The 57,243-nt window shown below is 43.3% G+C and carries 57 protein-coding genes (1 of these 57 only partly in view); 39 read left to right on the top strand and 18 right to left on the bottom strand.

Annotation, left to right across the window (positions count from 1 at the left end):
- Together AB9H30_RS16420 and AB9H30_RS16415 are read left to right on the top strand one after the other, a co-directional pair.
- A protein-coding gene (locus tag AB9H30_RS16420; RefSeq protein WP_371195806.1) for a PilC/PilY family type IV pilus protein crosses the window boundary here: on the top strand, positions 1–1,212 show its end. The gene continues 2,886 nt to the left of window position 1, outside the view; 1,212 of the gene's 4,098 nt are visible here — the last part of the coding sequence; its start codon lies beyond the left edge, outside the window; it ends in the stop codon at positions 1,210–1,212.
- A 74-nt stretch (positions 1,213–1,286) separates the two neighbouring features.
- Complete coding sequence (locus tag AB9H30_RS16415; protein ID WP_371195805.1) at positions 1,287–1,754, top strand: type IV pilin protein; 468 nt, start codon at positions 1,287–1,289, stop codon at positions 1,752–1,754.
- 384 nt (positions 1,755–2,138) lie between these two features.
- On the opposite strand, the gene AB9H30_RS16410 is transcribed toward AB9H30_RS16415, so the two are convergent.
- Positions 2,139–2,705, bottom strand: a complete 567-nt coding sequence (locus tag AB9H30_RS16410; protein ID WP_371195804.1) for a GspH/FimT family pseudopilin — start codon at positions 2,703–2,705, stop codon at positions 2,139–2,141.
- Positions 2,706–2,844: 139 nt separating this feature from the next.
- Here AB9H30_RS16410 and nadE point away from each other — a divergent pair, with 139 nt between their 5' ends.
- Both nadE and AB9H30_RS16400 read left to right on the top strand, forming a co-directional pair.
- Entirely contained in the window at positions 2,845–3,675 is an 831-nt protein-coding gene (gene nadE, locus AB9H30_RS16405; protein ID WP_371195803.1) for an ammonia-dependent NAD(+) synthetase, read from the top strand.
- 5 nt (positions 3,676–3,680) lie between these two features.
- Positions 3,681–4,022, top strand: coding sequence for a P-II family nitrogen regulator (locus AB9H30_RS16400; protein ID WP_371195802.1), 342 nt, complete (start codon positions 3,681–3,683; stop codon positions 4,020–4,022).
- Positions 4,023–4,029: 7 nt separating this feature from the next.
- Here the strand turns inward: AB9H30_RS16400 and AB9H30_RS16395 are convergent, their stop codons facing one another.
- Both AB9H30_RS16395 and ygfZ read right to left on the bottom strand, forming a co-directional pair.
- The gene (locus AB9H30_RS16395) at positions 4,030–4,515 is read right to left on the bottom strand and encodes a peptidylprolyl isomerase (RefSeq protein ID WP_371195801.1); all 486 of its coding nucleotides are present in this window, start codon (positions 4,513–4,515) and stop codon (positions 4,030–4,032) included.
- 70 nt (positions 4,516–4,585) lie between these two features.
- The gene (gene ygfZ, locus AB9H30_RS16390) at positions 4,586–5,518 is read right to left on the bottom strand and encodes a tRNA-modifying protein YgfZ (protein WP_371195800.1); all 933 of its coding nucleotides are present in this window, start codon (positions 5,516–5,518) and stop codon (positions 4,586–4,588) included.
- Between the two features lie 190 nt (positions 5,519–5,708).
- Here ygfZ and AB9H30_RS16385 point away from each other — a divergent pair, with 190 nt between their 5' ends.
- Genes AB9H30_RS16385 through AB9H30_RS16375 form a run of 3 tightly spaced genes read left to right on the top strand, consistent with a single transcriptional unit; the run spans position 5,709 to position 7,362 of the window.
- Positions 5,709–5,969, top strand: coding sequence for a succinate dehydrogenase assembly factor 2 (locus AB9H30_RS16385; RefSeq protein WP_371195799.1), 261 nt, complete (start codon positions 5,709–5,711; stop codon positions 5,967–5,969).
- Positions 5,970–5,998: 29 nt separating this feature from the next.
- Positions 5,999–6,463 carry a hypothetical protein gene (locus tag AB9H30_RS16380; RefSeq protein ID WP_371195798.1) on the top strand — a complete coding sequence of 155 codons (465 nt, stop codon included), beginning with the start codon at positions 5,999–6,001 and terminating at the stop codon, positions 6,461–6,463.
- Positions 6,463–7,362, top strand: a complete 900-nt coding sequence (locus AB9H30_RS16375; protein WP_371195797.1) for a MaoC/PaaZ C-terminal domain-containing protein — start codon at positions 6,463–6,465, stop codon at positions 7,360–7,362. The genes AB9H30_RS16380 and AB9H30_RS16375 overlap by 1 nt, the downstream gene beginning before the upstream one ends.
- 9 nt (positions 7,363–7,371) lie before the next feature.
- On the opposite strand, the gene nadB is transcribed toward AB9H30_RS16375, so the two are convergent.
- Positions 7,372–8,970 carry an L-aspartate oxidase gene (nadB, locus tag AB9H30_RS16370; RefSeq protein WP_371195796.1) on the bottom strand — a complete coding sequence of 533 codons (1,599 nt, stop codon included), beginning with the start codon at positions 8,968–8,970 and terminating at the stop codon, positions 7,372–7,374.
- Positions 8,971–9,159: 189 nt separating this feature from the next.
- Between nadB and rpoE the strand changes: the two genes are divergently transcribed.
- The 10 genes from rpoE (at position 9,160) to AB9H30_RS16320 (ending at position 18,032) form a co-directional block, all read left to right on the top strand.
- On the top strand, positions 9,160–9,738 hold the full coding sequence (gene rpoE, locus AB9H30_RS16365) for an RNA polymerase sigma factor RpoE (protein WP_371195795.1): 579 nt from the start codon (positions 9,160–9,162) through the stop codon (positions 9,736–9,738).
- A gap of 118 nt (positions 9,739–9,856) precedes the next feature.
- The gene (locus AB9H30_RS16360) at positions 9,857–10,432 is read left to right on the top strand and encodes a sigma-E factor negative regulatory protein (RefSeq protein ID WP_371195794.1); all 576 of its coding nucleotides are present in this window, start codon (positions 9,857–9,859) and stop codon (positions 10,430–10,432) included.
- A 68-nt stretch (positions 10,433–10,500) separates the two neighbouring features.
- On the top strand, positions 10,501–11,550 hold the full coding sequence (locus AB9H30_RS16355) for a MucB/RseB C-terminal domain-containing protein (RefSeq protein WP_371195793.1): 1,050 nt from the start codon (positions 10,501–10,503) through the stop codon (positions 11,548–11,550).
- Positions 11,543–12,022 carry a SoxR reducing system RseC family protein gene (locus AB9H30_RS16350; RefSeq protein WP_371195792.1) on the top strand — a complete coding sequence of 160 codons (480 nt, stop codon included), beginning with the start codon at positions 11,543–11,545 and terminating at the stop codon, positions 12,020–12,022. Before AB9H30_RS16355 ends, AB9H30_RS16350 begins: the two co-directional genes overlap by 8 nt.
- A gap of 257 nt (positions 12,023–12,279) precedes the next feature.
- The gene (gene lepA, locus AB9H30_RS16345; RefSeq protein WP_371195791.1) at positions 12,280–14,076 is read left to right on the top strand and encodes a translation elongation factor 4; all 1,797 of its coding nucleotides are present in this window, start codon (positions 12,280–12,282) and stop codon (positions 14,074–14,076) included.
- Positions 14,076–14,942 (top strand): signal peptidase I, encoded by an 867-nt coding sequence (gene lepB / locus AB9H30_RS16340; protein ID WP_371195790.1) that lies wholly within the window; start codon positions 14,076–14,078, stop codon positions 14,940–14,942. The genes lepA and lepB overlap by 1 nt, the downstream gene beginning before the upstream one ends.
- Positions 14,942–15,631 carry a ribonuclease III gene (rnc, locus tag AB9H30_RS16335; RefSeq protein ID WP_371195789.1) on the top strand — a complete coding sequence of 230 codons (690 nt, stop codon included), beginning with the start codon at positions 14,942–14,944 and terminating at the stop codon, positions 15,629–15,631. Before lepB ends, rnc begins: the two co-directional genes overlap by 1 nt.
- On the top strand, positions 15,628–16,533 hold the full coding sequence (gene era / locus AB9H30_RS16330) for a GTPase Era (RefSeq protein ID WP_371195788.1): 906 nt from the start codon (positions 15,628–15,630) through the stop codon (positions 16,531–16,533). The genes rnc and era overlap by 4 nt, the downstream gene beginning before the upstream one ends.
- A gap of 55 nt (positions 16,534–16,588) precedes the next feature.
- Complete coding sequence (gene pdxH / locus AB9H30_RS16325) at positions 16,589–17,230, top strand: pyridoxamine 5'-phosphate oxidase (RefSeq protein ID WP_371195787.1); 642 nt, start codon at positions 16,589–16,591, stop codon at positions 17,228–17,230.
- Positions 17,231–17,246: 16 nt separating this feature from the next.
- Positions 17,247–18,032: a TatD family hydrolase gene (locus AB9H30_RS16320; RefSeq protein WP_371195786.1), complete on the top strand. Its 786-nt coding sequence runs from the start codon at positions 17,247–17,249 to the stop codon at positions 18,030–18,032.
- Here the strand turns inward: AB9H30_RS16320 and AB9H30_RS16315 are convergent.
- Positions 17,996–18,589, bottom strand: coding sequence for a hypothetical protein (locus AB9H30_RS16315; protein ID WP_371195785.1), 594 nt, complete (start codon positions 18,587–18,589; stop codon positions 17,996–17,998). The two genes, AB9H30_RS16320 and AB9H30_RS16315, sit on opposite strands and share 37 nt — an antisense overlap.
- A 135-nt stretch (positions 18,590–18,724) precedes the next feature.
- Between AB9H30_RS16315 and serB the strand changes: the two genes are divergently transcribed.
- Positions 18,725–19,789, top strand: a complete 1,065-nt coding sequence (serB, locus tag AB9H30_RS16310; RefSeq protein WP_371195784.1) for a phosphoserine phosphatase SerB — start codon at positions 18,725–18,727, stop codon at positions 19,787–19,789.
- Here the strand turns inward: serB and AB9H30_RS16305 are convergent.
- A complete protein-coding gene (locus AB9H30_RS16305; RefSeq protein WP_371195783.1) occupies positions 19,786–22,233 on the bottom strand; it encodes a PilZ domain-containing protein in 2,448 nt (815 codons plus the stop codon). The genes serB and AB9H30_RS16305 overlap by 4 nt on opposite strands.
- Before the next feature lie 131 nt (positions 22,234–22,364).
- On the opposite strand from AB9H30_RS16305, the gene radA reads away from it, so the two are divergent.
- Positions 22,365–23,729 carry a DNA repair protein RadA gene (gene radA / locus AB9H30_RS16300; RefSeq protein ID WP_371195782.1) on the top strand — a complete coding sequence of 455 codons (1,365 nt, stop codon included), beginning with the start codon at positions 22,365–22,367 and terminating at the stop codon, positions 23,727–23,729.
- A gap of 147 nt (positions 23,730–23,876) precedes the next feature.
- Complete coding sequence (locus AB9H30_RS16295) at positions 23,877–24,317, top strand: MaoC family dehydratase (RefSeq protein ID WP_371195781.1); 441 nt, start codon at positions 23,877–23,879, stop codon at positions 24,315–24,317.
- Between the two features lie 119 nt (positions 24,318–24,436).
- Here the strand turns inward: AB9H30_RS16295 and ettA are convergent, their stop codons facing one another.
- Positions 24,437–26,101: an energy-dependent translational throttle protein EttA gene (gene ettA, locus AB9H30_RS16290; RefSeq protein WP_371195780.1), complete on the bottom strand. Its 1,665-nt coding sequence runs from the start codon at positions 26,099–26,101 to the stop codon at positions 24,437–24,439.
- Positions 26,102–26,291: 190 nt separating this feature from the next.
- On the opposite strand from ettA, the gene lpxD reads away from it, so the two are divergent.
- The 10 genes from lpxD to AB9H30_RS16240 all read left to right on the top strand — a co-directional run bounded on the left by lpxD (position 26,292) and on the right by AB9H30_RS16240 (position 34,969).
- On the top strand, positions 26,292–27,308 hold the full coding sequence (lpxD, locus tag AB9H30_RS16285; RefSeq protein ID WP_371195778.1) for a UDP-3-O-(3-hydroxymyristoyl)glucosamine N-acyltransferase: 1,017 nt from the start codon (positions 26,292–26,294) through the stop codon (positions 27,306–27,308).
- Between the two features lie 219 nt (positions 27,309–27,527).
- Positions 27,528–28,784 carry a serine hydroxymethyltransferase gene (gene glyA, locus AB9H30_RS16280; protein WP_371195777.1) on the top strand — a complete coding sequence of 419 codons (1,257 nt, stop codon included), beginning with the start codon at positions 27,528–27,530 and terminating at the stop codon, positions 28,782–28,784.
- A 218-nt stretch (positions 28,785–29,002) separates the two neighbouring features.
- Positions 29,003–29,461, top strand: coding sequence for a transcriptional regulator NrdR (gene nrdR, locus AB9H30_RS16275; protein WP_371195775.1), 459 nt, complete (start codon positions 29,003–29,005; stop codon positions 29,459–29,461).
- A 36-nt stretch (positions 29,462–29,497) separates the two neighbouring features.
- The gene (ribD, locus tag AB9H30_RS16270; RefSeq protein WP_371195828.1) at positions 29,498–30,589 is read left to right on the top strand and encodes a bifunctional diaminohydroxyphosphoribosylaminopyrimidine deaminase/5-amino-6-(5-phosphoribosylamino)uracil reductase RibD; all 1,092 of its coding nucleotides are present in this window, start codon (positions 29,498–29,500) and stop codon (positions 30,587–30,589) included.
- 48 nt (positions 30,590–30,637) lie between these two features.
- Entirely contained in the window at positions 30,638–31,297 is a 660-nt protein-coding gene (locus AB9H30_RS16265; protein WP_371195773.1) for a riboflavin synthase, read from the top strand.
- A gap of 68 nt (positions 31,298–31,365) precedes the next feature.
- Positions 31,366–32,466, top strand: coding sequence for a bifunctional 3,4-dihydroxy-2-butanone-4-phosphate synthase/GTP cyclohydrolase II (gene ribBA / locus AB9H30_RS16260; RefSeq protein WP_371195771.1), 1,101 nt, complete (start codon positions 31,366–31,368; stop codon positions 32,464–32,466).
- A gap of 122 nt (positions 32,467–32,588) precedes the next feature.
- Positions 32,589–33,065: a 6,7-dimethyl-8-ribityllumazine synthase gene (ribE, locus tag AB9H30_RS16255; protein WP_371195770.1), complete on the top strand. Its 477-nt coding sequence runs from the start codon at positions 32,589–32,591 to the stop codon at positions 33,063–33,065.
- Entirely contained in the window at positions 33,065–33,487 is a 423-nt protein-coding gene (nusB, locus tag AB9H30_RS16250; RefSeq protein WP_371195769.1) for a transcription antitermination factor NusB, read from the top strand. Before ribE ends, nusB begins: the two co-directional genes overlap by 1 nt.
- Positions 33,488–33,489: 2 nt before the next feature.
- Entirely contained in the window at positions 33,490–34,464 is a 975-nt protein-coding gene (gene thiL, locus AB9H30_RS16245; RefSeq protein WP_371195767.1) for a thiamine-phosphate kinase, read from the top strand.
- 13 nt (positions 34,465–34,477) lie between these two features.
- Positions 34,478–34,969, top strand: coding sequence for a phosphatidylglycerophosphatase A (locus AB9H30_RS16240; protein WP_371195766.1), 492 nt, complete (start codon positions 34,478–34,480; stop codon positions 34,967–34,969).
- Between the two features lie 107 nt (positions 34,970–35,076).
- Here the strand turns inward: AB9H30_RS16240 and dxs are convergent, their stop codons facing one another.
- Genes dxs through AB9H30_RS16225 form a run of 3 tightly spaced genes read right to left on the bottom strand, consistent with a single transcriptional unit; the run spans position 35,077 to position 38,114 of the window.
- Positions 35,077–36,933, bottom strand: a complete 1,857-nt coding sequence (gene dxs / locus AB9H30_RS16235) for a 1-deoxy-D-xylulose-5-phosphate synthase (RefSeq protein ID WP_371195765.1) — start codon at positions 36,931–36,933, stop codon at positions 35,077–35,079.
- Positions 36,934–36,980: 47 nt separating this feature from the next.
- Positions 36,981–37,877, bottom strand: a complete 897-nt coding sequence (locus AB9H30_RS16230) for a polyprenyl synthetase family protein (RefSeq protein ID WP_371195764.1) — start codon at positions 37,875–37,877, stop codon at positions 36,981–36,983.
- A gap of 6 nt (positions 37,878–37,883) precedes the next feature.
- Positions 37,884–38,114, bottom strand: coding sequence for an exodeoxyribonuclease VII small subunit (locus AB9H30_RS16225; protein ID WP_371195763.1), 231 nt, complete (start codon positions 38,112–38,114; stop codon positions 37,884–37,886).
- A 222-nt stretch (positions 38,115–38,336) separates the two neighbouring features.
- On the opposite strand from AB9H30_RS16225, the gene pomA reads away from it, so the two are divergent.
- The gene (pomA, locus tag AB9H30_RS16220) at positions 38,337–39,101 is read left to right on the top strand and encodes a flagellar motor protein PomA (protein WP_371195762.1); all 765 of its coding nucleotides are present in this window, start codon (positions 38,337–38,339) and stop codon (positions 39,099–39,101) included.
- On the top strand, positions 39,101–40,033 hold the full coding sequence (locus tag AB9H30_RS16215) for a flagellar motor protein MotB (protein ID WP_371195761.1): 933 nt from the start codon (positions 39,101–39,103) through the stop codon (positions 40,031–40,033). The genes pomA and AB9H30_RS16215 overlap by 1 nt, the downstream gene beginning before the upstream one ends.
- Positions 40,034–40,055: 22 nt before the next feature.
- On the opposite strand, the gene AB9H30_RS16210 is transcribed toward AB9H30_RS16215, so the two are convergent.
- The 5 genes from AB9H30_RS16210 to AB9H30_RS16190 are packed head-to-tail and all read right to left on the bottom strand — an operon-like array spanning position 40,056 to position 44,493.
- Positions 40,056–41,312 (bottom strand): class I SAM-dependent methyltransferase, encoded by a 1,257-nt coding sequence (locus AB9H30_RS16210; RefSeq protein ID WP_371195760.1) that lies wholly within the window; start codon positions 41,310–41,312, stop codon positions 40,056–40,058.
- 14 nt (positions 41,313–41,326) lie between these two features.
- Complete coding sequence (locus AB9H30_RS16205; protein WP_371195827.1) at positions 41,327–42,046, bottom strand: DUF1365 domain-containing protein; 720 nt, start codon at positions 42,044–42,046, stop codon at positions 41,327–41,329.
- A gap of 11 nt (positions 42,047–42,057) precedes the next feature.
- Positions 42,058–43,338: an NAD(P)/FAD-dependent oxidoreductase gene (locus AB9H30_RS16200; protein ID WP_371195759.1), complete on the bottom strand. Its 1,281-nt coding sequence runs from the start codon at positions 43,336–43,338 to the stop codon at positions 42,058–42,060.
- Positions 43,331–44,071: an SDR family NAD(P)-dependent oxidoreductase gene (locus AB9H30_RS16195; RefSeq protein WP_371195758.1), complete on the bottom strand. Its 741-nt coding sequence runs from the start codon at positions 44,069–44,071 to the stop codon at positions 43,331–43,333. The genes AB9H30_RS16200 and AB9H30_RS16195 overlap by 8 nt, the downstream gene beginning before the upstream one ends.
- The gene (locus tag AB9H30_RS16190) at positions 44,071–44,493 is read right to left on the bottom strand and encodes a nuclear transport factor 2 family protein (protein WP_371195757.1); all 423 of its coding nucleotides are present in this window, start codon (positions 44,491–44,493) and stop codon (positions 44,071–44,073) included. The genes AB9H30_RS16195 and AB9H30_RS16190 overlap by 1 nt, the downstream gene beginning before the upstream one ends.
- A gap of 153 nt (positions 44,494–44,646) precedes the next feature.
- Between AB9H30_RS16190 and AB9H30_RS16185 the strand changes: the two genes are divergently transcribed.
- The 3 genes from AB9H30_RS16185 to AB9H30_RS16175 all read left to right on the top strand — a co-directional run bounded on the left by AB9H30_RS16185 (position 44,647) and on the right by AB9H30_RS16175 (position 46,651).
- A complete protein-coding gene (locus tag AB9H30_RS16185) occupies positions 44,647–45,213 on the top strand; it encodes an LON peptidase substrate-binding domain-containing protein (protein WP_371195756.1) in 567 nt (188 codons plus the stop codon).
- 132 nt (positions 45,214–45,345) lie between these two features.
- Positions 45,346–45,960: a sigma-70 family RNA polymerase sigma factor gene (locus tag AB9H30_RS16180; RefSeq protein ID WP_371195755.1), complete on the top strand. Its 615-nt coding sequence runs from the start codon at positions 45,346–45,348 to the stop codon at positions 45,958–45,960.
- The gene (locus AB9H30_RS16175; RefSeq protein WP_371195754.1) at positions 45,953–46,651 is read left to right on the top strand and encodes a ChrR family anti-sigma-E factor; all 699 of its coding nucleotides are present in this window, start codon (positions 45,953–45,955) and stop codon (positions 46,649–46,651) included. Before AB9H30_RS16180 ends, AB9H30_RS16175 begins: the two co-directional genes overlap by 8 nt.
- Positions 46,652–46,679: 28 nt before the next feature.
- On the opposite strand, the gene AB9H30_RS16170 is transcribed toward AB9H30_RS16175, so the two are convergent.
- Positions 46,680–47,447 carry an outer membrane protein assembly factor BamD gene (locus AB9H30_RS16170; RefSeq protein WP_371195826.1) on the bottom strand — a complete coding sequence of 256 codons (768 nt, stop codon included), beginning with the start codon at positions 47,445–47,447 and terminating at the stop codon, positions 46,680–46,682.
- A 134-nt stretch (positions 47,448–47,581) separates the two neighbouring features.
- Between AB9H30_RS16170 and rluD the strand changes: the two genes are divergently transcribed.
- The 3 genes from rluD (at position 47,582) to clpB (ending at position 52,017) form a co-directional block, all read left to right on the top strand.
- Complete coding sequence (gene rluD, locus AB9H30_RS16165) at positions 47,582–48,568, top strand: 23S rRNA pseudouridine(1911/1915/1917) synthase RluD (protein WP_371195753.1); 987 nt, start codon at positions 47,582–47,584, stop codon at positions 48,566–48,568.
- A complete protein-coding gene (locus AB9H30_RS16160) occupies positions 48,565–49,374 on the top strand; it encodes a polyphenol oxidase family protein (RefSeq protein WP_371195752.1) in 810 nt (269 codons plus the stop codon). The genes rluD and AB9H30_RS16160 overlap by 4 nt, the downstream gene beginning before the upstream one ends.
- Before the next feature lie 72 nt (positions 49,375–49,446).
- A complete protein-coding gene (gene clpB, locus AB9H30_RS16155; protein ID WP_371195751.1) occupies positions 49,447–52,017 on the top strand; it encodes an ATP-dependent chaperone ClpB in 2,571 nt (856 codons plus the stop codon).
- Between the two features lie 55 nt (positions 52,018–52,072).
- Here the strand turns inward: clpB and prsT are convergent, their stop codons facing one another.
- Together prsT and xdp1 are read right to left on the bottom strand one after the other, a co-directional pair.
- Positions 52,073–54,850: an XrtA/PEP-CTERM system TPR-repeat protein PrsT gene (prsT, locus tag AB9H30_RS16150; protein WP_371195750.1), complete on the bottom strand. Its 2,778-nt coding sequence runs from the start codon at positions 54,848–54,850 to the stop codon at positions 52,073–52,075.
- A 90-nt stretch (positions 54,851–54,940) separates the two neighbouring features.
- A complete protein-coding gene (xdp1, locus tag AB9H30_RS16145) occupies positions 54,941–55,765 on the bottom strand; it encodes an exosortase-dependent surface protein XDP1 (RefSeq protein WP_371195749.1) in 825 nt (274 codons plus the stop codon).
- A 314-nt stretch (positions 55,766–56,079) separates the two neighbouring features.
- On the opposite strand from xdp1, the gene pssA reads away from it, so the two are divergent.
- Complete coding sequence (gene pssA, locus AB9H30_RS16140) at positions 56,080–56,898, top strand: CDP-diacylglycerol--serine O-phosphatidyltransferase (RefSeq protein ID WP_371195748.1); 819 nt, start codon at positions 56,080–56,082, stop codon at positions 56,896–56,898.
- Positions 56,899–57,243 lie beyond the last annotated feature (345 nt).

Here is a 57,243-nt window from a genome sequence, read left to right as displayed (position 1 = left end):
ACTCGAAATAACCCGAAGTTAGTGTTTCAAATTGATGGCGGCAACGGTGACTTTAGCAATCTAGGTCAAACGTGGTCTCGACCCATTATCACTAAAATTAACGTCGGTGGTACTGAAAAAGATGTCATGATTATCGGTGGCGGCTATGATGAAAATCAAGATGGCAAGAAGAGTCGGTCACCAGATATTGTCGGTAACAGTGTTTATATTATCGATGCTAACAATGGTAATTTATTGTGGGAAGCTAGTCGTACCAACGCTGATCTAAACTTGCCTGAGATGGAATATTCTATTCCTGCGCGTATTTCTGTTATCGATAGGAACAACGATGGCCTAGCCGACCATATGTACGTCGCTGACATGGGTGGCCAACTGTTCAGACTGGATATTTATAACGGTAATCCAACCAGCACTTTGGTCAAAGGTAAGTTAATGGCAAAACTGGGCGGAGCTGCAGAGTCTGAAAATCGCCGTTTCTACTACGGTCCAGACGTATCAGAAGTCGTGATGGGCGATGAACATTACTATGCAGTTGCGATTGGCTCAGGCTTCAGAGCAGGGCCGCTCAATACCACGATTAACGATAATTTTTATATGATTAAGGATAAGGGTGTATTTGAGCGTAATGCGAATAACGAATATAAGCATCCTGCAACTCCTTTTGAATTAAATAATCTATACGATGCCACAGACCATTTACTGACATCTGCCGACCAAACACAGCGTGACCTTGCCACGCAGACATTTGCAAATAAAGATGGTTGGTATATTCGCTTAACAACGGGCGGAGAGAAGGTTCTTGCAGCACCGTTAATTTTGGATTACCAAGTTTTCTTTACTACTTATGTGCCTGCAAGTTCCAGTTTAAGCCTGTGTGCGCCGCCTACTGGAAATAGTAGAGCGTATTTGGTGAACTTATTTAACGGTAATTCGGTCACGGATTTAAATCAAAATAATACCCGCGAAAATGATGATCGCTTCGCTGAGCTGTCTCAAACCGGTATTGCTCCGGACACTAAGATCCTAATTGAGGATATTAGCAAGCCGGTGGTCTGTTTGGGGGCTGAGTGTGTTTCTGCGGTCATTGAAGTTGATCAAAATGGCAACAATGTAGCTTGTGGCTCGCAATTTGAATGTTTGGCACAAAATATCTATGGTCGTTTTGAGCGCGTACAAAAAGACACTTGGAGAACGGAAGTAGAACGTAACTAGAACATAACAAAACATTACCACAGGGGGCGTGTATGTGCCCCTTTGTGGTGATTTTGGCATTAAGGAATGATTGTATGCAAACTCACCAATATAAAGGCTTTACACTAATCGAACTGATGATTGTTGTAGCGATTGTGGGCATTATCGCTTCGATTGCTTACCCAAGTTATCAAGGCATGTTAGCGTCCAGCGCCCGAAGCGCTGCTCAGGCAGATTTAATGGCCTTTGCTGGCGCGATGGAAAGACATAGCGCTTCGAATTTCGGTTATGCAGGTGCAGCTTCGGGAGGCGGTGATACAGGTACACCAGCCATATTTTCAGGTCATTCACCGGCGTCTGAAACTGTGGCCAAGAAAAAGTATGATTTGAGTATCGAAGCGGTTGGTGCAAATGGTCTTACCTTTGAAATAAAAGCCACGCCCGTCTCTGGCTCAGTGGTAGAAGATGACGGTGAACTTGTATTATTCAGCGATGGCCGAAAAGCCTGGGATAAAAATGACAATGGGACAATCGCGGCAAGTGAGTTTTGCTGGAGTTGTTAGCAGTTGACCTATTTAACAAAGCCGCTTTTAACTAGCGGCTTTTTTGTAAGCGTAAATATTTGCATTAATTACGGTGGTGCAAAGTGTCGGTTAAGAGTACTGACTATATACCCTCAAAATAATGCCTTGTGGCTCCTGTAATAAATTTTGTTTTGGACCATTTAAACGGAATAAGGGCTTAGCAGATAGCGCTGCTCAGGCTTGTTAAAATCATTGGCTAACTATGCTTGGTGCATCTGCAAATACAGTAAACAAAAACCCTTGAATGAATAAACGCGTTTTCACCGATTTGCCGAATGTGGCGTGTGGAGTGTAATAGATGGAGTAAAGTAACAGTGCTAGTTGAACTTGAACGTGGGGGCGCTCAAGTCCAGTAATAAGGTATTAGGTGCAGCTTAAGTTATTTCCTGCTACATCTTCGTGAACACCGTCGTTGTTTGAATCAGCGCTTATCCGTGTTCTTCCTTGTAAACTCACAAACAGAGCCCTGCCAAATTTTGCGTCCTTAGAATTTGGACACAGTTTCATGTTGATAGCCGTTTCGGCACCACCGGAGTCCAAAAATCGAATAATGTTTCCGCTAGAGGTCATTTTATTGGTAGATGAGATGGTTTGCGACGTTAACAAAAGTCGTTCTGCACCGTCTCGTGTATTGTTGTCATTGTCATCAATAAATACGATTTTTGGGGCATTCCAGTCGTTTGAACAGGTCGCAAAATCTGTTGAGGGACATACTACCGCGGTGGTTTGCTCGTCAATCGCAGTATATCTTGCAAACTGCAGCAGGCCACTGAGCTCGTTAATTTCAGCCGTGATTTTATTTTTGGTTAAAATTGACTGTACGTTGGGCGCCACTAAGGTCAGTAATATCGCTGCAATCGCAAGCGTTATCAACATCTCTACTAGTGTCACGCCTCGTTGACGTTTTTTGTTGACTAAATTATTTATCACTTCAAACCCCCATTTGTAGCGAGTACACTATATAACAATCTAATGCGTGTATACGTATAGTTATAGTGCAATGGTTAGTTTAACTCATACTTAGTATTAGTTATCTGCTAGATCTAATTTTTCAAAAGGAGTGAATAGCTTGAAAGACCGTATTATAGATGAAATGCGCGTATTGCCGCAGATTGATCCCGCTCATGAGGTTGAACGTCGAGTTGCATTCATCAAGCAACAATTGCTGTCATCAAAACAAAAAACCTTGGTTTTGGGGATCAGTGGAGGGATTGATTCATGCACTCTAGGTCGCCTAGCACAGCTTGCTGTAGATGAGTTAAATCAGAGCGGGGGGCAATATCAGTTTATTGCTGTCAGATTACCGTATGGCGAGCAGGCAGATGAAAAGGACGCTCAATTGTCGATTGAGTTTATTCAACCTTCAATGCAAGTTACCGCGAATGTTAAACTCGCGGCAGATGCTATACATGACACTGCAAAGGCTTCTCTGCAAGCAGTAGGCGCTTATCATGTGAACGAAAGCCTTGATGATTTTGTCAAAGGCAACGCTAAAGCCCGCGCTCGCATGGCGGTGCAATATGATCTTGCCGGTCTAACAAAGGGTCTCGTGTTAGGCACTGATCATTCAGCTGAAAACATTACCGGCTTTTATACAAAATACGGTGATGGCGCCTGTGATTTAGCACCTCTATTTGGTTTGAGTAAAAGGCAAGTCAGACAAGTGGCGGCATTTTTGGGGGCTCCCGAAAACATCATCTCAAAAGCGCCCACTGCAGACTTAGAAAGTTTAAATCCGCAATTGTCAGATGAGGCGTCCTTAGGACTAAGTTATGATCAAATAGATGACTTTTTAGAAGGAAAAAGCGAAGATGCTTATGCGGACGACAAGCTAATAGGTATTTATTTGAAAACCCAGCATAAACGGATCCCTATTCCTACCATTTACGACAGTGAGTAAGCTAAATGAAAAAAGTAGAAGCGATTCTTAAACCTTTTAAATTGGATGATGTTAGAGAGAGTCTTTCTGCCATCGGTATATCAGGTCTAACTATCACAGAAGTGAAAGGATTTGGTCGTCAAAAAGGGCACACCGAGCTATACCGTGGTGCTGAGTACAAAGTTGACTTTCTACCTAAGATAAAAATTGAATTGGTGGTAGCCGCGCATTTAGTTGATCGCGTGATAGAAGCCATCACCGAAGCCGCACGAACCGGCAAAATCGGTGATGGTAAAATATTTGTTTCTGACGTACAGCAAGCTATTCGGATTCGAACAGGTGAACAAGACGAACAAGCATTAAGCTAAAATATGCTTAATGCTGATGTCCACAGCCGCCTGCGCCATGCACGTGGCCGTGCTCTATTTCATCGCTGGTAGCTTCTCTGACATCCTCTATTGAGACGTCAAATAGCAAAGTATGTCCTGATAATGGATGATTGCCATCGACAGTGACATGTTCGTCATCTTTGTCGATGATTGTGACGGATTGCTCTCCGCCATCAGTAGTCGCTCTAAAACTCATACCTACTTCGACATCCATGCCCTCGAACATATTCGCTGGTACTTTTTGTACTAGCTGTTCGTGCCGATCGCCATAGGCTTTCTCAGGGGCGACAGTCACTTCAAAGGCATCGCCTTTTTGTTTCCCATACAGTGCCTCTTCTAAACCTGCGATCATAAAGTTTGAACCTTGAATGAACGCCAGAGGTTCTGCATCTAAAGATGAATCGATTGCTTCACCTTCTGTAGTCTTGACTGTGTAATGCAATGTTACAACATGATTGTCTGCTATTAGCATTGAGTTTCCTTTGTTGAATATTTGATGAAAGTAAATCGATACATACGCTTACACTGTTGTTCTGCAGCAATTAGCTGAGTGAGTATGGCAAGGCCTTAACAGTAAATGCATCAAGTGACGACTTTAAGCGTAACACATCGCCCACTTCAGTGTCATTTGCCAGTACGGCAAGAATCAGAGTTTTGTTGTCCATACTAGCGCTTTCTACTACAGTGCCCCCGCGTCGCCAATTTTCGTCAATGGCTTTTTCAAGTGTTGCACCTGCCTCAATGTCGGCAGAAATAGATGAATTGGCCTCAAGGATATAAAGAGCACGTTTATTTTTACCTAAGAACTTAGTACGAGCAACGACCTCCTGACCCATGTAGCAGCCTTTATTGAAGTCGATACCGTTTAATGCCTGTAAATTAAACATTTGGGGAACAAATTCTGCGATACATGGAGACGCCAATAGTCCTATACCTGCAGATATTTCTAACATCTTCCAAGCATTTGGGGTCTTGATTTTATAGCTGCTCGCTATTTTCTGCATCCGTTCATAGCCCATTGCGTTTAGTGTTAATAAAAAGCGTAAATTGTCGTCGTTGAAGGTAATCACTTCGCCAAACTCATTTGCGCAGTGACTCAAATGCGTGTCGCGTAAGTCTGGGAATAATGCATACAAATCGTGTTTTAGTTGTTGTCCAGCGCCGCCTAACACATGCCAGTTGCTATCTAGGGTCTGGATGTCTACTTTTGAAAAAACGCCGTATTTTTTAAATTGTATAAAGCTTTGCTCAGCAGAGTCTGAAGGCATTAACAAGTGGTAGCTTTCTTCAAACTGCGTTAAAAAAAATATCGACCACATTTTTCCTTTAAAATCGCAATGTGCGCCAATCCTGGCGTGAGCAGAATCGAAGGATTTGGTATCAACTGTGATTTGCCCATGCAAATATTCATTTCGTTGTGGCCCAGAAATGCTTAACACCTTCATATCTGGTAACTCGACTAAAAACGATTCCATGCAAGCCTCTATATTGTAATTGTGTCGTTGTGTTTTCTATTGACATCATAACATGAGGATTAAGTATCATTTTTGCAAGCAATATACACCTTAAAAAATGGGCATTCAGGCTGGGAATGTTTAAGTGCTATGGTTCAGTATAGATTGCTTGAAAATTATGGTAATCTCACGCCAAAGATTCGGAGGACATATGTTTGAAGCAAAGCGCGTTGCCAGATTGAAGTGGGCATGCAGAAGAGGCATGTTGGAGTTAGATGTATTACTTTTACCTTTTGTTGAGCAAGCATTTAATGAACTTACTGAACATCAGCAAATTACTTTTGAAAGGCTCTTGACCTGCGATGATCCAGATTTATTTGCATGGTTTATGGGGCATCAGGCGTGTCATGATCCTGAACTTAAAGCGATGGTTGCAATGGTACTCAATAGAGTGAAATTAGGCGTAAATTAGCCAGTAGCATACGACTTTAGTATCGACTTATGGAAATTGTTGTAAAAAACATGAAATATGATGCGCAAACGTGGTGTGGTTTTGTGTGTGTTTTGTTTCTAGGTTCGGTGCTTGCTAGTGACTATGTAATGATGCGTCCTGCAGTGCCTCAGGTTCTGCCATATGCAGTCTGTGGTGCTCTATTTATTGTTACTTTTGCGATTTACTGGAAGAATGAAAAGGCTCTACTATACTTACGCTTGGTGCATGAAAATAATCAGTTAATGATGACGGATGCGAGCGGGCGGCGGGTCATTTATGAAGTTCAAAATTGTTCGAAGGCCAATCAGTTCGGCATTTGGTTGTACCTAACTGCCGTCGATCATAGCGGCGCAAATAACGATGTTCAGCGCTTATTTATTGGCCGCTGGCAGACTAACCGCAGAAGCTTTTGTAGCCTGCATAGACATTTAAATTGGTATGTTGAGAGTATATCAGGGAGCGACAAAATCTAATGTTGGGTATGTTGGCGAAAGCCGCAATTTATCGACCACCTGAGAGCGTGAAATCGGCTCCAACCCTGCCGCAACAAATAGAAAGCCGGCAGCATGAAATATTGCCCGCGCATTGCGAAAACTACCATCGTTTAGTGCAGTGGCCTTTATCAGGAGGCGACCGCATTCACCCAAATTATGTTCAAGTGCTCACCTTGCCCATGCAACTGAATATGATGACAAAATTTCCATTCCCATTTAAAGCACTCGGCTTAGTGCATGTTGCAAACAAAATCAATGTACTCTCTTTACCCAGTAAAGCAGCCACACTCGACTTAAATACTTATTTTGGCGACCATTACTCGCATCCCAAAGGTGTAGTTTTTGAGCTTCATTCGGAGGCCAGTCAAAATGGTGTGGTAGCAGTCAAGGCGACCAGTTACTACATGGCCAGAACAAAAAAAACAGCCTCAGCTTCGTTAATGGCTTTTGAAGACAAGATGCTGATACCAAACGTCAGCGTGCAGCAGGCAAAAAATAGTCTTGTTGACCTTGGCGAGTTGAAATTTGAAGAAAACAGCGGTAGGCAATACGCGAAAGTATCGGGAGATTACAACCCGATTCATTTGTGGCCAGCAACGTCCAAGCTATTTGGATTTGACAAGGCCATCGCTCACGGTATGTACTCTCACGCCTTATGCATTTCAAAAATGCAGGCTGCGCAACATTGTGACTTCAGTCAAAATCGTTCAATTAAAGCGGTATTTAAGCGGCCTATTAGCTTACCAAATTGTGCCAAATTGAGTCTAAATCATGATATTGCCCAATGCAGTATGAATTTTTCTTTGCAGGGAAAAGGCAGTGTAGACACCGCTGAAAAGTCTCGGCCGCATATTATTGGCTATGTGGCCGCAATATAAAAACTGGCCTTAAGACTTTGCTTTTTGAATAATAGTCGGTCCAGAGTTGGCTAAGGTGTCAGGATAGTCTAAATTGTAATGCAGGCCCCGACTTTCTTTGCGCTGCATAGCGCATGTCACAATAAGCTGGGCAATACACACTAGGTTCCTCAGTTCTAGCATATTATTACTGACCTTAAAGTTGCTGTAGTACTCGTCAATCTCTTGCTTGAGCAGATTTATTCTGCGCATGGCTCGTTCTAGCCGTTTGTCGGTTCGTACGATGCCGACATAATCCCACATAAAAAGCCTAAGCTCATGCCAATTATGCGCAATAATCACAGCTTCGTCAGAGTCAATAACCCGACTTTCATCCCATGGTTTTATAAGGCCTATTTCATGCGGTTCATCGAAATGTTCAATAATATGTTTAGCGCAAGAATGTGCGAATACAACGCACTCCAGCAAGGAGTTGCTGGCCATTCGGTTTGCACCGTGCAGGCCTGTGTAAGCAGCTTCGCCAATCGCATAAACGTTTGCAAGATTTGTACGTGCATCTAAATCTGTGAGCACGCCACCACAGCTGTAATGTGCAGCAGGCACAACGGGAATCGCTTGGCGAGTAATGTCGATGCCCAAACTTCTGCACTTACGATAAATATTTGGGAAGTGTTTTACAATGAAGTCACTGGGCTTATGACTAATATCGAGGTACATGCAGTCTTCGCCGAGGCGTTTCATTTCAAAATCAATGGCGCGGGCAACAATATCTCTTGGTGCTAAATCAGCTCGCTCATCAAACTTGTGCATAAATGCAGTGCCATCGGCATGGCATAAAAATGCACCCTCACCGCGAAGCGCCTCGCTGATCAAAAAGTTGCCCGCGTCAGGGTGGTATAGGCAGGTAGGATGAAACTGATTAAATTCCATGTTTGCGATTTTACATCCTGCGCGCCAAGCCATTGCGATGCCGTCGCCACTTGATACATCAGGATTAGAGGTATACTGATAGACTTTGCTGGCTCCACCGGTAGCCAAGGTGATAAAGCGAGCGCGGATAATCTCTACGCGTTCCTTTTTTCTATTCCATGCATAAGCGCCAATACACCGAGTGTCTTCTTTATCTTTTTTTATTAAATCGATAGCGTTGTAGCGTTCAAAGAGGTGGATATTGGGATGGTGTTTAACGTTTTCGCTAAGCGTAGATTGCACCGCTTCTCCGGTAGCGTCGGCGGCATGCAGTATGCGTCGATGGCTATGTCCGCCCTCTCTTGTTAAATGAAAGCGCATATTCCCCTGTTCGTCTAATTCTTGATCGAATGGTACGCCTCTGCCAATTAACCACTGCATGCTAGCTTTGGCGTTTTTTGCAGTAAAATGCACGACGTTTTCATCGCAAATGCCCGCGCCAGCATTTAGTGTGTCGGCGATATGACTTTCAATACTGTCATCATCATCAAAAACAGCGGCAATCCCCCCTTGTGCATAGCGAGTACTGCCCTCATTAACATCACTCTTGCTGAGCACAATTACATTACAATGCTCAGCCATTTTAAGGGCTAAACTTAATCCAGCAGCGCCGCTCCCTATAACTAGAAGGTCGCAGCGATGTTCGATAGTGTTAGGCATATGAAATAAGGTCCATGGGTGCACGGTCTATGTAAGAACGTCCATACTAATGTTTCGGCGCAAAAATACAATTATTCGATTATTTATATATAATCTCACAATAAATTACGAACTTAATCAAATTGTATCGGTCAATAGTAGCAACTTGCCGAAGCCATAATATTAAGCAGAAAGGGAGTAGTGGCTTTAATGAGCGAGCAAAAAACAGACAACGAGTTGGTTAAAGAAGTGCAAAAAGGTAATAAGAATGCCTTCAACCTGCTGGTTATAAGACATCAAAATAAGGTTATGAACATCGTTTCGCGCTACGTTAGGAATTCAGGTGATGTAGCAGACGTGACCCAAGAAGCGTTTATTAAAGCGTACAGAGCCTTGCCAAACTTTCGGGGCGACAGTGCGTTTTACACGTGGTTGTATCGAATTGCGGTCAACAGTGCGAAAAATTATTTAACCTCGCAAAGCCGCAAGCCACCAGCAAGCGATGTCGATGCTCAAGAAGCAGATCATTACGACGGCAGTGATGCATTAAAAGAAAATGCATCGCCCGAACGAACTTTGCTATCGGAAGAACTACAGCAAAAACTGTTCGCGACAATTGAAGGCTTACCTGACGACTTGCGAGCAGCAATAACCTTAAGAGAAATTGAAGGTTTAAGTTACGAAGAAATTGCAGCTGTGATGGAATGCCCCGTGGGCACCGTTCGTTCGCGTATTTTTAGAGCTAGAGAAGCAATTGATAAAGTAATTGTTCCCTTAATTCAGAATTGATGAAACCTTTGAGAAGTTTGGCAGTCGTAATGAGTAATTGGAAGCAGCAGAGATTTTTAGGTAAACTCAGCGAGCGTTCGAAAACCAACATGATGCTTTTAAAGCAGGAAAACGGTGTATGACACAAAAAATAGAGAAATTATCGGCAATTGTTGATGGAGAATGGGATGAAACGTCTCATACTAATCAAATAATTGAAGATCCTATCTTACAGCAAAAATGGAAGAGCTATCATTTAACTCGCGACTTACTGCGAAACGATATGTCTTCGGACGTAACTTTCGACGTTAGCAGCAAAATAGCAGATGCCTTAGAAAACGAATTATCAATAGTAGCACCGAAGCGCTCATGGCAAGAGTTACCGATCGTTTCAGCGGTTATTCCTATGCTCAAGCAGAGCGGCCAATTAGCAATGGTGGCGTCTGTTACTGCAATGGTGATATTTGGCTATCAAACCTATAACCAACCGGAAGTAACTCAGCCGTTTACGACCGCGCCACCTGTCATTGGTCCACAGGGTGGGCTAGCGCCCGTAAGTCTTCAGCAAACACGCAGTATCGAGCAGGATAGAATGCAGCAGTTACTTGAGCAGCGTCGGCAAATCAATGCTTTGATAGAAGATCATCAGCGCCAATTGAAGTTCAAGCAAGTACCTGTTCAAAATTCAGATAAAGACGAACAAGCAAAACCATAGCCAATATGGGGATAAATAAGATAACAAGCCGGTTAACGCAATCTCTTATTGCTTTTGCCGGTTTTTTTATGCTCCTCACCCCAGTGCATTCTTTAGCGCAAGACGAGTCAGTGCAGACGGCGGCTGAAACTTCTCAAGCTCAAGTTCCGGTCATAGATGAATATGTTCTTCAAAACGTAATAACAGACCAGTCCACTGACGATGGTTTTGTATTTGATCCGCTATCTGCCGCCTCATGGATGCAGCGCCTCACAAACCAGGTGCAGGCATCTTCATTTGAAATTGTCTATGTTGTTTCAGCAAATAAGCGTGAAACATTGCCATATATGTGGCGCCGCGGGAAAATGCCTGACGACAGCATCATAGAGCAGCTTAGCTTGCTAAACGGCCCCGGTTTTGAGCAAGTTGTCCATCAAGGTAAAGTGAGCATATTTGAGCCAGGGTACCCGCCTTATAGCGTGCAAGGTAGTAATGTACAAAGTCCTATACCGCAGGCTTTCATTTATGAAGGTATTGATTTTAAAGAAGGGTACGATGTCTTGCTAATGGGGCGCAACCGTGTGGCTGGTCGGATGGCTCAACAGATTAGAGTTATCAGTAAAGATCGCACCCGATTTGGCTACCATCTTTGGTTAGATGAAGACACCGGCATGCTTCTAAAATTGGATATGTATGATTTAGAAGGTGCATTGCTTGAACAAATTCAAGTGACGCAATTGACAATATCCGACAGTGTTAATCAAATCTTTGCCTTGTTTTCTGTGGACCAACTGCCGCAAGTTTCAGCTGCCATCACCGATTCAGACAGTGAGTTGATGTGGCGCACCGGCTATTTACCTAAAGGAATGCAAGTACTCAAGCAAGATATTCATCGCATTGAGCGCACTGGACAAATGACAGAGTATATGTTGCTTTCAGATGGCATTGTTGATGTGTCGGTGTATGTACTTCCTGCTAGCGATGCGCTAAGCGAGGATATGTCAATTGCCTCGGGTAGTCATGCAGTGGTGTCGAAAACAGATGGGCGTATTCAAGTCACCGTGGTGGGTGAAATTCCGGTTGCGACAGCGGACCAAATTGCTAATTCAATCGTGATAAAAGAGCCAGTCAATGATTGAAGAAATAGGCAAGGTTGTGGCGGTTGAACCAGGTTTTGCATGGGTTGAAACACAAGTGAAAACAACCTGTTCAAGCTGCATTGCCAACGATAACTGCGGAACAGGGTTAGTTGCCAAAGCATTCACTCCTAAACCAGAGCATCTGCATATTTCTACACCAAGTCCTTTGCAAGTGGGACAAAGCGTTAAAATAGGCATTCCCGAACAGCATTTACTCTCCGCTTCAATGTGGATGTATCTTGTCCCGGTGATGGTCCTTTTAGCAAGCGCAGCCATGCTGCAAAACTTAACACCTTTGCCTGAGCTAGCTGTCATATTACTGAGTTTTAGTGCTACTTTTTTAGCATACTGGGGCGTCTCACGTCGTTTAAAATCAGCCCATTATAAAGACCGCTATCATCCAATTTTTATGGGCGCGACAAGCGAGCAAGTGATGACCCAAAAACATGAAATACCGGTAAAAAAACTGTAGCGCATTCTGAGCGTCTTACAATCTTGAATGACTAATGACATACCTTGTAACACTTCGTCTACGATGAATTGTCTTTTTTATTGTCAAATTCCGCATAAACATAAGAGTTTTGTCGCAATTTAAGCCCGAAATCGGTAATATCCGCGTACTAAAATAATGCGCCCGATGCCGTTATAATGCGGCGAATTCAAAACAAAGACGAATCTCTCAAGATATCGTTTTTAATTGCCTTGTAATCCTAGGATCAGTAGTCACTTATGCAGCTTAAACATATTCGTAATTTCAGTATCATTGCACACATCGATCATGGCAAGTCGACCTTGTCAGATAGATTGATTCAGCATTGCGGGGGCCTGACTACCCGAGAAATGTCTGAACAGGTGCTCGATTCAATGGATATTGAACGCGAACGGGGTATTACCATCAAGGCGCAAAGCGTTACCCTTTATTATGATGCTAAAGACGGTGAGCGCTACCAACTGAACTTCATCGATACCCCAGGGCATGTCGATTTTACCTATGAAGTATCGCGTTCGCTTGCTGCGTGTGAAGGAGCGCTGCTGGTGGTTGACGCGGGTCAAGGCGTAGAAGCCCAAACGTTAGCAAATTGTTATACGGCTATCGACATGGATATGGAAGTGGTGCCTATTTTAAATAAAATAGATCTACCTCAAGCTGAACCAGACCGAGTCGCCGAAGAAATTGAAGATATCATTGGCATCGACGCAATTGATGCAGTCAGATGTTCGGCAAAAACGGGTATTGGTATTGAGGATGTGCTAGAAGTTATCGTGCGCCGCATACCACCGCCAAAAGGCGACCCTGAAGCACCTCTAGAAGCCTTAATAATAGATTCATGGTTTGATAACTATCAAGGTGTAGTGTCCCTAGTGCGGATTGTGAATGGTGAGCTTCATTCTAAAGACAAAATTCACATCATGTCGCGAGGCGCTGTTCATCAGGCCGATAAGATCGGCGTATTCACGCCAAAACAAACTGAGACAAAGGTGCTTAGAACCGGCGAAGTTGGTTTCATCATTGCCGGCATTAAAGAAATTCACGGCGCCCCCGTTGGTGACACGATTACACTTTCAAAGCGCCCTGCTGCCAAAGCATTACCTGGCTTTAAAAAAATCAAACCGCAAGTATACGCTGGTTTATTTCCAGTGAGTTCGGACGATTATGAAGACTTTAGGGATGCCCTCGCAAAGTTGAGTTTAAACGACGCCTCTTTATTTTATGAACCAGAAAGCTCATCGGCCTTAGGTTTCGGTTTTAGGATTGGCTTTCTAGGCATGCTGCATATGGAAATTATCCAAGAGCGCCTAGAAAGAGAGTACGACCTTGATTTGATTACTACGGCACCAACGGTAGTATATCAAGTGCTGACCACAAAAGGTGAATCCCTGCAGGTCGATAACCCTTCAAAACTACCTGCGGTCAACGACATTGAAGAAATACGTGAGCCGATTGTGACGGCGAACATACTAGTTCCTCAGGCTTACTTAGGAAATGTGATTAAGCTCTGCGTCGAAAAACGCGGTATGCAAACCAGCATGACCTATCATGGTAAGCAAGTTGCAATTACCTATGACATGCCAATGGCAGAAGTGGTCTTAGACTTTTTTGATAGACTAAAATCTACTAGTCGGGGGTTTGCGTCACTCGATTACAACTTTACCCGCTTCCAAGCTGCCGATATGGTAAGACTCGATATCCTCATTAATACCGAAAGAGTTGATGCTTTAGCCTTAATCACCCATAAAGACAATGCGCAGGGTAGGGGTCGCGACTTAGTCGACAAGCTACGAGAGCTGATCCCCAGACAGATGTTTGATATTGCTATACAAGCGGCAATAGGCAATCACATCGTTGCGCGAAGCACCGTTAAGCAACTTCGCAAGAACGTTATTGCAAAATGCTATGGTGGCGATATTAGTCGTAAGAAAAAACTACTACAGAAGCAAAAAGATGGTAAGAAGCGCATGAAGCAAGTGGGCAATGTAGAGTTACCACAGGATGCGTTTTTAGCAATATTAAAGGTTGATAATTAATGGCAAATTACTTTTCTATATTTTTGGTGGCGGTCAGTGCTTTTACAGGTATTGTTTGGCTGATTTACGCACTGTTCATGGCGCCCAAAAAAACTGCAGGCGCGCACGGTGATAGCTCTAGCGGTTCGGCGCTTGATGGCGATACTCAAATGCCGGCATTTGTTGACACCTGTAAGCAGTTCTTCCCAATCTTTTTTGGTGTAATGATTTTTCGCTCATTTATTTATGAGCCCTTCCAAATACCCTCAGGGTCGATGATGCCGACCCTACTAGAGGGCGATTTTATTTTGGTTGAAAAATTTTCATATGGTCTTAAGGACCCAGTGTTTCGTTCACAGTTGATCGAAACAGGTGAAGTGAAGCGAGGTGATGTGGTGGTCTTTAAGTATCCACTAGACACTAATGTTGACTTTATTAAACGGGTAGTCGGTTTGCCTGGCGAAACTATAATTTACAATAACAAACAGATATTTATACAGGCACCCTGTGAGCCAGGAAAGCTCTGCGAAAGACCACAAGCGGTGCAGTTAAATTCCTTAGGTAAATCAGAATTTTTCCAGCGCGGAATTGCGCTCAACCAATTTTCTGAGCTATTAGGCGAAGTCGAGCACGGTATTTTACGAAACCCAGGTACGTCAAGTGCTCCTAATCAATACGTGGTTCCAGAAGGGCATTACTTCGTGTTGGGCGATAATCGTGGTAACAGTCAAGACAGCCGATATTGGGGCTTTGTGCCCGAAGCGAATTTAGTCGGCAAAGCTACTTTTATTTGGATCAGCTTTGACTTTGATCGTGACGAGGCGGCCTTTTTACCAACGTGGATACCTACAAACATACGTTTTGAAAGAGTCGGATCTATCCACTAGTGAATAATCCGCTCAATTCGCCCAACTACGGGCCTCTTTATCAAGCGCTAGATTATCAGTTCGATGATAAGGTGTTGTTTGAGCAAGCACTCACCCATCGCAGTGCTTACAAAGATCATAACGAGCGCTTAGAATTTTTAGGCGATGCGGTTTTGGGTTTGTGCATTGCTGAAATGTTGTATGAGAAGTTTCCATTGCAGCCGGAAGGCAAGCTTACCAGAATGCGTTCAAATTTAGTGAAAGGTGATACCTTAGCGTCAATTGCTAGAGAGTTAGATCTTGGAAGTCTAATTCGCCTAGGCTCTGGTGAAATGAAAAGTGGCGGACATCGGCGTGACTCTATTTTGGCAGACGCGGTCGAGGCTTTGCTAGGAGCAATTTACTTAGAGGCAGGGCTGGAAGCTACTAAGCAGTCTATTGCGAAATTATTCAATTCGCGTATCGAAAAGCTAGATCCAAACTTACAAATTAAAGACAACAAAACACAGCTTCAAGAGTACCTTCAGTCTCGTCAACTGCCGCTGCCAGAATATGAAGTCATCAACATTAGCGGTAAAGATCATGCACAAACATTTGAAGTGTGCTGTAAGGTCGAATCGATGAGTTTGAGTCAATCGGCTACGGGCAAAAGCCGCCGAATCGCCGAACAAAAAGCCGCAAAAAGCATATTAGAGACTATTCATAAATGAAACAAAAATACAGTGGCATGGTTGCTATTGTTGGTAGACCTAACGTAGGTAAATCAACAATTTTAAATCGCATTCTGGGTCAAAAAGTCAGTATCACGTCTCGCAAGCCACAAACGACTCGCCACCGCATTATGGGGATTGATACTTTAGAGGATCGTCAGGCAGTGTATGTTGATACACCGGGCCTGCATTCAGAAGAAAAACGCGCAATTAATCGATTAATGAATCGTGCTGCGACCAGCTCACTTAACGACGTGTACTTGGTCCTGTTTGTGATTGAAGGAACACGCTGGACTGAAGACGATGAGCTGGTGTTAACTAAAATTAAGCAGTCAAACTTGCCATGTTGGTTAGTGGTAAATAAAACCGACAAAGTGCCTGATCAGGCTTTGCTTCTCGATACTCTTAAAACCTTAAGTGCTAAGCATGAGTTTGCGAACATTTTGCCGGTCTCGGCAAAGCAAGGCAAACAGGTAGAGCATCTGCGTCATTTGATTTTAGCAGATTTACCTCCCAGCGAATTTTACTTTCCTGAGGACTATGTTACCGACCGTTCGAGTCGCTTTATGGCCGCGGAAATTATTCGCGAGAAGCTCATGCGATTTACTGGTGACGAGTTACCTTACTCAATTATGGTTGAAATTGAGCAGTTTAAGCTCACGGCTACGGGGGTTTATCATATCCATGGCCTAATTCTTGTTGAGCGAGAAACTCAAAAGCGCATGGTCATTGGTAAAGGAGGCTCTCATATAAAAACTATGGGCGCCGAAGCTAGAAAGGATATGGAAGCCCTGTTCGACAATAAAGTCTTTTTAGAACTATGGGTGAAGGTAAAGTCTGGTTGGGCAGATGATGAACGTGCACTTCGATCTCTTGGCTACGATGGCGATTTTAAAGCATAGGTGTCTATTGTGCTGATATCACTGAGTGCACTAACATTTTTAGTAGAGGGCCTGAATGAAAGCATTACACGAATTTAGAAAAGAATATACCTTAGGTCGCCTGACAGAAGATAAGCTCACCGAGCATCCTATTGATTTGTTTCAGGCATGGTTAAAAGATGCCATTGATGCAAAGCTACCCGACCCCAATGCAATGACGGTTGCAACAGTCGATGCGAACGGAGCGCCATCGCAACGTATCGTATTATTAAAAGATGTGTCTAAACAAGGCTTTGTGTTTTATACCAATTTAGGCAGTAAGAAAGCCCTCGATCTAAAAGGTAATCAAAATATCTCTTTGCATTTTCCTTGGTACTTTCTTGAAAGACAGGTCAGTGTGACCGGTGTTGCTGAAAAACTTTCTCGTGCCCAGGACGCCAAATATTTTCTATCACGCCCCAAAGAAAGTCAGTTAGGTGCATGGGCATCTCAGCAGAGTAGACCCATATCGACCCGCGAGCTTTTGCTTACACAATTCCATCAGATGAAAGAAAAATTTAGTAAAGGCGACATTCCGCTTCCTGATTTTTGGGGAGGATATATAATCCGCCCTCAGCGCATCGAGTTTTGGCAAGGCGGGGAGCATCGCCTACACGATAGATTTGAATATATTAAAGACGCACAAGACAGTTGGCAGACTCAACGCTTAATGCCCTAAGATGGCTTGATTCGATATGATTGATAGTCATTGCCATATCGATTTGCCAGCATTTGATGAAGATCGCGCTCAGGTAATCGAAAAGGCCTTGAGTAAAGGTGTCAAACGCATACTGGTTCCCGGACTTGGGATAAATCAGGTTGACCGATTGCTAGCACTGAAAGCGCGTTTTAAGACACTGGATATTGCCGCGGGTTTCCATCCATATTTTCTCTGTGAGTTGCGCGCAGAAGAATGGCGCGAACAGTTAGCCATCATGGCCAAATGGGTGGACACTTATCTAGGTGATTTAGTGGCAATAGGGGAGTTTGGCATAGACGCTACGCTGCCGCTTACATTGAGCTTTCAGCAGCGAGTGTTTATTGACCAGCTAGGCTTAGCACAGAGCGTATCTAAGCCGGTTATCTTGCATCACCGACAGTCACACAATGAGTTAATCAGGCTCATAAAAAAATGTAATTTTCAGCAAGGTGGCGTCATTCATGCTTTTTCTGGCAGTGCGCAAATAGCACAAAGCTATATTGATTTGGGTTTTAAATTGGGCGTCGGTGGCACGATAACCTATCCAAGAGGGGAAAAAACCAGAAAGGCTCTAACTAAAGTACCACTGAGCGCTCTTTTATTAGAGACTGACGCACCCGATATGCCCATTTACGGGTTTCAAGGTATGCGAAATACGCCAGAACGTTTGGGAATAGTTGCTGAATCTTTAGCTGAGCTAAAACAGGTGAGTGTTGAGGAAATTGTCAACTGTACTACTGCCAACTATATGAGTTTGTTTTCATCAATGTCGGCGCCGTAGTTGCGTTTGAATTTGTAAAATAGCCGAGTGGCCAACATACTGACAATCATCGCTAGAATAATCACCAGCACGCTTTGTGATAGCTGGTTGCGATTAAAGGACTGATGATGTTGAGTAATTTCTTCGCGATTTAAAATCAGCTTTACGTAGCCTAGGGTTTGTCCGTCATTCACAATATCTTCTACAAAGACGAGAGGCTCATAGTTACTTTCTTTGATCATAGTAACAATAGAAAAGTTATCTTGGGCATCTAAGAGCCGCACGCCAGCATCATCAAACACCACCGCACCCTCAATAAACATGCCTTGGTTCAGCATATCCATGTAAGTGCTTACCACTTGCTCGTCGCCAGTAGCGATAGGTTGAGACAGGAGCTTAGCGGCTTGTATAGTAAGGCTTCTTCCAAGCTGCTCAGATTCAATTTCATACCATTGTTGAGCATTTTGTGAATGCATGATGTATAAGTTGATACCAATAGCAATCGAACAGACCAATAATATCAGACTAGAAATACGCTTAAATATCGAGCTGTTTTGCCGTTGAATGACTTCTGCCATAAAATATCACGATTATGCCCTTTGAAAACTCCTTCAGACCTTAGATGAAAAACAAATATTTGCCAAGGCTTTGTTTACTCAAGAGGGTAAATCAGTATCATAAGGGGCATATTCACATAAAAAGATACCTCATGGATGTTTAGCATTCAGGCCATTGCGCTTAATAATCATATTGATGACCACCAAAACCCTGATTTAGATAGTTGCGACGTTTTACAATCTCTGGTGTCGCAGGGCAATTCATTTACCTTTACGATAAAAGCGAAAGAGGTGCAGTTGTCTTCTGCGCCAACTGCATCACAAAGCGCATCAAACTATTTGAATTTCAGCGCTCCTGCATTAAGTATCGCCTCTCAGTCGCTGACCTTGCGAAAACTGGCTTTTATTTTAAGTGAACTGATGCCACTAAACACTGTGGTGCAGCTTCGCGCAAACCGTTTTGCAAATCACTTTGCGACGCAGGCATTTGATCTTGTTACTCAGCAAAAATTAAAGGTCGATAAACATGTCCTTGCGGCAGTATGTCAGCGCTATGGCACAGATATTTATTTAAAAAGTAAGGCCTCACTAGATAGTCCTGGTTTACTAGTGATGGATATGGATAGCACTATTATCGCTATGGAGTGCATTGATGAAATAGCAGAACTTGCGGGCGTTAAGGACAAAGTCGCCGAGGTTACCGAACGCGCCATGCAGGGGGAGATTCCTTTTACGCAAAGTTTACATGACAGAGTCTCATGCTTAGCTGGAGTTGAACTCGAAGCGTTGTTGAGTATTCGCAATCGCCTGCCATTTATGCCAAATTTCATGATGACGATGAATATCTTAAAGCAGGCTGGTTGGAAGCTTGGTGTGGCTTCGGGAGGTTTTACCTTCTTTGCCAACCATGTGAAGCAACTGTCTCACTTAGATGCTGCTCATAGCAATGAGTTAGAGGTAGTAGATGGTAAGCTTACCGGTAAAGTCCTTGGTAAAGTGGTAGACGGCGAAGAAAAAGCCCGCTATCTATGCCTACTGGCCGAGACCTTTGGGATCTCTAACGCACAAACAGTGGCTATGGGCGATGGTGCAAACGATCTAGTGATGATGGCAAAAGCAGGCACTTCTGTAGCCTATCATGCAAAGCCTGCGGTGAGCGCAGTTGCCGACATTGCTATTCGCTTCGGTGGATTCGAAGGACTGTTGTTTGCGTTACGCTAGGTCGTTTTCCACTGATATCGATAGCAAACCTCATCGCTGATATCGGTCAGAAATATACAGCCAGCAACATCCCACATGCGTTCTTCAAAGTGCGTAGCTTTGTGGATAGCATGCTGGCTTAAATAAAGCAGTTCTTGCTCAAGTTTTTCTAAATCTGGCTTTAAGGCCTTGTTAATGGAAACATTGAAAGCAAAGAACTGACCATTTTCATGAGCCTGTCTGATAAATTGCTGTTTTGCTCGATGTGAAGGCAATTGATATTGCCATTGCGCCATTACCCTTTGCAGTGAATCATTTGCCGCAGGATTGTAAGCAACATAGATTTCAGTGCTGATGATTTTAGGGTCGATACGCAAGAGTTTAAGTGATTGCCGCACGAACGGTTCAAGTAAATCTTCATCTTGATACAGCCATGCCAGATTCACGCTTGCTAAATTTGCATCGTGATGCAAAAAACTCATCCATGGAGCGCGGACTTGATTCATGGTTGTCATCGCGGGTAAAAATCCCTGCGGCTTTTTTTCAACATAGGCGCAAAACTGCGGTGTAGTTTTTGCGTGAATTGTGCGCAAAGCAGAACTAATCCCCGGAATACTCTCTTCGTAAGTTAGGGCGGGTAGCTTATCCGCATTGTTAGCGATTAATTCTGCAAAAAACTGTTCCGCTTCACTCGTCTCATCTTCAGAGACCGCCTCAAGGTGCAAAACCTGCTTGTCATAGTTAATGTGCTTTACCCGATATTGCAGATTGTTCAAATCGAAGCTTTCAGTGATATCTTGCAGCTTAGTGAAGCTAATATGCACCTTTGAGTTCAAACGATGGGGATAAGGTTCATCAAGTTCAAGCTTCAAGCCACTTACCGAAATATCCTCGGTATACGCGGTGATATTGTGCGAACTAGTTTTAATCAAGACTGGTGTTCGCAAAACGTAACGAGTCTGTCGTCTCAGTTCGGCATCTTTATGTCTGAAGGCCTCAACGATGAAGGGTGGCTTATTGCGAGCGTGGCCAAATACGTGCAGTTGTTTTATATTTTCGCGTGTAAGGGCTCGTTTTTGATAACATTCTTGTCCAGCATCATTGGTAATATCCGTCACTGAAATCATGTTAGAAAGCTCAGCAAGTCGTCCGCTTAAACGCGGCGAAGGAGGCCGGTTCAACTTGTCTATTTCTTTATTGACCCCATCAGGCACAGAAGTCGGCGCGATGCCTTGGCCGGGTAAAATATCTGAGCATACTAATCGAAACACTCGCCAACTGACTTTTCGGGAACCATAGCTTAAAAAAGTTTCAGCCAATTCTGGATATTTTTCTAGCTCAGCTTGCGAAGCCGAATAAAAGTAAATTTTTTCGTCTTTTATATGGTGAAAACTATAAACGACGAGGCTTGGGCAGGAGCCATTGTCGTTGGCCAACATAGATAGCCGCTCTGAATTTAAAAGATAGCCCAGCATCAATTGTTTTTCTTCGTTGGTCCAATAATCCAATATACGCTTAGTCGAACCATTGATGCTCGCGTATTTGGCAACAAATTCAGCATTGTCATCTCGAGCCACAAATACTGGTAGGCTAGGGGTATTATTCGCAAAACTTTGCTCATAAATCTTCGTACCAACCGCCATCTCAACGTTATCTAAATTGACTTTGTAACGGCGTTTATGCAGCCGAAATAAATCTTGTACAAAAGTCTCAAAACGAGCGTGTTCGGGGCTTGTCTCCCGGTATAAATGAATGCTCGTTTTACTGCCTTCACCGCTTAAGCCCAGTACTTTGAATGGGATTGAATCTCGCGTAATGCCAGTAGAGCGTTCAACGGCTCTGAACATCACTGATAATGGCTCAAAGGTTTTTACCTCAAGTAAATGTTCAGGCTCTCTCAAACGTATTCTTAGACCATGTATTGAAATATCTAAGGTGGTTGCATGCACGCTCTTGTTGTCCGCAAAAAACACTTCTATTTGCGTTACATAATTCAATCGTTCTTCTTTTCTTATCGGGTAATTTAGCAGTTCTTGGCAAGGCGTAATATAACTTTCAGAGGGCTCTGATATCTCAGCTCCTTGCTTCATAGGCATATTTGCCTGCTGCTCTAACTTTTGCTTTTCGGCAAGCGCAAATTCATGAATACCTTCATATACGCCAAAGCTGTACTGGCCATATCGTTTGACCAGTTTTTCGAAATACAAAATACCGTTAATATGCAAATAATGCTCAATACCCTGATAATTATATAAACGGCAGTCATCTTTGACTTTTGCTCGCAAATCGATTGAGCGAATACAAGGTTTAGCAAGGCGTTTCACTTCCATTTTTACTAAAAAACGCGTGTCATTGCTCATACTCGAAGTTCGCCTGTCGAATTCTTGATTAAAGCTTGCGTTATTGACCAAGGGAGCAAGAGTGCGAATGATGTCAGCGTAGGGCGCTAAGTCAGGAGTCATCATGAATAAGATAAACGCTCGTTTAGTTAAAATGGTATATTAGATTAACTATCGGAAAACTAGCAAAAAACTAAAATGTTTAGCAAATTTTCTTCCTCAACGATTGATGAAATATAAGAGTTTCTTTAAAAAATATGGCAAAAAAGAAAACTGCATTTGTATGCTCTGACTGCGGCAGTGAGCATTCTCGCTGGCAAGGCCAGTGCAAAGACTGTAATGCATGGAACACCCTCTCCGAATTTGTGGTGCACACTGCAAGCACTGCCACGCAACACGCGCGCAGTGGCTTTGCCGGGACCACCCTTGCAAAAGTAGAAACGCTTAAAGATATCGATTTAACCGCGCTGCCTCGCTTTAGCTCCGGATTTAAAGAACTAGACCGCGTCCTTGGAGGCGGCATCGTGCCGGGTTCAGCTATACTCATTGGCGGCTCACCTGGCGCGGGGAAAAGCACTTTATTACTACAGGTTATGTGCCTACTAGCGCAACAAGATAGTGCGTTATATGTGACTGGGGAAGAGTCTCTGCAGCAAGTGGCAATGCGCGCAAAGCGTCTTAATCTGCCTGACGATAAGCTAAAACTGCTTGCTGAAACTAATGTTGAAACGATCTGTAGTCTGGCCATGCAGCATAAACCTTCGGTCATGGTAATTGATTCGATTCAAGTAATGCATATGGCTGATATTCCTTCTGCGCCTGGCGGTGTATCGCAAGTACGTGAGTGCGCAGCGGCATTGACGCGATTTGCGAAGCAGCATCATATCGCGATGTTTATTGTGGGACACGTCACCAAAGACGGCAGCTTAGCAGGGCCAAAAGTGCTGGAGCACTGCATTGACTGTTCAATGATGCTTGAAGGCGAGTCTGATGGGCGTTTTCGAACGCTTCGAGGCACTAAAAACCGCTTTGGCGCAATCAATGAGCTTGGCGTATTTGGCATGACCGAGCGGGGTATGAAAGAAGTCTCTAACCCTTCGGCCATTTTCTTGAACCGCCAGCAGGAGCAGTCAGCAGGCAGTATCGTGATGTCTGTGTGGGAAGGGACAAGACCACTATTGGTTGAAATTCAGGCTTTAGTTGACTATAGCCAGATATCAAACCCTCGGCGTGTGGCGGTTGGCTTGGACCATAATCGCTTAGCCATGCTTTTAGCAATTATGCATCGCCACGGAAATGTACAAATGCATGATCAAGACGTGTTTGTGAATGTGGTGGGTGGCGTAAAAGTCACGGAAACCAGCGCTGATTTAGCCGTGTTGCTCGCGATGCTTTCAAGCTTTCGTAGTAAAGTTCTGCCGCAAGGCCTCATTGCTTTTGGTGAAGTCGGGCTATCGGGCGAGATTCGACCTGTGCCCAATGGCACTGATAGGCTGACAGAAGCCGCTAAGCATGGCTTTACAAAAGCCATTGTCCCTAAAGCCAATCAGCCGAAAAAGCCCATTGAAGGGATTGAAGTAATAGCGTGCTCCCGTTTATCTGAAGCCTTAGACGCAATTTAACAGGCCTTAGTACAGGTGCATACAATCCTTAAAATATGCCTCTAATAATACTGATTCACAGAATACTTTGCATTCGGCTTAAGTTTGCTCAAATTTAGCGAAAAATGACATATACTTTAGAATATTGAGCGCGTTTTAGGAAATAACATGTATTTCGAAGATTATGAAGTAGGTCAAACCTCGCGCTTTGGCGCCTATGAAGTTACTGAAAGCGAGATTAAAGAGTTTGCCAGTAAATACGACCCGCAGTTTTTCCATTTAGATAATGAAGCCGCGAAAGATTCTTTATTTGGTGGGCTTTGCGCGAGCGGTTGGCATACATCTGCGATTTTCATGCGCATGTTAATTGACAATTTGCCGGAAGATCACGGCTCTCTTGGTTCACCGGGAGTGGATAAACTTAAATGGCTAAAGCCGGTTTTTCCCGGATATGTGTTAAGCGTGAAAGCGCTTGTGACCGACTGTCGACTATCGTTAAGTAAACCCGGCGTAGGGTTAATATGTATGAGCTATGAAATCGTTAATCAACATGATGAGTGTGTTATGTCATTAGACTCAAACGCGTTTATGAAGTGTAAAAAGCGCTGAGCATAAGACCGTGCCTTGTAGATAAATTGTCGTCGCGTAATTAGCAGATAAAAAGCCATATGTAAAAAAACGCCGATGTATATTCCATCGGCGTTCTGTATAGCGGCCTGTGTTAAATACTAACCAATCTTTTTGTATTTTAAGCGATGCGGCTCAACTACATCGTGGCCATAAGTGTCTTTCAACCATGCTGCATATTCGGTGTAGTTACCCTCATAAAAGTTGATTTTGCCTTCGTCGCGATAATCCATGATATGCGTAGCGATTCTGTCTAAGAACCAGCGATCATGCGAAATCACCATGACGCAGCCCGGAAACTCTAAAATGGCATTTTCTAAAGCACGTAGGGTTTCCACGTCTAAATCATTGGTTGGCTCATCGAGCAATAGGGTATTGCCGCCAGCTTTTAAAAGCTTGGCAAGGTGCAAACGATTGCGCTCGCCACCGGATAGGTCTTTGACAAATTTTTGCTGGTCGGTGCCTTTAAAGTTAAAGCGCGAACAGTAGGCTCGGCTGTTGATTTCAAAGGTGCCAATTTTGATGAGGTCTTGACCTTCGGAGAGCTCTTGGAATACTGTGCCGGTCTCGTTCATGTTATTTCTAAACTGATCAACACTGGCAAGTTGCACACTCTCACCCACATCGATGCTGCCTGAGTCTGGTTTTTCGGCGTCGGTGAGCATTTTAAATAGGGTTGATTTACCCGCGCCGTTTGGACCAATAATTCCAACGATAGCGCCTTTTGGTATCTTAAAGCTTAAGTCATCGATGAGCAGTCTATCGCCGTAGGATTTTTTCAGATGGCTGACTTCGATTACTTTATCACCTAAGCGTTCGCCGGGCGGGATGAACAGTTCGTTAGTTTCGTTACGCTTTTGATAATCGTTGGTATTAAGCTCTTCAAATTTTGCCATTCTCGCTTTGCTTTTTGCCTGACGGCCCTTGGGATTGCTGCGCACCCACTCTAGCTCTTGCTTAATGGATTTCTGGCGGGCATTTTCAGACCGTTCTTCTTGCGCTAAGCGCGCATCTTTTTGTTCTAACCAGCTTGAGTAGTTGCCTTCCCATGGGATACCTTCACCGCGGTCGAGCTCTAAAATCCAACCGGCTACATTGTCAAGAAAGTACCTATCGTGAGTAATGGCGACCACGGTGCCTTCATAGTCATGTAAAAAACGCTCTAACCATGCTACCGACTCAGCGTCTAAATGGTTAGTTGGTTCATCAAGCAGCAACATCTCGGGCTTTTCAAGCAATAACTTGCATAGTGCTACGCGGCGTTGTTCACCACCAGAGAGTTTGCTGACATCTGCATCCCACGGCGGCAGACGCAATGCGTCAGCGGCTCTTTCTAGAGCATTGTCTAGGTTGTGCCCGTCCTTGCTTTGAATGATCGCTTCAAGTTCGCCCTGCTCTTTAGCAAGGGCATCAAAATCTGCGCCTTCTTCAGCATATTCTGCGTAAACTTCATCTAGACGTTTCAGTGCATATACGACATCTTCAACGGCTTCTTCGATATTGCCTCTGACATCTTTACTTTCATTAAGCTTGGGTTCTTGCGGCAAGTAACCAATTTTTAAACCCGGCTGAGGACGAGCTTCACCCTCAATGTCAGTGTCGATGCCGGCCATGATTTTAAGTAAGGTAGACTTACCCGAGCCGTTTAAGCCGAGCACACCAATTTTTGCGCCCGGGAAAAAGCTCAATGAGATATTTTTTAGAATGTGGCGGTTAGGTGGAACTACCTTACCTACACGATGCATACTGTAAACGAATTGCGCCATATTACTCTCTGTGTAAAAGAATGAATGATTCTCGATTTACCTATTGTAGTCGAGTTAAACCCTTGATTACACCTATTATCCTCAGTTGAGACGAATAAAATGTATGATACTATTTGCGCCACAGGCGTTATTAAACTGATGGCCAAGTGCTCTGCACTGAAGGCCTGCATTCTATCAAGGAAAAATCCCTATGGCTTATTCATTACAACAAATTGCTGAACATATTGGTGGCGAGGTAAAAGGCAACGCACAGCATATGATACAAAGCATGGGAACCTTAGCTAAAGCACAGCAGCAGCAGTTGTCTTTTCTTTCAAACAATAAATACGCCGCAGACCTTACCAATACAAAAGCGGGTGCAGTTATTTTGAATCAGCAACAGGCGGCCGACTTTGTAGGGAATGCTATTGTGCACAAAAATCCTTATGTTGGATTTGCTTTGGCTTCCCAACTACTCGATACCACGCCTTTGCAAGCGCTAGGCGTTTCTGCATTGGCCTCGGTAGATGCAAGCGTCAAATTGGGCAGAAATGTTGCCATTGGACCGGGTGTAACCGTCAATAAAAATGCAGTTATTGGAGATAATGTAAGTATCGGTGCAGGCAGTTTTGTGGGTGAAAACTGTGTACTTGGAGATGGCTGCAACCTGCGCGCAAACGTGACTCTATATCATGGTGTTAGCTTAGGTAAAAACGTTTCAATCCACAGTGGCACAGTGCTCGGTTCGGATGGTTTTGGCTATGCTAATGATAAAGGTGTGTGGGTGAAAATTCCGCAAACCGGCGGAGTGAGAATTGGTGATGACACTGAAATTGGAGCCAACACCTGCATAGATAGAGGTGCTTTGGACGACACCGTCATTGGTAAAAATTGCATTATCGATAATATGGTACAGATTGCGCATAACTGCACTATCGGAGATTACACATGCATTTGCGGGACCACCGGTATGGCTGGCAGTGTTAACATAGGTAAGCACGTAGTGATCGCGGGCAGTGTTGTAATAAATGGTCATCTTGATATTTGCGATAATGTGCAAATCACGGGCTTCTCGATGGTAACAAAGAGCATCACCCAACCAGGCTCCTACTCATCAGGCATGCCTGCAGTTAATACACGTGATTGGCAAAAAAATACCGTAAAACTGCGCACGATTGATAAGCTATACGACCGCGTAAAAGCGCTAGAGAATAAGTTAGTTAAATAGTGTGAACGAGTTTCTGGCTCATAACTTTGTATTCTGTTAAGGCAGCTAGGGCTAATGCCTTGACAGTAAACTCGTAACTAATTTTTGTAAAGCTGTATACAAAGCGAATAAATGGGCTAAAATGTGGCGCGAATTTACCCTACTCACTAATGCAAACATCGATTGCCAATGGACTTGTAGCTTAGTATTTCTGCTACCTGCCTCGATCAAGGAGAAAACATGTTATCCAGTAATATGACTATCGCAGAATTCGACCCAGAACTAGCCGATGCGATGGAAAAAGAGAAACAGCGTCAAGAACATCATATTGAGCTTATCGCCTCTGAAAACTATTGCAGCCCAAGAGTACTTGAAGCGCAGGGTTCACAGTTGACGAATAAGTATGCTGAAGGATATCCAGGCAAGCGTTATTACGGTGGTTGTGAGTATGTAGATATTGCTGAGACTTTGGCTATTGAACGTGCCAAACAGCTGTTTAATTGCGAGTACGCGAACGTCCAGCCGCATTCCGGTTCGCAGGCGAATACGGCCGTATTTATGGCCTTAATAGAAGCAAACGATACCGTATTAGGCATGAGCCTATCGGATGGTGGGCATCTTACGCACGGCTCACATGTCAACTTCTCAGGTAAAACGTATAATGCGGTGCAGTATGGATTGCACCCTGAAACCGGCGTCATCGATTACGCGCAAGTAGAGGCGCTGGCGCTTGAGCACAAGCCGAAATTAATTATCGGCGGTTTTTCTGCATATTCTGGCATTGTTGACTGGGCACGCTTTAGAGAAATTGCGGACAAAGTGGGCGCGTATTTGTTGGTTGATATGGCTCATGTAGCGGGTTTAGTTGCGGCAGGTGAATACCCAAGCCCTATCCCGCATGCGCATGTTGTTACCACGACCACTCATAAAACATTAGCCGGCCCAAGGGGCGGCTTGATCATATCTAATTGTGGCGACGAAGCCTTATACAAAAAGTTTAATAGCGCGGTATTCCCCGGTAATCAGGGCGGTCCTTTGTGCCATGTCATTGCCGCAAAGGCAGTTGCGTTCAAAGAGGCGCTTTCTCCTGACTTCAAAGTGTACCAAAAACAGGTGTTGAAAAATGCCAAAGCGATGGTAGCGGTGATGCAAGAGCGCGGATATAAAATCGTCTCTAACGGTACTGATAATCACCTATTTCTACTTGATTTAATTGACAAAGACATTACCGGCAAAGAAGCAGATGCGGCGCTAGGTAGTGCAAATATTACTGTAAACAAAAATTCGGTGCCCAATGATCCACGCTCACCGTTTGTTACCAGTGGTCTGCGTATCGGTTCTCCCGCTATAACTCGCCGTGGATTTGAAGAAGCAGAAGCTAAACAGGTTGCGACGTGGATGTGTGATGTATTGGACAACATCTCAGATAAAAGCGTGATCGATAGGGTTAAAGCAGAAGTGGTTGAGCTTTGCGAGAAGTTTCCAGTCTACGGTTAGCTTAGAGTGCTTTGAGCTTTCGTTGAAGGCCTTAGCATTATGTCCCTCAACAGTAAGTATTTAAAAGCCGGGTAAATCCGGCTTTTTTAATCAGCCTGCTTATAACTTGATTATAACCGCTAGTCTAAGACAGACCCTAAGGTATAGACTACTTTCTGATGTGTTTTTGACGTAAACTACGCCAACTAAAAATTGTTCATTACTAGTTAGGAAACACCATGTTTTGTCCGTTTTGTTCAGCCCAAGAGACCAAAGTTATAGACTCTCGCTTAGTTTCCGATGGAGCCCAAGTAAGACGCAGACGTCAATGTGTAGAATGCAGTGAGCGCTTTACGACCTTTGAAGCGGCTGAATTGGTGATGCCTCGCGTTGTCAAACGTGACAATACACGAGAGCCCTTTAATGAAGAAAAACTAATGGCAGGCTTGCAGCGCGCGCTTGAAAAACGCCCCGTCAGTATAGAGGCGATAGAGCAGTGTGTGTTCAAGATAAAAGCGTCCCTACGAGCAACCGGAGAGCGCGAAGTTAAAAGCGAATTTGTGGGTGAGTTGATTATGGACGCTTTAAAGAAACTCGATAAAGTTGCTTACGTTAGATTTGCCTCTGTTTATCGCTCTTTTGAAGATGTAAAAGAGTTTGGTGAAGAAATCGCCCGCCTCTCGAGTGAGCCCCAATAAGTGTCAGCGCATTTTAGCCCAACGGATGCTTTGTATATGGCTAGAGCACTGCGCTTAGCCGAGCAGGGGAACTATTCTGTTACGCCAAATCCAAGCGTTGGATGTGTAATTGTATCTGCAACTGGCAAAGTCGTTGGTGAGGGGTTTCATTACAAGAGCGGAACCGCGCATGCCGAAGTGCATGCTCTAGAGCAGGCTGGTTTACTGGCTAAATCTGCTACTGCATATGTTACTTTGGAGCCATGCTCCCATTATGGCCGCACCCCCCCTTGTGCTTTAGCATTAATAAATGCCGGCATTCAAAAAGTCGTTATTGCTGTTTTGGACAGCAACCCAGAGGTCGCAGGTAAAGGCGTCAAGTTGCTTGAAGACGCCGGTATAGTCGTGAAGGTAGGGTTAATGCAGCAACAGGCTGAACAGCTCAACATCGGTTTTTTCACCAGAATGCGAACCGGTAGACCTTACATTAGGTTGAAGCTTGCGGCGAGTTTAGACGGTAAAACGGCATTGCAAAACGGTAAAAGTCAGTGGATCACCTCGGATGATGCGCGGCGCGACGTGCAGCTTGAACGAGCAAAGTCCTGTGCAATATTAACGGGTTCGGGCACGGCACTGGCTGACAACCCGCGCCTAAACGTGCGGAGCAATGAATTACCTGATTCAGTAGCAAAGGCGTTTTTACAACGTGAAGCGCAACCCTTGCGAGTGGTTATAGACGGGAAAAATCGACTACATGATGAGCTAATTTTGTGTTCAGACGGCAGTTTGACACGCATTTACAACTGCATGGGCAATAACAAATTAGGCAGCACGAGCGTTAGTCAAGTTCAATTACCCTTGCCTGAAAATGAGCGACATGTGGATTTATCTCGTATGTTAGACGACTTAGGCGCTCAAGGGCTTAATAATATATGGGTAGAAGCAGGAGCAAAGCTAGCGGGCGCAATGTTGGAAGCTAATTTGGTCGATGAATTAATTCTGTATTTAGCGCCTAAATTTTTAGGTGGTGGCGCGCGAGAGTTATTATCCACGCTGCCAAAACAAGATTTGCAAGAAGCCATTAATACCCGTGTTTCTTCGATAACACAGGTTGGGCCAGATATTAAAATTATTTGCCAAATGCGCTAATCCGTTCAGTAAAACCTTTGGCAAACAACTAAACAGTAGTGAGGTAAAATGTTTACCGGTATCATAGAAGCAGTTGGCACCATTAAAGCTTTAGATAACTTAGGCCATGATATTCGCTTGACTGTAGTCGCGGGGAAAATGGACATGAGCGACGTGTATTTAGGCGATAGCATCGCAACCAATGGCGTCTGCTTAACGGTTGTAGAGAAAGGAAGCAATTACTATAAGGCCGATGTTTCAGCAGAAACCATAAAGTATACAGGTTTTGCACATTATCAAAGCGGCAGTTCAGTCAACCTTGAAAAAGCCATGCGCCCCGATAGCCGATTTGGCGGGCATATTGTTTCTGGTCATGTTGACGGAGTAGGGGCGGTAGAATCCATCACCGAGCACACTCGATATGTAGAAGTATGGGTTAAGGCTCCCGATGAACTTGCTAAATACATTGCTCATAAGGGCTCTATTACGGTAGACGGTGTGAGCTTGACGGTGAATGAAGTAAAAGGGGCATCATTTATGCTCTGGCTTATTCCGCATACGTTGAAAGAAACCGTGATAGGTGATTATAAAATAGGCACAAAAGTGAACTTGGAAGTGGACGTTATTGCTCGTTACCTAGAGCGCTTGATGCTTGGTGACAAAGCCGCTAAAAGCGACAAAGCCGACATAAGCATGAGCTTTTTGGCTGAAAATGGATATTTGAAATAGCCTGCATTTATTTTGTACAGCTATACACAGAACATACACAACACATCGACATACCTAAAGGCAGTCTAATGGCATTAAATAGTACACAAGAAATTATCGACGATATCAAACAAGGTAAAATGGTCATTTTAATGGATGATGAAGACCGCGAAAATGAAGGTGATATCATTATGGCTGCCGAGCATGTGAGTGCTGAGACTATCAACTTTATGGTCACTCATGCCCGTGGCTTAGTTTGCTTACCGATGACGACTGAGCGTTGCAAGCGCTTAAAGCTACCTTTGATGGTAGATAAAAATAGCGCCCAATTCTCAACCAATTTCACCGTATCGATTGAAGCCAGAGATGGCGTAACCACTGGAATTTCTGCTGCCGATCGTGCGCGCACTATTCAAGCAGCAGTGGCCAGAGATGCTGTTGCAGATGACATCGTGCAGCCTGGGCATATATTTCCGCTGATTGCCAAAGAAGGCGGTGTGCTCAATCGCGCAGGACATACTGAGGCCGGTGTCGATTTAGCGCGTTTAGCCGGCTGTGAGCCAGCCGCAGTTATAGTAGAGATATTGAATGATGATGGCACCATGGCGCGCAGGCCAGAGTTGGAGGTGTTTGCGAAGAAACATGACTTAAAAATCGGTACGATTGCCGATCTTATTGAATATCGTAATTTAAATGAAACCACTATTACCAAGGTCGCCACTTGTCGTTTACCTACTGAGTTTGGCGATTTCGAATTAATCACATTTAAAGACGTTATTGATAATCAAATTCATTTTGCCCTGAGAAAAGGAGAAGTGTCAGCAACTGAGCCGACACTGGTGCGCGTGCATCTGTTAAATACGTTAAGTGATCTCTTAGGCTCCACTAGAGCCATTAACCGCTCCTTGCCATTACATACCGCCATGAAAAAGATTCATGACCACGGCGGCGTTTTGGTGCTCTTAGGCAAGCAAGAAGATGTTGAAGGTCAGGTTCGGCAGTTTGAAGCTGAAGATAATGACCAAATTGCTAAGGGAAAGACATGGGAGGGTTCATCACGCACAGTAGGTGTGGGTAGCCAAATTCTAGCAAGTTTGGGGGTGCAAAAAATGCGCCTGCTCAGTAAACCCATCAAGTACTCTGCGCTATCAGGCTTTGGCCTTGAGGTTGTAGAATATATTCACGACTGATTTAGCATGTTGACCATCGCTAAAGATACTTTTTGCATCGTATTTCCTTAACTGCGTAAAAAGTCTCACGAGATAGGTCTTCTGTGCTATAATTCGCGCCGATTTTTATAGGAGCTTATCGCATGAACGTAATTGAAGGTAATGTACGCGCCACTGGCAAAAAATTTGCCATTATTGTTGCTCGTTTTAACAGTTTCGTAGTAGAAAGCTTACTCGAAGGAGCGCTTGATACACTTGAGCGTCACGGGGAAGTCAACCCAGATGATATTACTGTAGTGCGAGTGCCTGGCGCATACGAAATGCCTTTGGCCGCTAAAAAAGTCGCTGAAAAAGGTAAATTTGATGCCATTATTGCTCTTGGCGCAGTGATTCGTGGCGGCACACCGCACTTTGATTTTGTGGCTGGCGAATGTAACAAAGGCCTTGCACAAGTATCCATGGACGCCGGTTTACCGGTGGCATTTGGTGTGCTGACAGTCGACAGTATTGAGCAAGCGATAGAGCGTTCTGGCACTAAAGCGGGCAACAAAGGCTCTGAAGCTGCCCTTTCTGCACTTGAAATGGTCAATGTAGTGTCCGCTATCGACGGCAGCCTGTAGTGAAACCAGCGCACCGAAAGCAAGCTAGAACACTCGCCTTACAGGCCCTTTATAGCTATTTGATGAGTGGCAATGAGATGCAGCAAGTAGAGCTAAGCATTGCCACTACTAACGATATGTCAAAAGTTGACATGGAGTATTTTCAAGCTATTTTAAAAGGTGTGAGTGACGACGTAGCAAAAATAGATAAAGCGTATAAGCCCTATTTAGGACGCCTCCCAGAGGAGCTTGATCCTATTGAAAAGTCAATCATGCGCTTAGCGACATTTGAATTACTAGAGCGTCTTGATACGCCTTTTAAAGTTGTGATCAATGAAGCTATTGAGCTTGCCAAAACCTTTGGTGCAGAAGAAAGCCACAAGTTTATAAATGGTGCGCTAGACAAAGCGGTAAAAACCCTCAGAAAAGATGAAAGAAGATAGGTTTGAATGAATTTGCGTTAATTCGAGATTATTTCACGCGCCCCAAATTTGTGAGAAAAGATGTTATTTTGGGCGTAGGCGATGATGCTGCGATCACACAAGTCCCGCAAGGGCAATATTTAGCAACGACCACAGATACACTCCTTGAGGGGGTGCATTTTTTGCCTGAAGCAAGCCCAGAAGCAATTGCTCATAAAGCAATAGCGGTTAATTTGAGTGATTTGGCCGCAATGGGTGCAGAACCTGCATGGATAAACTTGTCACTATCAGTTGAACAGGTTGATCAAAGTTGGTTGAGTAAATTTTCAACAAAAATTAATGATTTAACTCAGTATTTTTCAATACAACTGATTGGTGGTGACACCGTCAAAGGAAAAACTGCGGTAACGATCACGGCTCAGGGATTTGTTCCGCCGGAAAGTATGTTGACACGTAGTGGCGCGAATCCTGGGGATTGGCTATTTTTGACTGGCACGGTTGGAGATGCCGCGGCGGGTTTAGCATTTCTAAAAGGCCAACTGGAGATTGCAGACGCTAGTGCTTCCGATTATTTGGTAAATCGACATTATTTCCCAACCCCGCGGGTACTTGCAGGCACAACATTGCGACGCCTAGCAACCTCCTGCATTGACATTTCAGATGGATTACTCCAAGACTTAGAGCACATTATAGAGGGCTCAAAAGTGGGTGCAATCGTGCATCTGGATAAACTGCCAATTTCCCAAGCATTAGGGGAAACCATTCCCGACTTAGAACAAGCCTTAACTTATGCTTGTACCGGTGGAGATGATTACGAATTGCTGTTTACCATTCCAGAAGAGCACCGAGTCAGTATGGAAACCGCGATGGCAAATTACCATTTACCCGTTACTTGTATAGGTCAAATTACCGGTGCACAAGGTAAAATTGACCTTCGCTTAAATGACCAAGCTTTTTCTTTTGTAGCAATCGAAGGTAAAGGCTACCAACACTTCTAATAGGCCATTAAAAATGGACAAGCAGCTTCGAAAGCGCGTTTCATTGACGAACCCAGACCATTTTTTTGGTCTTGGTTTCGGTACTGGCCTTATTCCCCTTATGCCAGGAACCTTTGGATCCTTAGCAGCCATCCCCTTACTCTTGGCAATGTCCTTTTTACCTTTTTGGGGATATATTGCCGTGACGTTTGCTTGTACCCTGATTGGCCTCCGCTTTTGTCAAAAAACATCTGATGCACTAGGTTTACATGATCATGGTGCTATCGTATGGGATGAAATAGCCGGCATGATGTTTGTGTTTATTGCTGTACCCATCAACCCTATTACATTAGTTATAGGGTTTATTCTGTTTAGGTTTTTTGATATTTTAAAACCTTGGCCAATTAGGGTATTTGACCGAAAAATTCATGGTGGGTTGGGGATTATGTTGGATGATATCGTGGCTGGAGCAATGGCTTGTTTGTGTTTACATCTGATGGTGTATATGCAATGGCTGGTATTGTAGAAAAAGCGGAAGGAACCTATATAAAACTCTAACTCCACCATTGCTTGGTTTAAGGACTCAAACCTGTTTAAGCCCTTTAATCTTTTATATTTATACGCAATTTCTGTTTAAAATCCTTTCACCGCAGCAACAATACCTTTAGCGTCTAATCCCAATTCGGCGTACATTTCTTGCTGCGTCCCCTGCATTATAAATTCATCGGGTAAACCGAGATTGAGTAGATGGCAAAGTACCTTATTGTGTAGCAGTACTTGGGCTACTGCACTGCCGGCGCCGCCTGCAATAGCGCCATCTTCGATAGTAACCAATAGGTCATGTTCAGCAGCAGCGGCTAAAATGGCTTGCTCGTCAATTGGTTTAACAAATCGCATATCGATTAAGGTCGCATCCAAACTGTCAGCGGCTTCTTTAGCGTCACCGAAGAGAGTTCCAAAATTAAGAATAGCGGTTTTTTTACCTTGTCTTATTGCTCTTGATTTACCGAGTGTTAGCGCCTGCATTTCTGCCTTGGGAGCTACTCCAATGCCGGCACCACGAGGGTAGCGTACAGTTGCTGGTTGATTTGCAATGTGGCCGGTATACAGCATATTCCGGCATTCAGCTTCATCGGCGGGAGTCATTATGATCATATTTGGAATACAGCGTAAATAGCTAATATCAAAAGCGCCTTGATGCGTTGGGCCATCTGCACCGACGATCCCGGCGCGGTCTATGGCAAACAAAACCGGCAGATTTTGGATAGCAACATCATGGATAAGCTGGTCATATGCGCGCTGCAAAAACGTTGAATATATCGCTACTACCGGATGCTTGCCTTCTCGAGCGAGGCCAGCAGCTAAGGTAACGCTATGTTGTTCTGCTATGGCAACGTCTATGTACTGTTTAGGGAAGCGCTGAGAAAATTTGACCAAGCCAGAGCCTTCTCGCATGGCTGGCGTAATCGCGACTAAGCTTTTATCTTTCTCTGCCATATCACACAGCCAGCTTCCAAAAATTGCCGAAAATGATGGTTTGCCCGGCTTGCTAACTGGTAATTTTTCGGTGGTGTGATCAAATTTGGGAACGGCATGCCATTTTATAGGGTCTTGTTCCGCCTGCTCATAGCCTTTGCCTTTTTTGGTGACTACGTGCAGTATTTGTGGTCCTGACATTTTGCGCATATTGCTAAGGGTATCAACCATGGCATCCACATCATGACCGTCAATTGGACCAATATAGCGAAAGCCCAGCTCTTCAAAAATGGTACCGGGAACGACCATGCCTTTTATGTGCTCTTCTGCTTTACTGGCGAGCTCTTTAATCGGCGGAATATTGCTTAAAATCTTTTTACCGCCGTCACGAATAGAATTAAAAAAGGAACCAGTTAGTAAGCGGGCTAAGTGACTATTTAACGCGCCAACGTTTTCAGATATCGACATTTCGTTATCGTTTAAAACGATGACTAAGTCTTTTGCAATATCACCTGCATGATTAAGGGCTTCAAATGCCAAGCCTGCAGTTAATGCGCCATCACCGATAACGGCAACCACTTTGCGATTTTTGTTTTCATCATCTGCTGCGATGGCCATGCCTAAAGCAGCTGAAATTGAAGTAGATGAGTGGCCTACTGCAAAGGTATCGTATTCACTTTCGGGCGGCCAAGGAAAGGGATGAAGTCCGTCTTTTTGGCGAATGGTAGTCATGCGCTCTCGTCGTCCGGTTAAAATTTTATGTGGGTAGGCCTGATGACCCACATCCCATATTAAGCGATCAAACGGAGTATTATAAACATAATGAAGTGCAACGGTGAGCTCTACTGTTCCCAAACCAGAAGCAAAATGTCCGCTACTTTGACTGACACAGTTCAGCAAAAATAATCGCAATTCCTTGGCGATTAAATGTAAGTTATGTTTTGGCTGCTGGCGCAGCTCACTTGGGATGTTTGCTTTGGCCAAGTGCGGATAATGTGAAAGATTTAAGGTCATTCGTTATGGTTTCTTCCGTGTCGTTTTACATTGTATGAATCTGTGCTCTAAAAAGTTCGAGTCATCATATAGTCCGTGAACATTCTCAAGTCCCTCGTATTGTACGGTAAACTGCTCAATGCTTGTAGCGCTTCTTTATGATGGACAGATAATTCGTTCTTAGCGCCAGTAAGGCCTAGTTTACTGACAAAGGTATTCTTATTGTTTGCTTGGTCTGAGCCCTGAGGTTTGCCTAGTGTTTGGGTATCTGAAATGACATCTAGGATGTCATCTTGAATTTGAAAGGCTAATCCAATATGTTTAGCGAAAATTGTGAGATTATTTATATCTTCGACAGTGGTATTAGCACTTATAATAGCGCCCATGCGCACAGATGCTGCCAGTAAAGCACCTGTCTTAAGGCTATGTAATTCGTTTAGGGCGGTAATATCGATATCTTGGTTCGTAGCCAGTAAATCAAGACTTTGCCCTTGACACATGCCCTGTAGCCCACTGGCTTTGGATAATTCTTTTATAAGCTCAAGTCGCTTAGTATTTGCAAAACCTTCCAAAGGAATATTGGCAAGGAGTTCAAAAGCAAGAGTCTGTAAGGCATCTCCAGCTAGTATCGCAGTAGCTTCATTAAACTGTATGTGACAGGTTGGTTTACCGCGTCTTAAGGCATCGTCATCCATCGCGGGAAGGTCGTCGTGGACTAATGAATATGCATGGATACACTCAACGGCGAGGGAAATTGCGTCTGCGTCGCTTTGTTTGCCTCCAAGCATATCGGTGACCATCGCCACTAACAGCGGACGCATGCGTTTACCACCATTAAATAATGCGTATTCTACTGCCGACAGTAATCGAGAGCTTGCGATGTTTTGACTCGTTGTATAGTTTCTAAAAGCAGCCTCAAGTCGGATTTTTACTTGAGCTTGAAGATCTTGTAAATCTTGATGCATGTTTGTTTATTCAGGTGCTTGAAAATCTTCAAGATGCTGTTCGCCGCCTTCTTGAGTTAAGATCTTTACTTTTTGCTGTGCTTGTTCAAGCAAATTTTGACTGCGTCTGGCAAGCGAAATACCACGCTCGAAACTTTGTAATGACGCTTCAAGTGTAATGTCGCCTTGTTCCATTTTGGTAACAATTGTTTCTAGTTCTTGCATTGCTTGTTCGAAGCTTAAATCTTCTGCGCTCATGGTACTTCTTTGGCTACTTTTACATGCCTCAAACAATACCGAACCTACCTTGTAAATTCAATCATTATCAGCATTGGGATTGATTTAATGGCAAGCGTTTAAACAGCAATTGTTTGCTTCAACATTTTCCTCGTTATTTAGCGTAAAGGTTAAGGATTCTTTGCCGTTAACCTTATCACAGAATTATTTCAACCAACCTTTGTTTAGGTAGAGGAGTTAACCATGGATTTAGCAACGCTAATCGGCCTTATCGGCGCGCTTGGTTTTGTCCTCATGGCGATGGTCTTAGGTGGCGACCTAGGCATATTCTTTAATGTTCCGTCGGTACTGATAGTATTTGGCGGTTCGACCTTTGTAGTATTGATGCAATACCCCCTTACTCAGTTTCTAGGAGCGGGTAAAATTGCCGCTAAAGCATTTGCATTTAAAATACAATCTCCAGAGGAATTAATCCAAAAAACTGTTGAAATGGCAGATGCAGCTCGTAAAGGCGGATTTTTGGCATTGGAAGAAGCAGAGATTGAAAACAGCTTTATGCAAAAAGGCGTGGATATGCTGGTAGACGGTCATGACGTTGAGGTGGTCAGAACCACTATGGCTAAAGATATCACCAATACAACCGAGCGTCATGATGCCGGCAGTGTTATTTTCAAATCGCTCGGTGATGTCGCACCAGCGATGGGAATGATTGGAACACTGATTGGACTCGTTGCAATGCTCTCGAACATGGACGATCCGAAAGCGATTGGACCAGCAATGGCAGTAGCCTTGCTTACAACGTTATACGGTGCAATGCTTGCGAATATCGTATGTTTGCCCATTGCATTTAAACTCGGCGTGCGTTCTGCTGAAGAAAAGCTCAATCAGTGTTTAATCCTTGATGGAATATTGGGCATAGCCGACGGCCAAAACCCAAGAGTTATCGAAGGTGTCTTAAAAGGTTATCTTGCTGAAGGTAAAAGGGGCAGTAACGAGGAGAAAGCGTAATGGAAGACGAATGCCCAAAATGTCCTCCCGAGGGCTTACCTGCATGGATGGGCACCTTCGCAGACTTAATGTCTCTATTAATGTGCTTTTTTGTTCTTCTGCTTTCGTTTTCAGAAATGGATGTGAAAAAATTTAAGCAAATTGCAGGCTCGATGAAGTTTGCCTTTGGTGTTCAAAATAAAATTGAGTTAAAAGATATTCCCAAAGGTACAAGCGTTGTTGCGCTTGAATTTAGACCCGGAAAACCCGACCCAACGCCTATCGAAACTGTCCAACAAGTGACCCAAAATATCACCAAGCCAATGCTGAACTTCCAAGAAGGTGAGGATGCATCTGCTGGTGGCCGACAAAAACAACGCGGTCAATTGAGAGGTGGACAAGCTCCGAATACGGCTAATCAAACAGCCTCGGCTGGCGCTGCGGCAACCAATAATGAGCAGTTAGAGAAACAACTTAAAAAAGTTCAAGAGTTGTTGCAAAAAGAGATAAAAGATGGCGCGGTAGATGTTGAAAACCTAGGGCAGCAAATTATTATTCGGATTCGTGAAAACGGCTCATTCTCGGCTGGTTCAGCTTTTTTACAACCGCAGTTCGTGCCGGTAATACGCCGACTTGGTACCTTGATTACCGATATGCCAGGTCAGATAGAAATTTCCGGGCACAGCGATGGCGTGCAAATATCAAACGAACTTTATCGCTCTAATTGGGACCTTTCTGCACAGCGAGCAGTTGCGGTTGCTGAAGAGTTGAGGCGCGCAGATGGTTTTGATGAATCACGCATGCGGGTAGTTGGCAGAGCTTCCAATGACCCGGTTGCCGAAGATGACAGCGCCGAATCAAGAGCAAGGAATCGACGCGTAGAGATCAGCATTATGCAAGGCGATCCGAAGTACTCAGACCCAATTTCAGTAATGGGAACAGGGGCTGATTAGCCCCTGCGCCTAAGTTAGTTCGTTAACCGCGGCTAAGCATATTGCGATGCTGAGGTTTAGCTAACACGACCTGTGCCGTGCTGATTACTCGTTCTAGAAATCCACCCTCGCAGTAATTAAGATAGTATTGCCACATCCTCATAAAACGCTCGTCATAGCCATCTTCATTCAGCGCTGTCGCTTGCTTCATGAAGTCTTCAAACCAATGTTTAAGAGTTTGTGCGTAATCAAGCCCAATATCATGAACATCGCGAATACTCATATCTGTATATTTTTTAACATGTTTGTTTATGGCAAACTGTGAAGGTAAAAACCCACCCGGAAAAATATGCTTTTGAATAAAATCTACGCTGTCAGAATAGCCATCATAGCGTCGGTCATCGATGGTTATAGACTGCAGAAGCATCAAGCCATTGGGCTTCAATAGCGATGAGCACTTTTCAAAGAAGTTGGCTAAATATTTCTTACCTACAGCTTCGATCATCTCAATCGAAACGAGTTTGTCATACTCTCCCTCTAATAATCGATAGTCTTTTTTTAACAGGGTAATTTGCTGCTCCAAATTTTCATGCTTAACCCAGTTTTCAGCCCAAGCGTATTGTTCTTCAGAAATAGTAGTTGTGGTTACTTTACAGCCATAGTGTTTCGCTGCATATACTGCGAGTCCGCCCCAGCCTGTGCCTATTTCCATTAAATGATCGGTAGGGCTCAGTTGAAGTTTGTCGCAAATTGTTTTCAATTTATATTCTTGAGCCTGCGCCAAGCTGGCATTTGGATCTGGATAGACCGCTGCAGAATACATCATCGATTCATCTAAAAATTTGGTGTAAAGTCTATTGCCCAAATCATAGTGAGCGCCTATATTTTTTTTCGCTTGCGTTGGCGAATTGTTATTTGCGATATGCTTTATTTTTGCCATAGGCAACGTTAGCCACTGAAATCGCTTTTCCCATTTGTCTAAGGTCGATAAATTACGTGCGAAAATTCTGATGACGTTCGTCAGATTGGGGCTATCCCACAGTTTGTCGGTGAATGTTTCTCCAGACGCAATGCTGCCCCCTAACAGTAATTTTGGATAAGCTGCGGTGTTGAGTATATGTACCTCTGCTTTTAGATCCGACGCCTCGTCGCCAAGCGATGCAACCACCTGACCTTGCTCTTTAATAATCAAATGACCCTGTGGTAAATGCTTAAGCGCACTGATAAACATTGTGCGACAAGTTTTTTCCCAAAAGGAAATCGGCTCGCTTGTCGTTAATGTTTGTTCACCATGTGACATATTTTTTCCTTACTTCATGGGTGCGTATAAATTGGTACGCGTTTTAAAAATAATTTCAGTGCTTGCCAATAAATGCCAGCTACAGTTTTTATAGTCATGCTTGGAATGGACAACAGCGTTTTCCGCAAACTAACTGAATTCAAAGGAATGCGTTTTAAATCCATTGATGCTTCAAAATGTTTGCTCTGTTTACTGCATATTAGCTGTAGCTTAAGCTCCTCGTTCGGTTGAGCTATTCGCCAGTGGTACACCATATCAATAGGATTAAACGGCGAAACATGAAATGCTTTCGCACAATCTTTTTGCTCCGCTAAGTCAACTAAATAGTGATGTCTATTATTCCATGGAGTATTCGATACTTCGGCTAATACATGCGAAAAATTATTCGCACTGTCACGCAGATAGAAAAAATTCACCGGGCTAAAGTATAAACCAAAGGTACGCACTTGGCCGAGCATGAAGACCTCTCCAAAAAGGGGTTTTCCGTTAAGTTCCGACATTTTTTCGAGTACCGCGCTTTCAAGGTTTTGCTGCGGGTCGCCAAGGTAATCAGCGCGCGTAAAATTGACAATTGATCGCCTAATACTCCGATCCGAAAACCCTTTTACCCGTTTGTTTACCGCACTTATTTCCGACAATTTTAGCCAAAATAAAAAAATATTGTATTCAAAGGCATGCAGTTTGGGAACGACACGCCGGTGAAAAACTTTTCCTGTGTAAATAGCGCTTTCCAGTTCGGCTTCAATCAAAGTGATACTCCAAAGCGCTTACAAACGTCAAGTGCACTGCGAACACCGTCCTCATGGAAACCGTTGTACCAATAGGCGCCACAAAAGTGCAAGCCATCGACACCACAAATTTCATCTCGGCGCTGCTGCGCGGCAACCATTGTTGGACTAAATTGCGGGTGAGCGTAATGATAAACTCCCAAAATTTTGTGTTTTGCAATTTCCTTAGTGTTGTTAAGCGTGACGCAGAATGTTGTGTCAGACTCAATTCGCTGCAGAATATTCATGTTGTAGGTCACTGCTGCTGGCGCCAATTGTTCGTCGCTATTACCTCGTATTTGATAATTCCAACTGGCCCAGGCAAGCTTTCGCTGGGGTAAGACCGATGTGTCTGTATGCATTACCACTTCGTTCATCGCATACGGGATATCGCCTAATATTGTACTTAGAGATTCGGCAGTGCCTGTTTCAAAACTTTCTAAGTTCAACATTTTTAAAGCTTGGTCGCTATGACAGGCGAAAATGACTTCGTCGAAGTCGCGTATACCGTCAGGCGAAGTTACTTGAAAGCCATCCGCCGTTTTTGCAACTTGAGTCACTGGACAATTCAAACGAATTTTATCCTTATATTCGGCCGTGATGGGCTCTATGTACTGAGACGAACCCCCAATTAAAGTAAACCACTGTGGACGATTAGTAACGTTTAACAAGCCATGATTATTGAAGAACTTAAGAAAAAAGCTTAGCGGAAAATTTGCGGAAGCTTCAAGGCTGGTAGACCAAATCGCGGCACACATAGGCAGTATATAGTTTTGTACGAACTGCTCGCTCAACTTATGTTCTTCAATAAATTCTATTAGGGTAATATTTTCGACGTTTACGTTATCTTCAATGGCTTGCTTGCATACTTTGTTGAACTTAAGAATATCGAGAACTAGACGCCAGAAACTCGGTGATAAGATGTTTCGCCTTTGCGCAAACAAACTATTTATCGTGTTACCGTTGTATTCTAAACCGGTGCTGTCATTGCGCACACTGAAACTCATCTCGCTGGCTTGACTATCAATATTGAGTTGCGACATGAGCTTGATAAAATTTGGATAAGTCCAATCGTTATAAACAATAAATCCAGTATCAATGGCGTATTGCCTGCCGTCAACGTCGACATTTTTTGTAGCTGTGTGTCCGCCGATATAATCGTTTGCCTCGAAAAGCAAAATGTCTGCATGTTTATTGAGTAAATACGCGCTAGTCAGGCCTGCAATGCCGCTGCCAATTATGGCAATACGTTTAGTCATGCTTTGCGGCTCTCTTGGCACTACTTCTCATACCAATACACATTTTGCGCTGAACAAAAGCGGGTAAGAAGTTTAAAAAACGTATGAACGCACTAAAGCGTTTAGGAAAATATATAGCGGAGCGATCACTTAAAATGCCGTCAAGCATGTACTGCGCCGCTCTCTTTGAAGATATAGCCATCGGCATCTTAAAATCATTTTTGTCGGTAAGTGGCGTTTTTACGAAGCCTGGCGATATCGTCTGTACATCGATACCGCGAGTTGCAAGGTCAACTTCTAAACTTTTGGCGATGTAATGCAGCGCAGCTTTGCTGCCTCCATAGGCTTGACTGCGAGTAAAGGGTAATAGTCTTGCAAGGCTATCCACAAATACTAGCTTACTACCTCGTTGTGCTTTTGTTAGCAGTGCAGATGCTACATTTACCGCACCAAACACGTTAATTTCAAACACGCGCCTGAACATTGCTGGTTCAATGCTTTTCGCATCAACGTATTCGCATGTTCCAGCATTGATCACTGCGATATCAAACTCTATGTCTGATAGTGCCTCAATTGTGGCTTGTTCATCACTCGCATCAAATCTGAGCGTACTTATATTTGCAATATTCGCAAGTTCCGTTAACTTTTCCGCGTTTCGGCCGCAGGCAATTACAGTGTGTCCGTGATTAGCAGCATGAACTGCTAAAGCTTCACCAATTCCAGAGGTTGCGCCAGTAATTAAAATTCGTTTCATTAACTTAATCCTCGTTTTATTTTTTTTATTATTTTGCCTAGCAGCGGAACATGCTCGTAAACCATTTGGCCGAGGTCATAGTAATCACGATGAAAAACGATTTTATCGTTTTCTAATGTTAGCATTGAAATACCATCGACTGAGACAGGTTTGCCTTTGTTAATGCGCTTTGAAGTAAATCGCATTGTCCAGTTGACAACATAACCTTGATTTCCAGTAGGTAGTTTATTGTGGATGTCGAATTCACAGTATTTTGCATTCTTCAGTAGCTTACCAAAATAATGCTCTACTGACGCAAGTCCGTCGTGAGAGGCAATAGGGTCAATAAATTTCACGTCTGCGCTATAAATATCTTTCAAGGCGTCAATCTGCATACTCGCTAAATCAGTGTAAAATTGGGAGAATTTTTCTATAGTGCTCATGGAGTAAATTAGCCTTTTTAATTTGTAAATTTTTTACTACAGGTGAGGGCGACAAGATCATCAAATTAAGTTTTTTTAATTGTAAATGCGATCGATCTATCCCTTGGTGTTCATAGTACTTATTATATATATGTCAACTTTGGGCCCCAAATTATGAAAGTGCCGCTGTTTCCTTTGTCCTCACACGTGTTACCTGAGGGGCGAATGGCGTTGAGAATCTTTGAACCAAGATACACAAGAATGATCAAAGAGGTGTGCAAGGCTGAAACAGGCTTTGTAGTATGCATGATAAATAACGCAGGCGACGCGAGCAACAACACACATATTTTCCCACTGGGCACGTTTTGTAAGGTAATAGATTTTGACATACTTGATGATGGCTTGCTCGGCATAACTATAGAAGGTCAGTATTGTGTGTCAATTTTTGATATCGAAACGGAATTTGACAGCCTCAGGATCGCTGAATGTGAGGAGAGTAAAATGTGGCAATGTAATTTAAATATTGACGAGTTATCTCCAATGAATGATCGTCTTAAAGAGGTGTTTGACAAATATCCTGAAATTAGCATGCTATACGACAAGGTAAAGTTTGATGACCCGGCATGGGTGGTCAACCGCTGGTTGGAGTTATTGCCGGTAGGCGCTGAACAAAAACAGCACTTTATGGCGCAACAGGATTGCGACAAAGTGGTAAAATATCTAGCTCAGCTTATTGAATAGGCGACGTCTTTAGTTTCAAAACCGCCCCGACGCAACATTACTTACATTAAATATATTTCACTAATAAAGCCGAAAAGTTTCGCTATACTCATTTGCATACTATATTGATGCGTACGACAAGGTGATAAAAAAATGCTTATTGGAATTCCGTTGGATAACAAGAAATACGATAATAGCAAGCCCAAAGATTGTGCCGCAGAGATGTCTGCCTACTTAGAAACCGTCGCAAAAGAAAGGTGCAAAGTATCTTTTTCGAAAGTATTTGGTTATTTCGCACCGCGTTTAAGGTCTTATGCCTTAAAGCAGATGGGTAATGAAGCGATTGCGATGGAGTTAGTGCAGGATACAATGTCAAATGTGTGGCAAAAAGCACACCTTTTCAATTCAGAGAAAGGTTCGCCATCAACGTGGATTTTTACGATCGCCAGAAATATTCGCTTTGATATGCTTCGTAAGCTACAGAATCGTAAAGAGGATGTATGTTCAGACGATATGTGGCCAATTTTATGCGAGCAGACCGCTGATTTGACCCAAGCGCCATTAGACGAACAAATTACGTTAGAAGAAGTAGGCCAATACTTTGAGAGTTTACCAGTAAAACAAAAAGCGGTAGTCGAGGCTATATACATTGATGGTAAGTCGCAACAAGAGGTCGCCGATGAACTTGAAATTCCGCTCGGAACCGTTAAGTCGAGAACACGCCTAGCATTGCAGCGATTGAAGGAAATGCTTAAAGAACATGGTTAGATTTCACCCAACTAACCAAACCTTGGTTGGTTTTGCTGATGGCATAATAGCGCCGAACGAATCGATTTTAGTATCTGCTCACTGTGATTTATGTGAGCAGTGCAGGTCAAAGGTGCTCACTATGACTGAAATAACGGCAGAATTGATATTCGAACAAGACAAAGGATCAAAAACGGCTAACATTATTGATAACGAGCTTGCGAATATGTTTGATGCAATCGTTAGCAGACCAAGTGTAATTCCTCAGGCATCTGTATGCACAACTGGTAAGAGTTTGTTTATCGATGGTAAAAGTTTTAAAATTCCTCCTAGTCTTCAACGATTTTCTGAAAGCGTGGGCGATTGGTCACATCTTGTCGGTAAACTGTGGCAGGCACCAGTATCCATAGGTGGGAAAAACCTAGCAAACTTCATTTATATGGAAAGAGGCGGTAGCGTCCCTGAGCACACTCACATCGGAAATGAGCGTACTTTAGTATTAAACGGTAGCTTTAGTGACGGTGTAAATGAATATGACACTGGGGATTATATTGCGCTTAATGAAAGCCATACTCACACGCCCATCGCAGCCCTTGATGAGGGCTGCTTAGTATTTAGTATTATCGATGAGCCTTTGCACTTTACTTCTGGTTGGGCCAGATTAATTAACCCTCTGAGCCACCTTTACTTTAAAGTATCAACAAAAAACTAAAAAGGAGCCAATTGGCTCCTTTTTGATATTAACGAATAAATTCACTTGAGGGGAAATTGAGCCTCAGAGTTTTCACCGCATTGTCTCTCAATTCGTCAAGCCCTAGTTCATCATAACTCGATACCATTATTTCTAGAGCGGGTTGAATTTGCGGCGTATCTGGATAATGTTCTAGTACATATCTACCGCGATTTGCTGCCGCTACATATGCTTCACGGCGCATATAAAAACGAGCAACTTCGATTTCGTACTTTGCAAGTCGGTTCTTTATGGCAAGCATACGTTGCTTAGCATCACGAGCGTACTTAGATTCTGGAAATTTTTCTATTAGACGCCTAAAGTCCTCAAATGACTCTTTAGATTTGGAAGGGTCTCTATCAGAGCGCTCAACATTCAGCAGGCTCTGAAATAAATTATTATCCTGCTCCATATTGGTCACACCACGCATATAAAGGGCATAGTCGACATCTGCATGATTTGGATTGAGCCTAACAAAACGGTCAATAGTGGCTAAAGTTTGTTCAGTGTTCCCAGTTTTGTAATAGCTATAAATCAAATCTAATTGAACTTGATGGGAAAGCGGGCCAAATGGAAATCTTGAATCAATAGCACTAAGGGTTGCTGCAGCTGCGGAGAAGTTACCAATCTCCATATTTTTCTTTGCCTGATTATAAAGTGCGTTAGCGCCTTGATTCGCAACGAGTTCACGCTGTTCATCTTCGGAACTGGAGCATCCTGAAATGCCAATTAATGCTACGCTGCTTAAGGCAAGCAGCCAGTTTTTCCATTCCTTCATTGTATTATTTTGTCTCATACCACACGAATTCTTTTATTTTACTACAATTAAACCTTCACAGGCACCAAAACTTACATCTGCTTTTATTGCCGTTGCTTGTTATAATGTCGCCACGTTCACCGATAATGTTGTTTATGAATCAGCAAGTCAAATCCATATCGCTTACAGGCGAGTTACCGCCAGAAGCATTTAACACAAGACTAGACCAATGCATTGCGCAATTGTTCCCAGAATATTCACGTTCCAAGTTAAAAGAGTGGATTTTGGCAGACTGTGTATTCGCCGATGGAGATTTGGTTAATACTCCCCGCTTAAAAATGAGGGGGGGCGAAGTTATACAAATTAATGCCGAGCAAGCAGTCCAGGTTAGCGATCAGCCAGAAATTATTGCGCTAAATATCGTTTATGAAGATAGCGACATTTTAGTGATAGATAAACCTGCGGGACTGGTCGTTCATCCAGGCGCTGGTAATCAGACCGGCACCTTGTTAAATGCTCTATTAGCGCATGTTCCAGATATACAACACATACCTAGAGCAGGCATAGTACATCGCCTAGATAAAGAAACAACAGGTTTGATGGTAGTGGCAAAAACGCTCGCTGCGCAAACTCATCTGGTTGAGCAACTGCAGTCTCGTACCATGGGTCGAGAGTATGAAGCCGTTGTTATGGGCAACCTGATAGCGGGCGGCAGTATTGACGAGAACATTGATAGACATGCGACTAAACGCACTTTGATGGCAGTGCGGCAGTCAGGCAAACCTGCGGTAACCCACTACAGAGTCAAGCGAAAATATCGAGCGCATACCTATTTAAGGTTGAAATTAGAAACCGGTAGAACCCATCAAATCCGTGTGCATATGGCGTACATCAAGCATCCTCTTGTTGGAGATATCCAATACGGCGGCAGAGCTCGCCTACCAAAACATGCTAGTGAATCTTTTATCAGTATTTTGCGAGAATTTAAGCGCCAAGCCTTGCATGCCATTCAGCTCACATTGACACACCCTATTACGCTTGAACGTCTGACCTGGAAAGCCCCACTGCCTGACGATTTTATCGAACTGTTGAACGAGTTGGATAAAGACAGTGAGGAAAATGGTCTTAGCGAAGGCATGTGAAGTTTATCGTTCCAGATCGACCGCTTGCGGAAAATTTACTATGCTTTACCACCACTAGGAATGGCGGCGTTAGCGCTAAGCCCTACGATTCTCTAAATTTAGCGCAACATGTGTCAGACAATCCGATAAGCGTTGAGCGCAATAGACAATTGTTATCGGATTATTTAAACAGATCTGCGACACAAAAACGCTCTCTGGACGGCCAAATCAATATGTCATCGCCCTTGATGCACAGTAAAGAGCCTGCAATTGCACCATTACGTTTTATGAAACAAACTCATTCAACGATTGCTATTGATTATGAGCAATTGTTAGAGTCCCACACAAACGCCGATGCCGTGTTCACGAAACAGTCTAGAGTGCCCTTAGCGGTGTTAACCGCAGACTGTTTACCGCTTGTCTTATTCAGTAATGCAAGTAATGAATGTGCTGCCGTTCATGCTGGTTGGAAGGGTCTTATCGGTGGCGTGATTGAAAATGCCGTCGACATGTTCAGTGCCGACAATAGCACCATATCGGCCTGGATAGGTCCAAGTATTTGTCAGCATCATTTTGAAGTCGGTAGCGACCTTGCTATTAAATTCAAAGCTTATGAATCATCTATCGTTAGAGCAGCAGACACCAACAAATGGCATATAGATTTATCCGCAGTTGCAAATCAGATACTGCAAGACCTCAACATTGTCGATGTGCAACAAAGTCGCGTATGTACCTATTGTCGAGACGATTTATTTTCTTTCAGACAGTCTACCCATGCTGGCTTAATAGAATGCGGTCGTATGGCTACCATAGTTATGAAATATTAATTTAAAAATATTGGCTTGAAATGACCCCCTTAAATACCCATATAGTTAATATGGAAATTTTGGAGAATCATCATGCGTTTAGATAAATTCACTAGCAAGTTTCAACTTGCCATTTCTGATGCGCAATCACTCGCTCTCGGCCGTGACAATCAATATATTGAACCAGTGCATTTAATGTCGGCCTTGCTAAATCAGCAGGGCGGCAGCATACGGCCTTTATTCGATCAGACAAAAGTTAACGTTAACAGTTTACGTTCCGCATTGGCGGAAGCCATCGACAAACTCCCGAAAATTCAGGGTTTTGGCGGCGATGTGCAGTTGGGCAGAGATACCATAAAACTATTAAATGTAAGCGATAAAATATCGCAGCAAAGGAAAGATGATTACATTACATCTGAAGTTTTTGTGCTGGCTGCAGTAGAAGATACAGGGCAGTTAGGAAATATCTTAAAGCAGCTGCATTTGAATAAGCCTCAAGTTGAGCAAGCGATAGATAAGATCAGAGGCGGTCAAAAAGTTACGGATCAAAATGCTGAGGACGTGCGTCAAGCACTCGAAAAATTCACCATGGATTTAACCGAGCGAGCGGAGCAGGGTAAATTAGATCCTGTTATTGGTCGGGATGAAGAAATTCGCCGCACCATCCAAGTTCTTCAACGTAGAACAAAGAACAACCCAGTGTTAATTGGCGAACCTGGCGTAGGTAAAACAGCCATTGTTGAGGGGCTCGCGCAGCGCATTATCAATGGAGAAGTGCCTGAAGGCTTAAAAAATAAGCGAGTATTATCACTTGATATGGGCGCATTAGTGGCAGGTGCAAAATATCGTGGTGAATTTGAAGAACGGCTTAAGGCAGTACTAAACGAGCTGTCTAAAGAAGAAGGCCGAGTTATTCTCTTCATTGATGAGCTGCATACTATGGTGGGTGCAGGGAAGGGCGAAGGTGCGATGGATGCAGGCAATATGCTTAAGCCGGCTCTTGCAAGAGGGGAGCTGCATTGCGTGGGTGCAACCACCCTTGATGAATACCGACAATATATTGAAAAAGATGCGGCTTTAGAGCGGCGCTTTCAAAAAGTGCAGGTCGACCAACCGAGTGTTGAAGACACCATCGCTATATTGCGAGGCCTAAAAGAGCGCTATGAACTTCACCATGCCGTTGACATTACTGACCCGGCAATTGTTGCTGCTGCAAGCTTATCTCATCGATACATTAGCGATAGACAGCTCCCTGATAAGGCAATAGATCTTATTGATGAGGCAGCTTCAAGTATTCGTATGCAAATAGATTCAAAACCAGAAGAAATGGATCGACTTGAACGCCGCATTATTCAGCTAAAGTTAGAAGAGCAAGCATTATCTAAAGAAACGGATACAGCCAGTCATAAACGTCTCGAGACCATAGAACTAGAAAGAGAGCAATTGGAGTTAAAGTTTGCCGAGTTAGATAAAGTTTGGCATCGAGAAAAAGATGCAATGCAGGGTACTCAAGGCGTAAAGGCTGAACTGGAACAAGCCAAACTAGATTTAGAAATTGCAAGGCGCGCTTCTGATTTAAATAGAATGTCTGAATTGCAGTACGGAAAGATACCAGCGTTAGAACAGCGGCTTGAAAAAGCGGCTGAAACGGATACTAGCGAACACACGTTGTTAAAAAATAAAGTTACAGAGGTTGAGATTGCCGACGTACTTTCCCGCTGGACCGGTATACCGGTCAATAAAATGTTGGAAAGCGAAAAAGAAAAACTCGTCAGTATGGAAGATGTGTTGGCAAAACGAGTCATCGGGCAAACTGAGGCTGTAAAGGCGGTGTCTAATGCCATTCGACGGTCTCGTGCAGGGCTCTCAGACCCCGATAAGCCAACCGGCTCGTTTCTGTTTTTAGGCCCTACAGGTGTTGGCAAAACAGAGCTTTGTAAAGCACTCGCAAACTTTATGTTCGACACAGAACAGGCCTTAATTCGTATCGATATGTCAGAGTTTATGGAGAAGCACTCTGTGGCAAGATTGGTTGGGGCGCCACCGGGATACGTTGGATACGAAGAAGGTGGGTATTTAACTGAAGCTGTGCGACGCAAGCCTTATTCGGTAATATTGCTTGATGAAGTTGAAAAAGCGCATCCTGATGTATTCAATATTTTGCTACAAGTGCTCGACGACGGACGTTTAACGGATGGCCAAGGACGCACAGTAGACTTTAAGAATACTTTGATAATTATGACCTCAAACTTGGGCTCAGATATCATTCAGTCGCAGGTAGGTGAGGAAAATTACGCCGAGATGAAAGCCGGTGTCATGCAAGTGGTTGGCAGTCATTTTCGTCCCGAGTTTATAAACAGAGTAGACGATATGGTTGTTTTCCATCCATTGGCGAAAGAAGAAATAAAAGCCATTGCTAAAATTCAGTTGGCAGACTTGCGCAAACGTCTGCATGAAATGAACTTTAAACTGGAAATAAGTGGAGCGGCACTAGATAAGCTCGCTGATGCAGGGTTTGATCCGGTATTTGGTGCTAGACCATTGAAGAGGGCGATTCAACAGTACATAGAGAATCCTCTAGCAGAAAAACTTCTGTCTCAAGATTCAGGTTTGACAGACACGGTTCGAATTGATGTCGAAGAAAATCAATTGACCATAAAATAAGTTCTGAAGGCAGTAGCTTGCTAGCTTTTCATTAGTGAAAAGCTAGCTTCATCAATTAAGAATTTCTATTCATTTCTGCCATCAGGGCAAGAGCGTTTTGGCGGTACTTAAAGTCATCAAATTGTTCTAAAAGGCTTTCAATTTCTCTTTTGGCTTCCGTTTTCCTATTTAACTTAAATAAGGTGTAACCCAAATGATATCGCACCGCAGGATCGATCGTGTTCATTGCAAAGGATTGTCGCAAGTATTTCAAACCCTCGTCATATTTACCTAACTGACTCAATGACCATCCAAGCGTATCTAAAATAAATGGATTACTCGGAAGCAACTGATATGCTTTTAGCGCATGCTCGTAGGCACTTTCAAAACTAGCCTCTTGAATATAAATATTTGCGTAGTTGTTCAATACAAATGGCAGGCGAGGGTACACATTATTTTTTATGATTTGGCGATAATGTTCTTTTGCTTTTGTATAATTTTTATTGTCTAAATATAGGTCACCGACTAAATGACGCTTTAAGTCCGAGCTCGGCCCACTCTCTATAGAGCTTTCCACAAGCTTAACAAATGCTTCAGGAGCAAAGCCTTGATTAGCCAGCAAATAACGTTTTAATAAGGCCTGTGCGAAGGTATTATCGGCATTTATGGCTTGTTGATAAAATTCTGCAGCTTCGCTTAACTTATCTTCCGCTTGCGCCAAATCCCCATTGAGCATGAGTAGATCTGGCTGGTTTTTATAGCGTCGATTTAAAGATGCAGATTGAGTCTTCGCCTCATCAAGACGATTGCTAAGTATCGCAAGCCGCAGACTTTCTAATTGGGTGGCATAGTTATCAGGGTTGAGTGTCAAAGAGCGCTGTATGCTCTTCCATGCACCGTCTAGATCATTTGCTCGTTCTTGAGAGAGCGCTAAGTTGTAAAGTGCCGAAAAGTTGTCGGAGTATATCCCATAAAGAGTGGCTAAGTCGTTCTTTGCGCCATAGTAGTTTTCTACTCTGATGTACAAGTCTGCACGATATAACAAGAACTCAGGCACTAAGAAATTATCTCTAACCAGTTGACTTGCGATCTCTATCGCCTCGTCGACCTCTCCCATATTCGAGTAAATAGAAGCGCTTTCCATTTGCAAATCTGCAGAGTTTGGAGCAAAAATAAGTGCCACTTTTATATGAGCAAGGGCCTCTTCATAATTGCCTAAGAGGTTTTCAATTTTGGCGAGCATTGCCAATACATCAGTTTGTTGAGGACGTTCCTCTAATAACTGACTCAGTATGGATTTCGCCTCTTCGAGGTCCCCTAAGTTAGCGTAAACAGAAGACAAATTAAAGCGAGCAGAGAAGTGTTCTGGATTCTGTGTTAACACCTCTTCTAAGATGTTTTTTGCCCCTTGAATATTCCCTTGTTTTATATAAATGGAAGCCAGTAAGTTTTTAAAATCATTACTGTTAGGATTGTTTGTTAATAAGACGTTTACCTGTTTTTCTGCTTCAGCATATTGTGAAGTTTGAATAGACAATAAGACCTTGTCTATTATTAAAGAGTCAGAAGTTTCAGTGATTGTTTGCAGGGTAGCAAGGGCTTCGTTTTCTCTTCCTCTTGCGGCGAGGACTCTGGCTTTTAATGCAATAAATTTTGGGTCTGTAGAGAATTGCTCAGCTAACTTTCCAGTCAGTTGGTTGCATTTGTGATTTAAGTTAGCTTGTAAATAGAGTCGGCAAAGTTTCGAACCAAATTGTAAATCCGTTTCAGCCTTTTGGCTAAAGCGCTCTAACACAGAAATAGCCGTGGCAAAGCTACCCTCACTGGCGTAAATATCACTGAGTATCAAACTCGCCTGAATATCATTGGGCTGCTTAATTAAATAAGACTGAAGGTCTTGCATCGCGGCGTTGATATTCCCAGCCGCATAGTTTGCTATGCCACTAATATATAAAAGCCCATCACCTTTTTCTAAACTATCAGCATCTAATAAGCTCAAGTAGTTGACCAACTCCTCAAGCGTTGCTTGTGCTTCATCTGTATTGCCGTTTTGAGATTGCACATAGCTAAGCATAAATTTAGCCATTGGATCTTGAGGAGAATTGACTAATATCTTATTGATTGTCTCTTCAGCGCTTTGAAATTGATTGAGGCTGACATATGCGTTGACAAGATCCCGTAACACTAATGGCTGTTCTGGCTCGATAGCTAGTGCTGTATTTAAGGCTTTGATATAGGCATCTAAGTCATCAAGATTTCGGTAAATCGCCGCTAGAGTTCTATACGATTCAGTATAGCTTGGGTCAGCTTCTATTGCTTGTTTGGCGAGTTTTTTAGCAGCAGCCAAATTTCTTTGCTCTAACTCAAACTTAGCATATGCGTCGAGTACCGCCGCATTTGATGGGGAGAGTAATATTGCAGATGCAAAATTCCTGTGAGCACTTTCTGCGTCGTCAAGCTCATTATATGCCTTTGCTTGTACTGCTAACAAGACCGCTTTATTTTTAGCGGTTAGCCCCTTTTCTTCCAAAACAATGAGGTCTTGATATCTATTTTCAACCAGCAATGAATTCGCCAAAAACTCCATGACTAAGTTTGGATCAGCGCCGCGCTCTAAGGCTTCGTAAAATTCTAAAACAGCTTCGTCATATAGAAATGACAGAGCCATCACTTTACCCATCATGATTTTCGATGGTAAATGGTCAGGATCTTCGCCCAGACTGTTTTTCAGATGGATATAGGCTGTGTCAAATTGACTTTGCTCAAATGCTATGTTTGCTTTTTCGAAGTTATCTTCAACCTGAGCAAGGGCTAAAAAAGGTAACAATAAGAATGTTGAAATTAAATACTTCATAAATACTCTTCAAATAGCGCTTTATCTATATTGTAATATTGTACACAAAAAAAAAGGCGGATAATCCGCCTTTTCGATAACTATGTTTAATTACTTACTGCGTCGTAAACCCAACCAAACACCGAACCCTAAAAGGAATGCGATAGATGCTGGAGCATTAGCGTCTATTACAGAGGTCCCTTCTTTCATGAAGCTAACACCTGAAATCTTAATGTGGTCAGTTAAGTGTCCTGCATTACGCTCAATAGCGTGAGCAGCACCGACTAACCAATATTTTGAAAACACGCCAGCAGAGCTTGTTACTGGAATATGACCGTTTGAACCATTTCCTTTAAAGTCCGAACCAATGTTAGTCCAGCCGCGATTCGTTATGTCAGCCCATGTTTCATTGCTGGCAAATGGAGTCCCAATGATGGAATCACCGCCCGTGAATGCCATGACTGATGCACCTGCAGTATTTTGGGTTCTACCACCACTGCCACCGTAGGTATAATTCCACCCTGTATCGATTGCGCTAATATTGATCGCTTCGCTGAATGATAGAAGAATCATATCAAAATCGAAATGATTGTTATCTACAGAATGGTTCGGGGTATCGTCTCCCTCATCACCATTGATAACACCTAAACCGCTATTACCATAACGAGTTAGTCTTGAGCGTTGAATGCACCGATCTCCGTTAGAATCTTGGCAGTATGCATTGCTGCCGAATAAAGACGACGACCAAGCTGTTATATCTAAATCAATACCGTGTTTCGTTCCACTGAGAGATGTGTGGGCGCCTGAGCCTTGAATGTGCCCAGTGTCCGAACTGCTTGTTTTAAAACTCCAGCTCGTAGCTGTCGATGTTGAGGCGAAACTTAAGGTCGATGCCGTCATTAGCAAAGCCGCTAGTCCGATGTGTCTGAATCTCATATTACTTCCATTCCCTTTTCTAAAATATCTGCTACATGCCAAAGCAAAAAACAAGCCAAAAAAATTAAAGTTAATTAATTCAATGAGTTGAATTTTTGTGTGCATGAATATTTTTAGTCATTGTAAAATAAATTGACAGTGCTAATTTGGACGCATAAATTTCGTATGTCTCGGGATGATTCCTTCTAGGCCCTATTTGCCGCACGCTCACAAGAGCACTAAGCTCACGTGAATAAGTCTGACAAAGTTAATTACTGTTTACAATGGATGACCTGTAACACTGAAATAAGGTAAACTAGCGGAAAGGAGAAAATATGACCGAAACTAATTCTAAACGTCGAGGCATCTACCTGTTGCCAAATTTGCTTACTACAGCAGGTTTGTTTTCAGGTTTTTACGCCGTTGTAATGTCCATGAATGGTAACTTTGAGAGTGCTGCAATTGCAATTTTTGTGGCGATGATTTTCGACGGTTTGGATGGTCGAGTGGCAAGAATTACCAACACACAGTCGGCTTTTGGGGCTGAATATGATTCGATGGCTGATATGGTTTCTTTCGGCGTTGCTCCTGCATTAGTAGCATATAATTATGGCCTTACCGACTTGGGAAAAATAGGATGGTTAGCCGCTTTTATATATGTTGCTGGCGCGGCGTTAAGATTAGCGCGCTTCAATACTCAAGTAGGTATTGCTGATAAGCGCTTTTTTCAAGGACTTGCATCACCGGCCGCGGCAGCACTTGTCGCAGGTATGGTGTGGTGTGGTATCGATTATGAAATTGTTGGGCCTGATTTAGGCTGGCTTGTAGCGCTCGTTACCGGTCTATCTGGTTTGTTGATGGTCAGTAATTTCAAATATAACAGTTTCAAGGAAGTCGATTGGCATGGCAAAGTGCCATTTGTTGCGATTTTGGCGGTCATTCTAGTGTTCATTATTGTAGCCACAGCACCTTCGCTTGTCTTATTTATCGTTTTTGTGTTGTATGCAGTGGCAGGTCCATTCAATACGTTTAAAAGCGTTGATAAAGTGACTTTAGAGGATGTCGTTGGTGAAGCGGAAGAAGATGCTGATTTTAATGAACCATCGGTGAATAAAGATGAACAACAGACCTCGGGTAAACCGAACAATGAATAAGCTATAGGCCAACATGCAGAGAGTCTAGCTCTTAACTATAGTATTAGTAGCATCGACAGAGTTGATTGAACACTTTTATTTATCAGCGATTAATAGATAAAGTTCCTCAGCAAGTTGATGCAATTAAAGCTGGTTGTTTTTTCTGCACTTAATTACTAAATTCTAAAATAGCTATTGAACAAAATTATTATCCCTGTAAACTGCGCGTCCGCTTGAGTTTGCAGAATTCAATGAGAGGGTTGTTTGTTTTATAAGCAAACTCTTTAGATCCTTTAATCAAGCGGGTTGTAGGCTTTATTTATTTATGGTTTTTTTTGATAAATGGCTTGACACTTGAGGTGGATT

Origin of the sequence: Glaciecola sp. SC05 (genome assembly GCF_041380235.1) — a bacterium.
Classification (GTDB): Bacteria; Pseudomonadota; Gammaproteobacteria; order Enterobacterales; family Alteromonadaceae; genus Glaciecola.
The sequence above is the reverse complement of the archived record's forward strand: the minus strand, read 5'-3'. Positions and strand labels throughout refer to the sequence as shown.

Bases quoted from the DNA above. Each gene is read 5' to 3' on its own strand.
- xdp1 (WP_371195749.1), bottom strand. From the start codon at position 55,765: ATGAGATTCAGACACATCGGACTAGCGGCTTTGCTAATGACGGCATCG.
- ygfZ (WP_371195800.1), bottom strand. From the start codon at position 5,518: ATGGAATCGTTTTTAGTCGAGTTACCAGATATGAAGGTGTTAAGCATT.
- pdxH (WP_371195787.1), top strand. From the start codon at position 16,589: ATGAAAGCATTACACGAATTTAGAAAAGAATATACCTTAGGTCGCCTG.
- AB9H30_RS16175 (WP_371195754.1), top strand. From the start codon at position 45,953: ATGGTTAGATTTCACCCAACTAACCAAACCTTGGTTGGTTTTGCTGAT.
- AB9H30_RS16385 (WP_371195799.1), top strand. From the start codon at position 5,709: ATGTTTGAAGCAAAGCGCGTTGCCAGATTGAAGTGGGCATGCAGAAGA.
- rluD (WP_371195753.1), top strand. From the start codon at position 47,582: ATGAATCAGCAAGTCAAATCCATATCGCTTACAGGCGAGTTACCGCCA.
- lepB (WP_371195790.1), top strand. From the start codon at position 14,076: ATGGCAAATTACTTTTCTATATTTTTGGTGGCGGTCAGTGCTTTTACA.
- AB9H30_RS16190 (WP_371195757.1), bottom strand. From the start codon at position 44,493: ATGAGCACTATAGAAAAATTCTCCCAATTTTACACTGATTTAGCGAGT.
- ribE (WP_371195770.1), top strand. From the start codon at position 32,589: ATGAACGTAATTGAAGGTAATGTACGCGCCACTGGCAAAAAATTTGCC.
- AB9H30_RS16395 (WP_371195801.1), bottom strand. From the start codon at position 4,515: ATGCTAATAGCAGACAATCATGTTGTAACATTGCATTACACAGTCAAG.
- radA (WP_371195782.1), top strand. From the start codon at position 22,365: ATGGCAAAAAAGAAAACTGCATTTGTATGCTCTGACTGCGGCAGTGAG.
- AB9H30_RS16315 (WP_371195785.1), bottom strand. From the start codon at position 18,589: ATGGCAGAAGTCATTCAACGGCAAAACAGCTCGATATTTAAGCGTATT.
- AB9H30_RS16380 (WP_371195798.1), top strand. From the start codon at position 5,999: ATGGAAATTGTTGTAAAAAACATGAAATATGATGCGCAAACGTGGTGT.
- AB9H30_RS16210 (WP_371195760.1), bottom strand. From the start codon at position 41,312: ATGTCACATGGTGAACAAACATTAACGACAAGCGAGCCGATTTCCTTT.
- AB9H30_RS16375 (WP_371195797.1), top strand. From the start codon at position 6,463: ATGTTGGGTATGTTGGCGAAAGCCGCAATTTATCGACCACCTGAGAGC.
- AB9H30_RS16170 (WP_371195826.1), bottom strand. From the start codon at position 47,447: ATGAAGGAATGGAAAAACTGGCTGCTTGCCTTAAGCAGCGTAGCATTA.
- AB9H30_RS16265 (WP_371195773.1), top strand. From the start codon at position 30,638: ATGTTTACCGGTATCATAGAAGCAGTTGGCACCATTAAAGCTTTAGAT.
- ribBA (WP_371195771.1), top strand. From the start codon at position 31,366: ATGGCATTAAATAGTACACAAGAAATTATCGACGATATCAAACAAGGT.
- AB9H30_RS16180 (WP_371195755.1), top strand. From the start codon at position 45,346: ATGCTTATTGGAATTCCGTTGGATAACAAGAAATACGATAATAGCAAG.
- serB (WP_371195784.1), top strand. From the start codon at position 18,725: ATGTTTAGCATTCAGGCCATTGCGCTTAATAATCATATTGATGACCAC.
- nrdR (WP_371195775.1), top strand. From the start codon at position 29,003: ATGTTTTGTCCGTTTTGTTCAGCCCAAGAGACCAAAGTTATAGACTCT.
- lepA (WP_371195791.1), top strand. From the start codon at position 12,280: ATGCAGCTTAAACATATTCGTAATTTCAGTATCATTGCACACATCGAT.
- rpoE (WP_371195795.1), top strand. From the start codon at position 9,160: ATGAGCGAGCAAAAAACAGACAACGAGTTGGTTAAAGAAGTGCAAAAA.
- AB9H30_RS16320 (WP_371195786.1), top strand. From the start codon at position 17,247: ATGATTGATAGTCATTGCCATATCGATTTGCCAGCATTTGATGAAGAT.
- AB9H30_RS16360 (WP_371195794.1), top strand. From the start codon at position 9,857: ATGACACAAAAAATAGAGAAATTATCGGCAATTGTTGATGGAGAATGG.
- dxs (WP_371195765.1), bottom strand. From the start codon at position 36,933: ATGACCTTAAATCTTTCACATTATCCGCACTTGGCCAAAGCAAACATC.
- AB9H30_RS16355 (WP_371195793.1), top strand. From the start codon at position 10,501: ATGCTCCTCACCCCAGTGCATTCTTTAGCGCAAGACGAGTCAGTGCAG.
- AB9H30_RS16230 (WP_371195764.1), bottom strand. From the start codon at position 37,877: ATGCATCAAGATTTACAAGATCTTCAAGCTCAAGTAAAAATCCGACTT.
- era (WP_371195788.1), top strand. From the start codon at position 15,628: ATGAAACAAAAATACAGTGGCATGGTTGCTATTGTTGGTAGACCTAAC.
- AB9H30_RS16350 (WP_371195792.1), top strand. From the start codon at position 11,543: ATGATTGAAGAAATAGGCAAGGTTGTGGCGGTTGAACCAGGTTTTGCA.
- AB9H30_RS16185 (WP_371195756.1), top strand. From the start codon at position 44,647: ATGAAAGTGCCGCTGTTTCCTTTGTCCTCACACGTGTTACCTGAGGGG.
- AB9H30_RS16195 (WP_371195758.1), bottom strand. From the start codon at position 44,071: ATGAAACGAATTTTAATTACTGGCGCAACCTCTGGAATTGGTGAAGCT.
- AB9H30_RS16240 (WP_371195766.1), top strand. From the start codon at position 34,478: ATGGACAAGCAGCTTCGAAAGCGCGTTTCATTGACGAACCCAGACCAT.
- pssA (WP_371195748.1), top strand. From the start codon at position 56,080: ATGACCGAAACTAATTCTAAACGTCGAGGCATCTACCTGTTGCCAAAT.
- AB9H30_RS16200 (WP_371195759.1), bottom strand. From the start codon at position 43,338: ATGACTAAACGTATTGCCATAATTGGCAGCGGCATTGCAGGCCTGACT.
- ettA (WP_371195780.1), bottom strand. From the start codon at position 26,101: ATGGCGCAATTCGTTTACAGTATGCATCGTGTAGGTAAGGTAGTTCCA.
- nadB (WP_371195796.1), bottom strand. From the start codon at position 8,970: ATGCCTAACACTATCGAACATCGCTGCGACCTTCTAGTTATAGGGAGC.
- AB9H30_RS16400 (WP_371195802.1), top strand. From the start codon at position 3,681: ATGAAAAAAGTAGAAGCGATTCTTAAACCTTTTAAATTGGATGATGTT.
- AB9H30_RS16225 (WP_371195763.1), bottom strand. From the start codon at position 38,114: ATGAGCGCAGAAGATTTAAGCTTCGAACAAGCAATGCAAGAACTAGAA.
- AB9H30_RS16415 (WP_371195805.1), top strand. From the start codon at position 1,287: ATGCAAACTCACCAATATAAAGGCTTTACACTAATCGAACTGATGATT.
- pomA (WP_371195762.1), top strand. From the start codon at position 38,337: ATGGATTTAGCAACGCTAATCGGCCTTATCGGCGCGCTTGGTTTTGTC.
- AB9H30_RS16305 (WP_371195783.1), bottom strand. From the start codon at position 22,233: ATGATGACTCCTGACTTAGCGCCCTACGCTGACATCATTCGCACTCTT.
- AB9H30_RS16215 (WP_371195761.1), top strand. From the start codon at position 39,101: ATGGAAGACGAATGCCCAAAATGTCCTCCCGAGGGCTTACCTGCATGG.
- prsT (WP_371195750.1), bottom strand. From the start codon at position 54,850: ATGAAGTATTTAATTTCAACATTCTTATTGTTACCTTTTTTAGCCCTT.
- ribD (WP_371195828.1), top strand. From the start codon at position 29,498: ATGGCTAGAGCACTGCGCTTAGCCGAGCAGGGGAACTATTCTGTTACG.
- clpB (WP_371195751.1), top strand. From the start codon at position 49,447: ATGCGTTTAGATAAATTCACTAGCAAGTTTCAACTTGCCATTTCTGAT.
- glyA (WP_371195777.1), top strand. From the start codon at position 27,528: ATGTTATCCAGTAATATGACTATCGCAGAATTCGACCCAGAACTAGCC.
- AB9H30_RS16295 (WP_371195781.1), top strand. From the start codon at position 23,877: ATGTATTTCGAAGATTATGAAGTAGGTCAAACCTCGCGCTTTGGCGCC.
- lpxD (WP_371195778.1), top strand. From the start codon at position 26,292: ATGGCTTATTCATTACAACAAATTGCTGAACATATTGGTGGCGAGGTA.